Raw genomic sequence first — 57,671 nt, forward strand, 5'->3', positions numbered from 1 at the left:
AGTCGGCGGTGGCGTTCGGTGCGTTGCTGTCGGAGGGGATCGGGGACACGATCCGGGTGTCGTTGTCGGCGCCGCCGGCCGAGGAGGTCAAGGTCGGGATCCAGATCCTGGAGTCGCTGAATCTGCGTCAGCGGCGGCTGGAGATCGTGTCGTGTCCGTCGTGCGGGCGGGCGCAGGTGGATGTGTACAAGCTGGCGGACCAGGTGTCGGCGGGTCTTGAGGGCATGGAGGTTCCGCTGCGGGTGGCCGTGATGGGCTGTGTCGTCAATGGTCCGGGCGAGGCCCGTGAGGCGGACCTGGGTGTGGCGTCCGGCAACGGCAAGGGGCAGATCTTCGTGAAGGGCGAGGCCATCAAGACGGTGCCCGAGTCGAAGATCGTCGAGACGCTGATCGAAGAAGCCATGAAGATCGCCGAGGACATGGCAGAGGCGGGGACGCCGTCGGGAGTTCCCGCCGTCACCGTGAGCTGAGACAGAACCAGAGAGGGGGCCCGAGCGTGACGATTCTGGAGAGCATCCGGGGGCCGCACGATCTCAAGGCGCTGAACGGAGCACAACTCGGCGAACTCGCCGAAGACATCAGGCAGTTCCTCATCCAGGCGGTGGCCAGGACCGGCGGTCATCTGGGGCCCAACCTCGGGGTGGTGGAGCTCTCCATCGCCCTGCACCGTACCTTCGACTCGCCTGCCGACCGCATCCTCTGGGACACCGGGCACCAGAGTTATGTGCACAAACTGCTCACCGGACGGCAGGACTTCTCCAAGCTGCGCGGCAAAGGGGGCCTGTCCGGATACCCGTCCCGGGAGGAGTCCGCGCACGACGTCATCGAGAACTCGCACGCCTCGACCGTCCTCGGCTGGGCCGACGGCATCGCCAAGGCCCATCAGGTGCTGGGACGGAGCGACCATGTCGTGGCCGTCATCGGCGACGGGGCCCTCACCGGCGGGATGGCCTGGGAGGCGCTCAACAACATCGCCGCCGCGCGCGACCGGCCGCTGATCATCGTGGTGAACGACAACGAGCGCTCCTACGCCCCCACGATCGGCGGCCTTGCCAACCACCTCGCCACCCTCCGTACCACCGACGGGTACGAGCGCTTCCTCTCCTGGGGCAAGGAGGTGCTCCAGCAGACGCCCGTCATCGGACAGCCGCTGTACGAGTCGCTGCACGGCGCGAAGAAGGGGTTCAAGGACGCCTTCGCCCCGCAGGGCATGTTCGAGGACCTCGGGCTCAAGTACGTCGGGCCGATCGACGGCCATGACATCGCGGCCGTCGAATCGGCCCTGCACCGGGCGAAACGCTTCCACGGCCCGGTGCTGGTGCACTGCCTCACCGAGAAGGGCCGCGGCTACCCGCCCGCGCTCCTGGACGAGGCCGACCGCTTCCACACCGTCGGCGCGATGGACCCGCTGACCTGCGCGCCGCTCGCCCCGGCCGGCGAGCCCTCCTGGACCTCGGTGTTCGGGGACGAGATCGCCGCGATCGGCGCGGAGCGGCCGGACGTCGTGGTCATCACGGCGGCGATGCTGCACCCCGTCGGACTGACGAAGTTCGCCGAGGCGTTCCCCGACCGGGTCTGGGACGTCGGCATCGCCGAGCAGCACGCCGCCGTGTCCGCGGCCGGACTGGCCACCGGTGGCCTGCACCCGGTCGTCGCTGTCTACGCCACTTTCCTCAACCGGGCCTTCGACCAGCTGCTGATGGACATCGCGCTGCACCGGTGCGGGGTGACCTTCGTCCTCGACCGGGCCGGCGTCACGGGACCCGACGGGGCCTCGCACAACGGCATGTGGGACATGTCCGTGCTCCAGGTCGTCCCCGGGCTGCGGATCGCCGCCCCGCGCGACGTCGGCGAGCTCCGCGCCCAGCTCCGCGAGGCCGTCGACGTCGACGACGCACCCACCGTGATCCGGTTCCCCAAGGAGTCGGTGGGGGAGAAGGTCTCGGCGGTCGGCCGGATCGGCTCCATGGACGTGCTGCACCGGACGGAGGGCCCCGATGTGCTGCTCGTCGCCGTCGGGGTGCTCGCCCCGGTCTGTCTGAAGGCCGCCGATCTGCTGGCCGGGGCCGGACTGCGCTGCACCGTCGTCGACCCCCGCTGGGTCAAGCCGGTCGACGAGGAACTGCCCCCGCTCGCCGCCCGGCACCGGCTGGTCGCCGTCGTCGAGGACAACAGCCGGGCCGGGGGCGTCGGTTCGGCGGTCGGGCAGGCGCTGCGGGACGCCGGAGTCGACGTACCGCTGCGGACGTTCGGCATCCCCGAGCAGTTCCTCGCGCACGGCAAGCGCGCCGAGGTGCTGGCCGACATCGGGCTCACCCCGGTCGAGATCGCCGGACGGATCAGCGCAGCACTGGCCGCCAAGGAGGCGGCGACGAGGACCGAGGAGAGCGGGGAATGAAGGACGACGGGCCCAAGGGCTTCGACCTGGCGCGGCTCCTCGCGGAGCGCGGCGCCGAGCGCTACGAGCTGCACACGAAACACCTCAACCACCAGCTGCCCCGGATGCTCCGCACCATCGGCTTCGACAAGGTCTACGAACGGGCCGAGGGCGCACACTTCTGGGACGCGGACGGCAACGACTACCTGGACATGCTCGCCGGATTCGGCGTGATGGGCCTCGGCCGGCACCACCCCGTCGTACGCAAGGCCCTGCACGACGTACTGGACGCCTCGCTCGCCGACCTCACCCGCTTCGACTGCCAGCCGCTGCCCGGACTGCTGGCCGAGAAGCTGCTCGCGCACAGCCCGCACCTGGACCGGGTCTTCTTCGGCAACAGCGGCACGGAAGCGGTCGAGACGGCCCTGAAGTTCGCCCGCTACGCCACCGGCAGGCCCAGGATCCTCTACTGCGCCCACGCCTTCCACGGCCTGACGACCGGCTCCCTCTCGGTCAACGGGGAGGACGGATTCCGGGACGGCTTCGCCCCCCTGCTGCCGGACACCGCCATCGCGCTCGGCGACCTCGACGCGCTGCGGCGCGAGCTGAAGCGCGGTGACGTGGCGGCACTGGTCGTCGAGCCGATCCAGGGCAAGGGCGTCCACGCCGCGCCCCCCGGCTTCCTGCGGGACGCGCAGGAGCTGCTGCACAAGCACAAGGCCCTGCTCATCGCGGACGAGGTGCAGACCGGGCTCGGCCGGACCGGCGACTTCTACGCGTACCAGCACGAGAAGGGAGTCGAGCCCGATCTGGTCTGTGTCGCCAAGGCCCTCTCCGGCGGCTATGTGCCGGTCGGGGCGACCCTGGGCAAGGACTGGATCTTCCGGCGCGTCTACTCGTCGATGGACCGGGTCCTGGTCCACTCCGCGAGCTTCGGCTCCAACGCCCAGGCGATGGCGGCCGGGCTCGCGGTCCTCGCGGTGATGGAGGACGAGGCGACCGTCGACCGTGCGCGCCGCACCGGTGAGCTGCTGCGCGACCGGCTGACCGCACTGGTCGACCGCTACGAGCTGATGCACGAGGTGCGCGGGCGCGGGCTGATGATCGGCATCGAGTTCGGCCGGCCGTCCTCGCTCAAGCTGCGCAGTCGCTGGACCATGCTGCAGGCGGCCCGCAAGGGACTCTTCGCGCAGATGGTGGTGGTGCCGCTGCTCCAGAAGCACCGCATCCTCACCCAGGTCTCGGGCGACCATCTGGAAGTGATCAAGCTGATTCCGCCCCTGGTGATCGACGAGTCGGACGTCGACCGGTTCGTCACGGCGTTCACCGCTGTGATGGACGACGCACACAGCGGCGGTGGGCTGATGTGGGACTTCGGCAGGACACTGGTGAAGCAGGCGGTCGCCAACCGCTGACCGTTTTTGCCTGAGAGGCAAGATATTTGCCTCTCAGGCAGGATCCTGGCCCAATAGGTACATGAATCCTCCAGACGGAGGGGTGGCCGACGAGCTGCCCGGAGTCGCGCCACGCCTGCGCGATCTGCGCCGGAGCCGTGGTCTCACCCTGGAGACCGCCGCTCAGCGGGCCGGGCTCTCACCCGCCCATCTCTCCCGGCTCGAAACGGGTCGCCGCCAGCCTTCGCTGCCGATGCTCCTCGGTCTTGCCAGGATCTACGGTACGACGGTCTCCGAACTGCTCGGCGAGACGCCCCCGGAACGTGACGCGATCATCCGCGGCGGGAAGTTCGAGGGAGCCGAGGCGGACGGCTGGATGTACCAGCAGGCAGGCGGTTCCGGCCGGGCGATGCAGGCGCTCCGCGTCCGGGTTCCGCAGGCCGCGCAGAGCGATCTCGTGCGCGTCCATCCCGGCGAGGAATGGCTGTACGTGCTCGCCGGGCACCTGAGGGTCTGGCTCGGGGAGACCGTGCACGATCTCGCCCCCGGTGACAGCGCGCACTTCGACTCGCTCACCCCGCACCGGATCACCGCCGTCGACCGCGACGGCGCCGAGCTGCTCTTCGTCCACACCCTGCTGCTGAGCCCCGCTGCCGAGCTGTGCCTCGGCAGCGGCATCCACCGCCGCTGAGACCGGTCTCCGGTCGCCAGAGAGGACCGTCATGTCCGATTCGGAGAACTTCGACCCGCTCGGGTCGACCAAGAAGTACGAGGCCCAGGAGCGGAAGTTTCCGCGCGGCGTGGTGATCCGGCTGTTCGCCTACCTCATCGCCGGACACATCTTCGCGGCCTTCCTCTACCTGCTCTTCGCGGTGGCCGGCAAGGGCTGACCACCGCGACCGGGCGGCCCCGGCTACGCCTTGTCGAGGAGTCGGTCGCGCAGCCGCTCACGGGTCCCGGGGTCGAGCCCCAGCCCCTCGGAGAAGTAACGCTCCGTGCTGCCCCAGGTCTCGTCGATGGTGGCGAACGCCGCGGCGAGGTACTCGGCATGGGCGCCGAAGAGCGGATTCAGCAGTTCCATCACCTCGGCCGACATGCCGTCCGCCGAGGTGTCGCTGCGGCGCACCTTGTAGCGGCGGTGGGCGTCGTTGGACTTGAGGTAGTCGGCCTCGATGGCGTCGCGCTCGACGCCGACGGCGAGCAGGGACACCGCGATCGACAGACCGGCCCGGTCCTTGCCCGCCGCACAGTGCATCAGGGCGGGCACGCTGTCCTCGGCCAGGGCGTGCAGGACCCGGCTGTGCTCGGCGGTGCGGTCCCGGATGATCGAGCGGTACGAGGCGATCATCCGGTTCGTTCCCTTGCCGTCGCCGAGGACCGAGCGCAGCTGCTCGACATCGCCGTCGCGGACCATGTGCCAGAACTCCGAGCCGTCGGCCGGGTCGGAGAGCGGGATGCTCACATTCCGCACGCCGGGCAGCTCCACGTCCAGACCGTCGAGCCGGCGGTCGGCGGCATTGCGGAAGTCGAAGATCGTGTGCAGGCCGAGGCCGCCGAGGAGAGAGGCGTCCTCGGTCGTGGCGTGTGCCAGGTGTCCACTGCGGAAGAGCCGCCCGTGCCGCACCCGCCGGCCGTCCACGGTGGGCAGCCCGCCCACATCGCGGAAGTTGCGGACACCCGCCAGCTCGGGTTCCGTCGACGGTACCTGCGGCAACTGCTGCGTCACAGTGACTCCTGGGGTGTCCGGTGCCGACGCGGGTCGCCGGCGAGGCAACTTCCGCGACGATACGACATTGGTTCCTCAGGCAATCATCTCGCCCTTTCCCTGTCGATACCCGGGCGAACTCCGGTGCTCCGGTGGCGAATCCGATCAGTGAATTCCCCGCAAGTCCGTTGCCCATGCCCCACTGATGGTCGATGATGTGCGGAACTGTTGGAATGTGGGGATACGATGATCGAGACGGGCAACACCGGCCGGACCTGGCTGCTCACCGGGGCGGGCAGCAGCTATGCACTGCGACTGACCGAGCAGGACGAGCTGGTCCATCTGCACTGGGGGCCGAGGATCTCCCTCGCGGCGGCCGAGGCGCTGGCCGCGGCGCCGGAGCTCCCCTTCAGGGCCTTCGAGTCCCACCTCGACGGCCGGGAGGAGTATCCGGTGGAGGGCGGGCCCCGGTTCGTGCGCCCGGCGCTCTCGGTGCGTACCCCCGAGGTCCGGGGCACCGAGTGGGCCTTCGCCGACGCCTCGGTGGACGGGGACGAGCTGCGGCTCGGCTTCACAGACGCCGTGCACCGGCTCGCCCTCACCCTGCACTACCGGATGCGGGGCGACTGCGACGTCGTGGAGCGCTGGGCCACCGTCGCCCATGCCGGACCGGACGGCCCGCCGCTGGAACTGCTGCGCGCCGACGCGGCCGCCTGGTCGCTGCCGGCCCGCGACGGCTGGCGGCTGAGCCGGCTGCACGGACGCTGGGCGGCGGAGTCGCGGCTGGCGCGGGCGGAGCTGCTCCACGGCGAGAGCGTCATCTCCAGCCGGCGAGGCCACACCGGCCACCAGTACCTGCCCTGGGTCGCCCTGGACGCCGACGGCGCGGCGACCGAGGAGAGCGGCGAGGTGTACGGCTGTGCGCTCGGCTGGTCCGGCTCGTGGCGGATCTCCGTGCAGCGGCTGCCCGACGGGCTCGTGCAGATCACCGGCGGCGCCGGCTACGACGACTCGGGACTGCTGCGGCTCGCGCCGGGGGAGTCGTACACCACGCCCGTGTTCGCCGGGCTGTGGAGCGGTCAGGGGTTCGGCGGTGCGAGCCGCGCCTGGCACGCCTGGCAACTGGCCCATGTGATCCCGGACGCGGAGAAGTCGCGGCCGGTGCTCTACAACTCCTGGGAGGCGACGGGCTTCGACATCTCGCTGGACCAGCAGCGCGCCCTCGCCGTGCGCGCCGCCGCGATGGGTGCCGAGCTGTTCGTGGTGGACGACGCGTGGTTCGGGCAGCGGACCAGCGACCGGGCCGGGCTCGGCGACTGGACGCCGAATCCGGACCGCTTCCCCGACGGGCTGAAGCCGCTCGCCGACGAAGTGCACGGGCTCGGCATGAAGTTCGGAATCTGGGTCGAACCGGAAATGGTCAATGCCGACAGTGATCTCTACCGCGCGCACCCCGACTGGGTACAGCACTTCCCCGGGCGGGCGCGGACGGAGTACCGCAACCAGCTGGTGCTCAATCTGGCCCGCCCCGATGTGCAGGAATATCTCTGGGAGCAGCTGGACACACTGCTCTCCGAGACGCCCGTCGACTATGTGAAGTGGGATTTCAACCGCTGCTTCACCGATGCGGGCTGGCCGGGCGAGGAGTACCCGCAGAAGCTCTGGATCGAGCATGTGGACGCCCTGTACGCGCTGATCGACCGGCTCAGGGCCGCGCATCCCTCGGTCGCGTTCGAGTCCTGCTCGGGCGGCGGCGGCCGGATCGACCTGGGGATCCTGTCCCGTACGGACCAGGTATGGACCTCCGACAACACCGACCCGCTCGACCGTCTCGCCATCCAGGAGGGCTTCGGGCACATCCACCCGGCCCGGGTGATGGCCGCCTGGGTCACCGACAGCCCGAACCACCAGCTCAACGGCAGGGTCAGCTCGCTGCGCTTCCGGTTCGTGAGCGCCATGGCCGGTGTACTCGGGGTCGGCGGGGACCTCACCGAATGGAGCGAGGAGGAGCTGACCGAGGCGCGGACCTGGGTGGAGCTCTACAAGGAGATCCGGCCGGTCGTGCAGCACGGCGCGCTGTACCGGCTGCGTGAGCCGCGCGGCGGACTCAGTGCGGTCCAGTACGTCCACGGCGAGGAGACCGTGGTCCTGATGTGGCTGGAGGCGCAGCGGTACGGGGAGCGGCCCCCGGCCCTGCGGCTGCGCGGGCTCGACCCCGCGGCGATGTACAACTGCCTGGACACGGGGGCGGTGCATCACGGTTCGGCGCTGCTGCACCAAGGGCTGCACAGCGGACTCCAGGGGGATCTCGACGCGCGCGTGTTGCGCCTGCGGCGGGTGTGACAGAAGAGGGCATGTCCGTAATGCGGGCTTTTGTCTGAACATCACCCGTTTGTACGGGAGATGATCGCCGCCTCGTGAGCGGGATCATATCCGTGACGGTGTGTGGCGACAGGAGGGTTGGGCATTCCGTGCGCCGCGCGGAAAGCCAAGATCCGTAATCCACGGAGTGTGACCGGAATTCCGCGCCGATTTCCCCGGCGTGGAATCCGTAATGGAACCCGCCGCTTGTTCTCGTCGTCCCGACTCGCTTACGGTCACCGTCAATCCGGACGGACCGCCTAATCCTGCCGCCGCCCGGAATTCGTATCCACTCATCGCGTGGCAGGAGCGGGGGAACCAGGTAAGTCGCCGACCGGAGAAATCCGGCCGGCTCGGGGTGAAGTCGCACTCGGTGCGGCCGGGCATCTCCAGCCCGAACCCGACAGCTCACCTCGCAGGCGCCGGAGAGGAAATACGTCATGCCCATATCGGGTAAGCACCGCCGTACGAAGATCGGTCCCGTCGCCCGTGGCGTCGCCGCGGTCGGCGCCGGTGGCGCCGTCATCGCACTCCCGCTGCTCGGCGCCACCGGTGCCCACGCCGCGGAGCAGGCCGCCCCGGCCGCCGCCCCGCAGTCGGCCACCGCCGCCGCGCACGCCCAGCCGGTCACGCAGAAGCAGGCCGCCACCACGACGTACTCCGTCGTCTCCGGCGACTACCTGTCGAAGATCGCCGCCGAGCACAAGATCAAGGGCGGCTGGCAGCAGCTGTACCAGGACAACCGCAAGGTCGTCGGCGAGGACCCCGGCCTGATCTTCCCGGGCATGAAGCTGACCCTCGGAGCCAAGGCGGCCGGCAACGCCGCGCCCACCGGTGCCGGCACCGGCACCGGCCTCCCGTCGAAGGCGCCCTCCGCCGCCGCGGCGGCCGCTGAGAAGTCCGCCCCGGCCAAGTCCGTGACCGCCGCTCCGGAGACCAAGGCGGCCTCCGCCCCGGCCGCCCAGAGCAGCAGCTCCGGCTACGCCCACCCGGTCCCCGGCAACCACACCACCAACTACCGGGCCTCCGGCTCCAACTGGTCCAGCGGCAGCCACACCGGCATCGACTTCCCCGTCGCCACCGGCACCAGCGTGAAGGCCATCACCTCCGGTACCGTCGTCGCCGCGGGCTGGGGCGGCGCGTATGGCAACCAGGTCGTCATCAAGCACGCCGACGGCCACTACTCGCAGTACGGCCACATGTCCTCCCTCTCCGTCTCGATGGGCCAGAGCGTGAGCGCCGGTCAGCAGGTCGGTCTCTCCGGAGCCACCGGCAACGCCACCGGCCCGCACCTGCACTTCGAGGTCCGCACCGGCCCGGCGTACGGCTCGGACATCGACCCGATCGCCTTCCTGGCCTCGCACGGCATCTACGTCTGAGCCGAACGGCCGGGCAGCTGAGCAATACGGCATGACCTGAGCAACACAGGAGGGGCGGTGCGCGGCGGCGCACCGCCCCTCCTGCTTATTCCCCCTTTACCAAAACCTGACCGGGTGGTCTATCTCACCACCCGTCAACCCCTTATTACGGTCGCGTAGGTCACATTCGGCGGTGCAGGATAAGCGTTTGTGGCAGACGATTCGAGAAAAAATCAACGTGGCGTCAACAACCGACAGGGCGTCATCGGGTCGTACGCGGCGATTGGCGACAGCTTCACCGAGGGAGTCGGTGACCCCGGCCCGGACGGGACCTTCGTCGGCTGGGCGGACCGTTTCGCGGTACTTCTCGCGGACCAGCTCCCGGACCCCGATGCGGCGACGGGCACCGAAGGCTCCGCGCACGGCAATTTCAGGTACGCCAATCTCGCCGTACGAGGACGCCTCCTCGACCAGATCGTCGAGGAGCAGGTGCCGCGCGCCAAGGAGCTCGCACCCGACCTGGTCAGCTTCTGCGCGGGCGGCAACGACATCATCCGGCCGGGCACCGACCCCGACGACGTGGCCGAGCGCTTCGAGCGCGCCGTCGCCGAGCTGACCGGGGCGGTCGGCACGGTCATGGTCACCACCGGCTTCGACACCCGTGGCGTTCCCGTGCTGCGCCATCTGCGCGGCAAGATCGCCACGTACACCGCCCATGTGCGGGCCATCGCCGACCGCTACGACTGCCCGGTCCTCGACCTGTGGTCGCTGCGCTCCGTCCAGGACCGGCGCGCCTGGGACGACGACCGGCTCCATCTGTCGCCCGAGGGACACACCAGGATCGCGCTGCGCGCCGCCCAGGTCCTCGGCATCGACGTGCCGGCCGACCCCGACCAGGAATGGCCCCCGCAGGCGCAGCGAGGCACCCTCGAAGTACGGCGCGACGACATCCACTGGGCGCGCGAGTTCCTGGTTCCGTGGATCGGACGGCGGCTGCGCGGCGAATCCTCCGGCGACCACGTCGAGGCGAAGCGGCCGGACCTCCTGCCGCTCTAGACCAAGGGCAGGACAGGCCCTTGTCCGCACAGTCCCGCCGGACGTGCCCGAAGCTCAGGCACGTCCGGCGAGCAGCGGCGGCAGCGACGCCGGTATCCGCTCCAGCACACCGCCCGCGAAGACGTCGTACAGCGGCAGCGTCTCCAGGTGCACATAGCCGATGTGGCAGTCGCAGACCGCCAGCGGACAGGTGCGCGGACCGAGGGCCCGGCGGTAGCTCCCGTCGTAGAGATTGCCGAGCTCGGCCGGGACGAAATGGCAGCGCCGCACAGTGCCGTCACCGTCCACCGAGACGACCGACTCACCGGTCCTGCAGGGCAGCCCGGCCGACCGGTGCGGATGCCGGCTGTACGGGAAGAGCGGGTCGATGGCCGTCCAGCGGTCCGCCTCCTCGTCCGTGTAGGTGTGGCCCTCCGCTGCGTTCACCCAGAGATAGACCTCCTCCGGCAGCGCGGCGCGCAGCCGCCGCGCCTCGTCGAGATGGCCGTCGAGCCCGACGACACCGACACTGTGCCGGATGCCGAGCGCGGTCAGCTCCCGGCACTTGCTGAGGAACCGCTCGTACGGCGTCTGCCCCGGGTGGTACGTGCACCACAGCGCGATCTTCTCGCGGCCCGCCTCACCGGCCTCGGCCAGCCACCCCGTACGGCTGCTGATGTTGGTCTGGATCGCGACCCGTCGGATGTGCGGCAGCCGCGCCAGTTCGACCAGCGCACGGCGGTACCAGGAGCGGACCAGCCCCTCGCCCCACGGCGTGAAAAGCACCGAGATCCGGTCGCCGGTCTGCGCCGCGGCCCACGCCGTGAACCGCTCCAGCGCGGCACGGTCGGCCCGCAGCTGTTCCGGGCTGTCGCGCCGCTTGGCGAACGGGCAGTACGGACAGTCGTAGTCGCACGAAGCGAGCGGGCCGCGGTAGAGGATCGTCAGGTCCATGGGCGTGCTCACTTCAGCTCGTACGCGGCCATCGCGGCCCGCACATCGGGGGAGAACAGCTCCGGGCCCAGCGCGTCGGAGTGGGCCAGGCCCTCGGGGGAGAGCCGCAGCAGCCCGGACGCCCCGGCCGACGCGTCGAGCCAGCCGCGCGCCTCGAACCGGGCCAGATCGAGGGGGAAGTCGTCGGCCGGCGAGGTGCCGAACCGCTCCCGGTAGTCGGCCAGTCGCAGCCCCTCCGCCTGGAGGACCGACTGCAGGAGGTGGCGCCGGCGCGCCTCGTCGCCGTCCACGTACCGCCCGACCTCCGCGCGGGAGAAGTCCTCGGTGGCCGCGTAACCGTCGATGATCGCCCGCACCTCCCGCATCTCCACCGCGTAGTCGAAGGAGTAGTGCAGCTTCGTGGTGTACGAGCGGGCACCGCACCCCAGGCCGATCATGCCGTCGGTCTGGCAGGCGTAGTCGTCGGGGCCGTCGGTTCGTGGCGCGTCGGCGCGGCGGAACATCCGCATCGAAACCTGTTCGTAGCCGTGGGCCAGGAGATGGTCCCGGCCCGCGCGGTACAGCCGCAGCCGCTGCTCGTCCCAGGCCGCGTCCGCCGACGCCCCGCCGTCCGCGTCGAGCCGCCCGAGACCGGTCAGCGGACGCACGTACAGCGGGTACAGATACAGCTCCTCCGGCCGCCAGCCGAGCGCCGCGTCCAGCGAGGCGCGCCAGCTGTCCTCGGTCTGCCCGTCGATGCCGTAGATCAGATCGATGTTGAGGACCGGGATGCGGGCATCGCGTATCCGGTCCAGCGCCGCCTCCACATCGGCCCGCCGCTGCGGGCGGACCGCGGCACGTGCCTCCGCCTCGACGAAGCTCTGCACCCCGATGCTGATCCTGGTCGTGCCGCGGTCGGCGAGGACGGCCAGCCGGTCGGCCGTCGCGGTCGACGGCGACGTCTCGACCGACAGCGGGACGGACCGCAGCTCGGCGCCCATCCGCTTCTCCGCGATGTCGCAGAGCCGCTCCAGCTCCGCCGCGGTCAGGAACGTGGGCGTACCCCCGCCGAACGCGGCCGCGGCGAAACGAACCGGCTCCTCGTCACCCAGCGCCTCCCGGACCGCGGTCGCCTGCCGGTCCAGCGCGTCGAGATACCGGGTCGTCAGTTCGTCCGGGGCACCGATCCGCGTGAAGAGATTGCAGAAGCCGCAGCGGACCTCGCAGAACGGTATGTGCAGATAGAGCGAGAGCGCGTCCTTGCGCTCGGCCGCCCACAGCTCGCGCAGCGCCGGCCGGCCGGCGAGCGGCCGGTAGGCGGTCTTGTGCGGGTAGGCGTAGACATAGCTCAGGTACGGCCGGGTGGCCGGCGCGGCGGTGGTGGTGCTCATGGTGCGATGGCCCCCGGTTCCAGGAAGAAGTGCGCGTACGGAACGGTCCAGACGGACTCGTGACCCAGCCGGTGACCGGTGTAGCCGTCGTCCCCGTACGCCGTGCCGTGGTCCGAGCAGACGATGGCGAAACAGCGACGGCGGCTGCTCGCGGCGGCGAAGAGCCTGCCGATATGGGCGTCGACGTACTCAAGGGCCGCGGCGTGCGTGTCGCGGGAGTCGCCCGCCTCGCGGGTGGCTCCCGACCGGTGGAACCAGTTGGGCTGGTGCAGGGCGGACACATTGACGAAGAGGAACAGCCGCTGCTCCTCGGGGAGCCCGGCGACGACCTCCTCGGCACGGGCCACCTGTGCCTCGAAGGAGGTGGGCGACGCCACGCCGAACTCCGGCTCCCAGTGGCTCTCCTGGAACATGCCGGGCAGCACGGAACCGAGCGGCGCCTGCTTGTTGAAGAAGCCGACACCGCCGATGCACACCGTGCGGTAGCCCACGCCGGCGAGGCCGGAGAGCAGATCGGGCGTGTCGAAGACGAAGGTGCCCGAAGCGGTGGACTCACTGCCCGCGAAACGCGCCGCGAACAGCCGGGGGTGCGGCCCCTGCCCCGCCGGTGTGGGCAGGAATCCCGCGAAGATCGCCTGGTGGGAGGCGTAGGTGAAGCTTCCCGGCGCATGCCGCTTCTCCCAGACGCCGCCCGGCAGATGGCGTGCCAGATGCGGGATCCGGCCCGCGGCGGCGAGCTCCGCCGCCACGTCGTGGCGCAGCGTGTCGAGGGTGACGAGCAGCAGATCGTGGCTGCCCACGATCTCGCTCATGTCCGGGTTCCGGGCGTCCACGGGGGTGCGCGGGGTGTCAGGAAGTGGCGGTTGCACGGTGGTTCCTTGCTGTGTTCATTACGGCGGCGACCTGCGCCGCATAGGTGTCCAGGCCCTCGGCGCCGCTGTCCGCAAGACCGGTCAGCCGCGGCAGGAGATCGCCGAAGGCGTTGACCTCGCCGACGGCGAAGCGCCGCCAGCCGGTCGCGGGCAGCAGATCGACGCCCACACACAGGGTGTCCGGGAAGCACGCCGCAGCCCGTTCGCACACGGCCAGGGCATCGTTCCAGCTGCCGCCCGCCGCCTCGACGGAGGTGCGGACCTCGTCGAGATCCCCGCGCTCGCCGCCGAGGTGGAGGTTGGTCATGGGGGAGCGGCTGGTGCGCACCACGGCGTGGGTGGCCCGGCCCGCCACCACCACGACCCGCAGATCCGTCGCCCGGCCCCGCCGGGTGGCCTTGGGCAGCCAGCGCTCGATGTGCAGCCCGTCCGGTGCGAGCGCATCGACGAGCGCCGCGACCTCCCGCTCCGTCGTGACGCGGCGCACCCGCAGGGAGTTGAAGAGCCGGCCCGACGCGTCCCGCTCCACCGATGTGGTGGCCCGGACCCGGCCGGGGCCGGCCGTCTCCACGGCCAGGACTCCCGAGGCGGACGAGCCGTGCGCGAGCTTCACGAAGACCCTGGGCAGGCCGTGGTCCGCCATCCGCTCCCGTACGTCCGCCCAGTCCCGCACCACGGGCGCCGCGGCTCCCGAGGTCGGCGAGGCCGGGACCGGCACCCCGGCGCCGTGCAGCACTGCATGGCAGAGCCGCTTGTCGAACAGCACCGCCACATCGCCGGGATCGTCGAGCAGCACGGCACCGGCAGCGGCCGCCGTGCGCGCCACCTCCCGCACGGCCGCGGTGAACCGGGCGTACCAGAGGGCGGTGCCCTCGACCCGGGTCGGATCCCCGGCCGAGCGGAGCAGCCGCTCCACCTCGGCGTCCTCACCGGGAGAGTCCATCCGGACGGTCTCGCCGGGCAGGAAGCCGGCTTCGCCGCGCAGGACATCGAGCCAGGACACGACACGCGCCGCCGGCAGCCCGGCTCCGCGCACGGCGTCCTGGAAGAGCGTGACCCGGCGGTTGCCGGGCACCCCCACGACGGCGAAGTGCGGCGCCGGGCCGGGCGTACTACTCGCCGACGGCGACATAGCGGTCGATGTCCTCTTCCGGATCCCAGTACTCGACCTCGTCGATCTCGACGTTCACCCGGTCCGGACCGAGGAGGTCCCTCAGGCGGTCCACCAACGGGTCGCTCATGTAGTGGTGGTGCAGGTCCAGCGAGGTCAGGTGGGTGAGCGGCTGGCCCGAGAGCAGCGCTTCGGCCCCTTCGTCACCCAGGGTCCCCATCGAGAGGGAAAGCGTCTCCAACTGGGCGACGACCGGGGCGGAGGCCACGGCGGCCGCGATCTCGTCCTGGATCTCGCTGTTCCGCAGCCCCAGATGACGCAGGGCGGGGAACGCCGCACCGGACAGCAGCGGAGCGAGGTCCTCGACCCCGGTGTCACCGCCGTACTCGGTGACGCCGAGCCAGAGGTCGAGGCGCTCCAGCGCGGGCAGCTCGGAGGCGCCGATCGCCCGCACGAGCTCGGACGGAAGCCCGCCGGACTCGAACCGCAGCGACTTGAGCGACTTGTGCCGAACCGGCCGCAGACCGAGCGAAGGCCGGTCGGAGATCTGCTCGCCGCAGCCGCGGACCGTCAGCTCCTCCAGCTGCCCGAACGCCTCGACCACCGGCGTCACGTCGCACATCTCCAGCCACGACACCTCGCACTCCTCGCTGACGACGTCGGCGAGGAAGAGCGCCCGCAGGGACGGGAAACGGTCGGCATGACCGACCAGCAGATCGACGACCGGGGCGAAGGACTCGTACTCCTCCTGCCACCAGGGGCCGATCAGCAGGGCCCGCACCCGCGTCGTGTCGACCGTGTCGACGAAGTGCTGCCACAGCGGGCCGAACGTCAGATCGCCCTGCCAGGCACTCTCCAGCCGCCACGCGACCGAACCGGCCTCCGGCAGCGGTGTGCCGGGGGCCCGATCGGGACCGGGAAGGGTGTGGACGGGCAGTCCGTGGAATGACTCGGGATGATCGATGTCAGTCATGGCGCGTCACTCCGAGGCCGAGGTGTAGCGGCCTTCGATGCCGCGGTCGCCCCAGGGCTTCTCGCGCTCCGACACATCGACCCGCACGCCGTGCGGTTTCAGCGCCTCCGTGATCCGGCGTTCCATCGGCTCGGTCATGAAGTGGTGGTGCAGATCGAGCTTTTCGAGATGGGTCAGCGGCTGGCCGTCCAGCAGCGCCGCCGCGCCCTCGTCGCCCATGGTGCCGTTCGAGAGGTCGAGGACACGCAGCTGCGCGACGACCGGGGCGCTCGCGACGGCCGTCGCGATCTCGTTCTGCAACTCGCTGTTGCGCAGGCCGAGATGGGTGAGCTGGGGGAAGCGGGTGCCGGAGAGCAGCGGGGCCAGGTCGGCCACATCGGCGTCGCCCCCGTACGCGGAGACACCGAGCCAGAGGTCGAGCCGCTCAAGCGCGGGCAGCTCGCTGTCCAGAATGCCCCGGATCACCCCGACCGGCAGACCGCCGGTCTCGATGGTCAGCGAACGCAGCCGCTCGTGCTTCGTGGGGGAGAAGACCAGGTCGGTGCCGCCGCGCACGCCCAGTTCGAGCAGACCGGGGAAGGCCTTCAGCAGCGCCGTGACATCCGACTGCTCGATCCACGAGATCTCGTTCTCCTCCGAGATCATGTCGCCGACGAAGACGGCCTCCAGCGAGGTCAGCCGGTCGGCGGCGGCGATGATCAGATCGATCGGGTAGGACGAGTCCTCCTCGTACGACTCGCCCCACTGACCGACGATCAGGGCCCGCACCCCGGCCGGGTCGACCGCCTTCAGGAATGCCTGGAAGGCCTCCTCCCAGGTCATCTCGGACTCGTCGTCGTACGGATCGACCGATATGCGCCAGGCTGCCGCGTCGGCGGCCTGCACGGGCACCTCACCCGTCGCGTGCTGGAAGTCGACAGTGGGCAGGCCGAGCAACTCGTGCAGATGGTCCACACCGGACATGACCGTGAGCTCCTGGTACTGGGGGAACGGCTGATGCCCACAAGGTTTATCAAGCGGCACTGACAACGGGGCGACCGGGACCGCCGCGACGGGGCGCCGGTCGATTGTCAGACCCTCCCCGTAGCGTTTTCTCCGTGGCCGGCACAGCGGGTGCGGCCATCGAGGGGAGACGTCTGTGTACCGGCAGGGCGATGTACTGATCGTGTCGTTGGACGAGTCGGCGGTGCCCGCGCATCTCGTGGACGCGCCGGGCGAGCCGAGGGACGGCAAGGGCCGCATGGTCCTCGCGCTGGGCGAGGTCACCGGCCATGCCCACGCGGTCCAGGGGCCGGGCCGGCTGATGCGCGAGGCGGGGGCGTTCGGGCCGATGCTGCTCCACCTTCCCGAGGGCGGCCGGGTGGTGCACGAGGAGCACGCGGCGATACCGCTGTCCAAGGGCTGGTACCGCGTGGTGCGCCAGCGGGAGTACACACCGGGCGCGGTCCGCATCGTCGCGGACTGACGGTGGCCGGGAAGGGACCCGGAGGTCCCGCGGCGCACCGGATCACCGTGGCGCACAGCGCGCCACGAACAAGACAGAACACAGAACCAGAACACAGGGGACGGGGAAGACCGATGCAGTACGTGGACTCATGGCGGACCGTGGCAGCGGCGACCGGCGCGGCAGACCGGTCCGCGGCCGAGGACGGGCTGCGGCTCGCCTACCGCAGCGCAGGACTCGCCGAGCCGGAGCGGATCGTCTGGGTCGACTCGCCCAGGGCCGCCGTGGAGGCCGTCGAGAAGCTCGTCGACGCCGGACGCTCGGTGCGCGACGAGGTGCGGACCCGGCCCTGGGCGCAGGAGCGTCGCCGGATGTACGACGAACTGGGCCCGGCGGGCTGGTCCGCGCTCTGGTCCGCCACGGGCGCACAGCTCTGGGAGACCACGGCGGCACTGGCCGACCGGATCAGGGCCGGTGTCGTCGCGGACCTCGCCGGGCGCCCCGAGGACGAGTCCGATGTCCGGCTGGTGCTGCTCGACGCGGTCCTGGGCCAGCACGACGCGGCCTGGCTCGCCGCTTTCGACGGCCGGGGCGACCGGCTCGACGGCCTGGCCGAGGTGGCCAGGCACGCGGGCTGGTGGTGGCCCTACGAGCGCGTCGTGGTGATCAGCGAGCGCCCGGAGGCGCTGTACCGGGACGAGGCGGGCAGGCTCGACCGCGGGGACGGCCCGGCGCTCGCCTACCGCGACGGTTTCGCGCTCCACGCCTGGCGCGGCATGCCCGTGCCCGCCGAGTTCCTGGACGAGCTGAACTCCCTCACCCCGAAGCGGATACGCGAGGAGGAGAACGCGGAACTGCGCCGCGTGATGCTGGAGTTCTACGGATACGACCGCTACCTCACCGAGTCCGGCGCCGAGCCGGTCCACCGCGACGAGACGGGCGTCCTGTGGCGCATCGCGATGGACGGCGACGAGGACGTGGTGATGGTCGAGGTGGTCAACTCCACCCCGGAGCCGGACGGCACGCACCGCGTCTACTGGCTGCGGGTGCCGCCGGGCACGAGGACCGCGAAGGACGGTGTGGCGTGGACGTTCGGACTTCAGGGCGACGCGTACGCTCCGGTGCGCCAGACCTGACCGCCGCCGGCCGCCCGGATCGCGCGGCCGGACCGTCGCCCGGACCGCCGTCGGGGCGGGCGGGGTCAGGCCGTCAGTGCCTCGTGGTCGATGCCCAGTTCGCGGGCGAGTGCCTCGTCGGTCCAGGCCAGCATCGTGGCCCGGGAGAGCGGACCCGCGTACGACGTCGTCTGCACGGCCAGGCCGTCCAGCAGGGCGGTCAGCCGCCAGGCCGCGGACATCGGGTCGTCGCAGTGGAACTCACCGGCGGCGGCGCCCTCTTCGATGACCTCGGCCAGTTCCGCCTTCCACTGCTGGTCGAGATCGCCGGCCACATTGCGCAGCGCCGGATCGCGCAGCGAAGCGGACCAGGCCTCGATCCACAGCCGCCAGCCCTTGGCCTGTCCCGTCGGCGCGTACCAGCGGACGGCGGCGCGCAGCCGCCGTACCGCGCTGGTGCGGCGGCCGAGCACCTTGCGCAGCTGGGCGAGGTCGGCCTCGGCGGCATGTGCGAACGCTGCCGCGACCAGCTTCTCCTTGGTCGAGAAGTGGTAGAGCACGAGCGCGTTGCTCACTCCGAGCACGGCGGCCACATCGGCGATCCGTACCGCCGCGACGCCCCGTACCTCGATCTGTTCGACGGCAGCGCGCAGCAGCTCTTCACGACGCTCCGCCACGCTCAGGCGCACTCTTGCCACGGCGTCACCCTAGCGAATATGCCACGCACGGGAAGACCGGGGGGCGGAGCCGTCCACGACCCCGCCCCCCTCTTCAACCGGCGCCGGTCCGCGCCGTTGCCGGGGGTGCGGACGGGTCGGCGAAAAAGGGGGCTGTGGTCGGCGGCGGCGGGCAGTGTTCCACCGGCAAGGGCGGCGGCGAGCGCGGTGGCGCAGACCGCCATCCATCTGCTCCGTCTCATTCTCACCTCGTGAACTCGTCGGTTCTCAGGGGGTGGTGAGGTGAGAGTGTCAGGAACATGGCGAGCATGAGCCGGGTGCGGGCTGGCGGGTGGCCCATGGCAGCCACCCGCCGCACGGGCCGGGGAACCGAGGCGGAAGTACCGGCCGGGTTGCCGGGTCAGAGGTTCGCGGGGCGTTCCGCCTCGCACCGGTCCTTGAAGCCCTGACTGGTCAGGCCGAGAGCGGAATTCGACCGGGAGCGCATGTTCTCCACCGCGACCATCGTCGTGAGCTCGACGAACGCCGCCTCACCGAGCGCGGCCCGCAGCCGCTCCGCCAGCTCGTCCCCGGCCTCCGGCGGGGTGAGGCTCATCGCCTCCGCGTACTCCATGACGTCGCGCTCCAGCGGGGTGTACAGCTCGCTCTCCCGCCATACCGGCACATCGCGCAGCTTGCGCGGGTCCATGCCGTGGCGGTGGTTCTCCCAGTAGCCGAAGTCCATGCACCAGCTGCAGCCGATGGTGGCCGCCGACGCCATCACGGCCAGCGCCTTGAGCTGCGCGTCCAGCTTCTTCCAGCGGCTCACCGACAGCTCGAACCGGGCCCCGGCCCATAGCACCCCGGTGTGATGGGCGGAGGCCCGCAGCGGATCGATGACCTTGCCGTACGTACGGTTCGAGTACCACGACACGGCACGGAAGAGGAGGGAACGGGGCGGGTCGAGCGGGATTCGGGCGGTCATGGCCGGTCTCCTTCGGTACGGCTCCGGTGCCCCAGGGCGGCGCCGTGGGGCTGCTTGCACCGGTGTGACGGACGAGGGGCCCTCGGATGTGACATCGCGGTCCGGCCGGATGCGGAATCCTGCGGCGGGCACCGTCGTTGGATCCGGCATGACGGGATTCGACGCACGGCAGGGAGCGCTGCTCGGGCTGCTCGCCGAGGAGAACGGTGGAGTGCTCGTGACACTCAGGCGGGACGGCAGGCCTCAGCTGTCCAATGTCAACCACTTCTACTACCCCCAGGAGCGCATCGTCCGTGTCTCGATCACCGACGACCGGGCGAAGACGAAGAACCTCCGCCGCGACCCCCGGGCGAGCTACCACGTCACCAGCGCGGACCGCTGGGCGTGGACGGTCGTGGACGCCACCGCCGAGCTGTCCCCGGTCGCCACCGATCCGCACGACGCGACGGTGGAGGAGCTCATCGCCCTCTACCGCGACGTCCAGGGCGAACACCCCGACTGGGACGACTACCGCAGCGCGATGGTCCGGGACCGGCGCATGGTGCTGCGGCTCCACATCGACCACGTGTACGGGCAGCCGCGCGGCTGACGCGGCCCGGTCGGGCCGACGGCCCCGCGGTGCCTTCCGCCCTCGCGCCGTCGTACCCCCCGCCCATAATGAGACGAACCGACTCCCCAGGAGATGTTGTGACCGGCGCTGACCCCTTGCCTCCGCTCCGCACCCGGCTGCGTTCAATGCGCCCCGCCGCATTCGGCGCGGACCCGGGCGGTGCCCGCATGGAGCGCATCCGCCGCTCGCCCAACTTCGTGGACGGCGTCTTCCGGAACCCGGTGGGGGCGCGGACCAGTCCGTCCGGATCCGCCCTGGAGTTGGCCAAGGTCTACTTCCGCAAGGAGGAGCGGGCGCGACGGGCACCGGCCGGCACCGTGCCCGTCCATGCCACCACCTACGCCGATCTCGCCGAAACGCCCGCCACGGGGCTGCGGCTCACCTGGATGGGCCATTCCAGTGTGCTCGCCGAGATCGACGGGCGACGGGTGCTCTTCGACCCGGTCTGGGGCGAGCGCTGTTCCCCCTTCGCCTTCGCCGGGCCCAGACGACTGCACCCCGTCCCGCTGCCGCTCGCCGCGCTCGGGCCGGTGGACGCGGTGGTGATCTCGCACGACCACTACGACCACCTCGATCTGCCGACGATCCGGGCCCTCGCCGGCACGGACACGGTGTTCGCCGTCCCGCTCGGTGTCGGCGCCCACCTGGAACGGTGGGGCGTGTCCGCCGACCGGATGCGCGAACTGGACTGGAACGAGACCACGAAGATCGCCGGGCTCGGCCTGACCGCCGCTCCGGCGCGTCATTTCTGCGGCCGCGGCCTGCGCAACCAGCAGCACACGCTCTGGGCGTCCTGGGCCGTCGCCGGTCCCGAGCACCGCATCTACCACAGCGGCGACACCGGCTACTTCCCCGGCTTCAAGGACATCGGCGCCGAGCACGGCCCGTTCGACGCGACGATGATCCAGATCGGTGCCTATTCCGAGTACTGGCCCGACATCCATATGACACCGGCCGAGGGAATGCGGGCTCATCTGGATCTCCAGGGCGGCAAGCCGCTCGGGGCGATGCTGCCGATCCACTGGGCCACGTTCAACCTCGCTCCGCACCCGTGGGCCGAGCCGGGTGAGGGCACCCTCGCCGCGGCGCAGGACGCGGGCGCCCGGATCGCCCTGCCGCGGCCCGGTGAGCCCTTCGAGCCCACGGCGCGGACCGTTCCTTCCGAACCCTGGTGGCGCGAGGTGGCTCCGCAACCGCTTGAGTGCCGGCCCGCGGGTGCGGCCCGGATCACGGACCTGTCGGCCGATCTGCCGGGTGACAAGCGCCGGGCGTCCGAAGGTGCGGAGGCCGACCACGCCGAGGTGGCGCCGAGCGCGTAGCGGCGTACGGATCACGTGGGGGACATCAGGCGGCTCGGCCCGTCCGGCGCGACCGGACGGGCCGAGCCGTTTCCTGTGTTCAGGGGTTCGTATCCGTAGGCCGTTCGGGTGTCCGCCGACCAGGTGTCAACGCGAAGTAATCGGTCGACTGTGCGAGAGCTCATACCAGAGCGGGACGGATGGCGGGCAAGTTCGACAACTGCCCGCCGAACCCGCGCGATCGACGACTACCGTGTGTGGCCGGTGATCAACGGTGGGCTCATAACTTTCGAGCCTGCCCGACCGATGAACCGAGCCTGACCGACCACCGTAGGTGCCACCGCATGAACGCCGATTCCAGGTGCCCCACGTACCGAGGACACTGATGTCTCAACTTCGCGCACCCGAAGCGCGACCGGAACGCCGAGAGGGCGGACGGCACGGCCGACCGGGTGCCCGTTCCCACTCGGCCACGGGCAGGCCGCGTGCCGCCCAGCCGTCCCCCGAGGCGCGTATACGCCCCCAGATCCTGCGCACCGCGGTGCTGCCGACCCTCGTAGCGGTACTGAGCGGAGCCGCAGCGGTCATCTTCACCGCCCGCTCCACCGGAGCCCGGCCCTCCACCGAACTCTGGATCGCGCTGGGCGTGGCCGGTGCGCTGGCGCTCGCCGCGGTACTGGCCGCGTACCTCGCCGCCAACCGCGTAGCCACCACCGTCTTCGGCCGCTGCCTGGCACTCCGCCGCGCCTGCGCCCAGGGCCAGGCCGAACTGCAACGAGTGGTGGAACAGCTCCGCAACGGCGAACCGGTGACCGCGCGCAGGCCCACCGAGCCCGCCGCCCCGGGCAGCGACGCCTTCGAACTGCTCGCCCGGGAACTCGGCCGCCAGCAGGAAGCCGCCGTGGCCGCGGTCGTCCAGGCGTCCCGGCTCTTCGACCGCTCCGGCGAGGACCAGAAGGTCGAGGTCTTCGTCAATCTCGCCCGCCGGCTCCAGTCGCTGGTGCACCGCGAGATCCAGCTCCTCGACGAGCTGGAGCACGAGGTCGAGGACCCCGATCTGCTCAAGGGTCTCTTCCACGTCGACCACCTCGCCACCCGCATCCGCAGGCACGCCGAGAACCTCGCCGTCCTCGGTGGCGCCGTGTCCCGGCGGCAGTGGAGCAATCCGGTCACCATGACCGAGGTCCTGCGCTCGGCGATCGCCGAGGTCGAGCAGTACCCCCGGGTCAAGCTCGTCCCGCCGATCGGCGGCACGCTGCGCGGCCACGCCGTGGCCGACGTGATCCATCTGCTGGCCGAACTGGTGGAGAACGCAACCGTGTTCTCCGCACCCCACACCCAAGTGCTGCTGCGTGCCCAGCAGGTCACCGCCGGACTGGCCCTCGAAGTGGAGGACCGCGGGCTGGGCATGCCGGGCAACGAGCAGAGGCGGATGAACGCCCTGCTCGCCGACCCCGACCAGGTCAACGTGGCCCACCTGCTCCAGGACGGCAGGATCGGCCTGTTCGTCGTCGCGTCACTGGCCCGCCGGCACGGCATCGCGGTCCGGCTCCAGAGCAATATCTACGGAGGCACGCAGGCCGTACTCGTCCTCCCGCAGTCCCTGCTGGGCGTGGAAGGGGACGCCCCCGCCGCGGAAGGCTCGGCCCCGGTCCCGGCCCCGGGTCCCGTGCACCGTCCACCGGCCGAGGACGAAAGGGGCGGCCACCACAGGCCGAACCCGAGCCCGAGCCCGGGCCCCGGCCCGGGCCTGCAGCCGAGCGCCGGACGTCAGCCCTACGTGCCCAGCCAGCCGCTGCGCCTGCACCAACCGCCCCAGCAGGCACAGGGCCAGGGCGAGGCGCCACCGCTCCCGCTGCGCGCCGAGCGCCTCGACCGCCCCACCCCGGCCGAGGCCGGCCCCGGAATCCGGTCCACGGACGACGTCCCCGACGCTCTCCACTCCGAGCCCGGAGTGGTACGCGGCACCATGGGCCGGCCCCAGTTGCCCCGGCGCGCCAACCAGGAGCACCTGGTCCCGCAGCTCAGGGAGGCACCGGCCCCGCGCACCGAGGACGAACAGGCCCTGCACGACCCGGGACTCGTGGCGGCCTTCCGGCGAGGCATCGAACTCGCCGAGGCCCGCAGCGAATCCGAGGGCGACCCCGCCCCGGAACCGGACACGGGCCTGGAGACGGCGGCAGCCCCGCAGCCCTGGCAGTCCCGAACCCCGCTCGAACCGCTGCCGGTACGCGGACTCACCGCGACCACCGCCCCGTACCCCTCGGCCCCGGCCTCGTACCCCTCGGCCCCGGACCAGGACGCGGCCCCGGCCGACGACCACCTCAAGACGAACACCTCCAAGGAGTAGATGCACCATGGCGACCGATATGCCGTCCGGTCAGGTCTCGGACCTCGACTGGTTGCTGAGCGGACTGGTCCAGCGTGTCCCGTACACACGCAGCGCGGTTCTCCTCTCCGCCGACGGGCTGGTGAAGTCCCTTCATGGCATGGACGCCGACAGCGCCGACCACATGGCGGCGCTGGCCGCCGGCCTGTACTCGCTCGGCCGCAGCGCGGGCGCGCGCTTCGGCGACAGCGGCGAGGTGCGGCAGGTGGTGGTCGAACTCGACTCGACCCTGCTGTTCGTCTCCACCGCCGGGTCCGGCACCTGCCTCGCCGTCCTCGCCGGACGCGAGGCGGACGCGGCGGTGCTCGGCTACGAGATGACCATGCTGGTCAAGAGCGTCCGGCCCTATCTGATGACGCCGGTGAGACAAGCGGCCGGGACACCCGGCGCCACGGGGCTGTGAGGGTGTCGGTCCCGCAGGACGGGCCGCTGCTCGACGACGCGGCCGGCCGGCTCATCCGCCCGTACACCGTGAGCAACGGCCGTACCCGTCCGACGACCGTGCTCGATCTGCTCTCCCTGGTCATGGCCACGGGGACCGAACCGCAGATACATCTCGGTCCCGAGCACTCCGTCGCTCTGGGGCTGTGCGGCGGCCCCACCTCGGTGGCCGAGATCGCTGCCCATCTGCGGTTGCCCGCAGTCGTCACCAAGGTGCTCGTCTCCGACCTGGTCGACTGCGGGGCAGTGACCGCGCACCCGCCCGCCTTCCATGACACGCCCACCGACCGATCTCTGCTGGAGGCAGTGCTCGATGGCTTACGACGACAGCTCTGACGGCTTCGGCAGCTCTGCCGCGTACGAGAACAACGCAAGCTCCGAAGGGATCGCAAGCCATGGAAGTCACGGCCGCTACGGGGACGCGCAGGACTACGGAATCGCGCAGGACTACGGAGCCGCGCAGAACTACGACTACGGGGGAAGCCCGGGCTACAGCTACGGCGAGGCGCAGGGCTACGGCGATGTTCCGGGCTACCGAACCGGGCAGGGCTTCGAATCCGGGTCGGGCCACGAATCCCGGCCGGACTTCGAACCCGCACCGGCCCACGGCGACCCCGGCGGCACCCCGGAGGTCTCCGGAGCCGTAAGTCCCGTCGGTTCCGAAGGCTTTCCCGTCGCGCTCAAGGTGCTGGTGGCAGGCGGCTTCGGCGTCGGCAAGACGACATTCGTCGGCGCCGTCAGCGAAATCGCACCGCTGAGCACGGAAGAGCTGCTGACCCAGGTCAGCGCCGCGACCGACAGCCTTGAGGGCATCGAGTCCAAGACCGCGACCACCGTGGCGATGGACTTCGGCCGCATCACCCTCGACGAGCAGCACGTTCTCTACCTGTTCGGAACCCCGGGCCAGGAACGCTTCTGGTTCATGTGGGACGAACTCTCCCAGGGAGCGCTCGGAGCGGTCGTGATCGCGGACACCCGTCGGCTCGCCGAGTGCTTCGCCGCCGTCGACTTCTTCGAGCGGCGCGGCATCGGATTCATCATCGCGGTGAACGAGTTCGACGGTGCCTACCGCTACGCGCCGGAGGAGATCAGGGCCGCACTCGACCTGGGGCCGGACGTACCGGTGGTGCTCTGCGACGCCCGGATCGCCAGCTCGGGCACAGGGGCGCTGGTCACGCTGGTCCAGCACCTGATCAACGCCACCTCGGCGCCGGCCCCGCTGACCGGCTTCGGAGCCCACTCGTGACCCGGATCGCCACCGGCCGCATGCTGCTCACACCCGTCGACCGCGACGCCGTCGTCCGTACCCAGCGGCTGAGGACGCTTGGGCTCGGGGAACGCGCCGACGCGTCGTTCGACAACTTCGACGCCTTCGCCGACCGGGTGGCCGAGGTGACCGAAGTGCCCTTCTCGATGGTCAACTTCATCGACGGCAACCGGCAGTTCTTCGCCGGGCTGCACACCCCGGCCGGTACGCACAAGGGCTCCGACCTGGGCGCCACGGCCGCGGGCAGCAGCCGCAGCGGCCGGTACGTCGCGCTCGACCGCGGCTACTGCCCGCATGTCGTCGTCCGGCGCAAGGCGCTCGTGCTGGAGGACGTCTGCGACTACCCGAGGTTCGCGGGCAATCCGGTGGTCGACGAAATAGGCATCCGCTCCTATCTCGGCGCGCCCCTCATCGACCGTACGGGTGTCGCCCTGGGGGCAGTCTGCGCGGTCGACACCGTGCCCCGCCCGTGGGGCAGGGCGGGGCTCGACACCATCAAGTCGCTGGCCCGGGAGCTCGTCGGGCACATCGACCAACGGGAGGGGAACAGCAACGGAATCTGACTCCGGTGGCGGTCAGACCTCGACCGTCGTACCGTCCAGGAAGGTCAGTACCACCGAGTCCGCACCTGCCCGCACCCGCACCGCGTCGCGCAATGCCTCCGGATGCAGGGTGTCCCGGGAGAGGGCGACCAGCGAGACATGGACGCTCCGCCCGCCCGGGTGCGGCCCGCTGCGGAGATACGAAATCGCCGAATGCGGCCCATACGCGTTGGACTGGACATCACGCGCCACAGCGGCCCCTTCCGTACCGCCGTCCCAGCCGTGCAGCGCGATCAGGGCGCTGCTCAGACCGTCGGCCGTGCGCGCGAGTGCCCAGTCGGGCCCCGACAGGGCGAACGGGCTCTGCGCATGGGATACCGCGTGACCGCCCTCCCGCATCACCGCGCCTTCCGGCGCCTCGACCCGGTGCACCCGGATCTCCCACGGGCCGTGCAGCACACTCGTCGTCTCGATCCGGTACGGAAGCTCGTCACCGGGCAGCCGGGCCGCGTACCAGGAGGCCGCGACGCGGTCCTCGCAGCGCAGCGGATGGATCCGGCGGCGCAGCGACGGGGTGCCGTCGGGCGCCACCAGTGCCAGATGGCCGTCGATGGAGCGTGCCACGGCGTGCGGGGCGGCCTCGGGTGCCGTCGCCGTCGAGTAGGCGAACCTGGCGTAATGCGGATCGCCGGTGCCCTCGGACGGGTCGGCCGACTCGTCGTACGGCGGATTGTGGTCGCTGCCGTGATTGACCAGCCGGACGATGCCGTCGTCACGGGTGCCGTGCAGCAGCCAGCCGGTGGCGGGCAGCGCCGTGTACTGGTCGGACTCCTCGATGGGCAGCGGCAGTTCGCGCTCCGTCCACACGGCATGGTCGGCCGGCAGCAGCAGCCTGAGAAATCCCTTGCTCGCCCAGTACGGTGAGGCGGGACCGGAGTACGGCTGGGTGCTCGGCAGGAACGTGTCGTACCAGCCCAGCGTCAGCAGCCCCCGCTCGTCCGGCACACCGCGCTCCGCGAAATGCCGCATCGTGCCCGAGGCGAGCCGGCGGGTGAGCCCCGGCGCCAGCGGGGTGCAGTCGGCCGGCGCCCCCATCCACACCGGCGCCAGGGCGGTGAACCGGTAGGTCAGCGAACGGCCCTGGTGGACCGGCGCGCCGTCGGAGCCGAAGAAGTGCGGATAGTCCTCCAGGAACCGGCTGAGCCGCTGCCGGTGGACCACGGTCCTGCCCCCGTCGTCGGCGCCCGCGATCCGCGACCACAACAGCGGGTACAGATGCATGGCCCAGCCGATGTAGTAGTCGAAGTTCCGGCCGTCCCCGTCCCCGTCCTCGCGCATCGTCGTCGAGAAGAACGTCATCACCCGCATCGGCTACAAGTGGGTCTCGAACTGGGCGGACTACGGCATCCGGAACACCGCCCGGGGCAACTGGACCGACACCGCCGCGCCTGCCCTCGGCGGCAAGGGCTCGGTCATGACGGACAACCTCACCGGCCTGGACCGGCTGCCGGCCGAGGCCCTCGCCGTCGCACACCGGGCAGGCGCCCACGGCGGTCCGGTCGAGCAGCTGCGTACCGACCTGGCCCGTACCGGCACCGCCACCCAGTCCTCCACCGAGGGCACGGCGGGTGCGGCGCTCGCCCTGGACGGCGACACCAACACCGACACCCGCACGCTGTCCGAGGCGGGCGCCTGGTGGCAGGTCGACCTGGGCAGTGAGCAGCGCATCCGCCAGATCGAGATCTGGAACAACTCTTCCGCCACGACTGCCGACTTCGACGTGGTCACGGACGACGGAACGGTCCACGTCAGCGGGAAGGCGCTGCGCCCGACGGTCCTGGACCTGGACAGCCGCACCCGCACGGTGAAGATCGTGACATCCGGCACCGGACGCGTGGCACTGTCCCAGGTGCTCGTCCACCCGTAGGACCCGTACGACCCCGATCCACCGGGCAGGCCCCGGGGACGCCGCCGGTCACCCGACCGGCGGCGTCGCCGTGCTCGCCCGCACCACCACCTCGCCCGCCACCCGCACCACCCGGGCCCGCAGCCCCGCCGTCCGCTCCCGCAGATCGTCGCGTACCCGGGCCGTGCCGTTGAGCGCACGCGAGGTGGTGGCGGGGGAGACGCCGGCCTCCCGGGCCACGGCGTCGAGCGTCACTGGTGCGGGCGAGGGGCGGCCGCCGTGCGGCTTCTCGGTCTTGTCGGAGTGCAGGAGATATCGTTCGGATTCGGTCGAGCTCCGGATGGGCTCAATGGGCCGGGACAGCACGTGATGGCCGCACGGTGTTGCCGGTGCGGGCCGGGGGAGAGGTGCCTCCGGCCCGGGGTTCCTCCGCCCCCGTCAGCGGTGGAGGAAAGCGCCGATCCGCTCCCGCAGTCCCCGGGCGTCCAGGCCGTGCGCGGCGAGATGCTCGTCCATCTCCCCGTACTTGCGCAGCTCGGCCCGCCCCACCCCGAGGCCCAGCACGCGGTGCGGCAGCTCGGCGAGCGCGTCATTGGCGGCGGCCGTGGAGGTGCCCGCCAGATACGGCTCGACGATCACCACATCGGCAGCCCGGTGACCACTGACCGCCCGCCGCAGCCCGGCCCCGTCGAACGGGCGCACCGTCGCCGCGTACAGCACCGTCACATCGAGCCCGTCGGTCGCGGCGAGCACGTTGTCGAGCATCGGCCCGACCGCGATCACCACCCCGCCGGTCCCCTCCCGCACCGCGGTGAACCCGGTTCCCGCGCCGACCGGCCGCGCCCGGTCGTTGGACTGCACCGACAGGCGCACATACACCCGGCCGTCCCCGGCCGCGGCCTCCCGCAGCAGTGCCTCGGCCTCGTCCGGGTGGCCCGGCACATGAACCGTCCAGCCGTCCAGGGTGTCCAGGAGTGCGACATCGCCCGGCGACATATGGGTGAACCCGCCGGCCGGCCAGTCGTACGAGGCTCCGGCGCTCACCAGTACCCCGCCCACGCCCTGGTGGCCGAAGTCCAGCTTGACCTGCTCGAACGGCCGCTCCACCAGAAAACTGGCGAAGGTGTGCACGATCGGCCGCAGCCCGGTGAGCGCCATCCCGGCGCCCGCTCCGACCAGCAGCTGCTCCCTGATCCCCACATTGACGACCCGGTCCGGATGGGCCCGCTCGGCCCGGTCGAAGCCGGCCCGGCTGATCTCGGCCAGGACCAGCGCGAGGCGCGGGTCCTCGTCCAGCAGCTGTGACGTGGTGGCGATGAAGCGGTCACGCATCGTGTCCATCTGAAGTGTCCCTCTCATGTTCTCTTCGATCCTCGCGGCGTTGCGTAGCGGTCCTTCGGGTCAGTCCCCCTGGTCATTCCTTCGGATCGACGCGCGCGACCACGGCCCGCGGCCGTCCGGGGTGCGGCGCCGTGAAGGCCGCGTACAGCGCCTCGTGGTCCCGACCGTCGACGGTGCCGACCGACCAGCCCGCCGCCTCGAACCGGGCCGCGATCCCGCCGTGCCGGGCGTACGAGGCCGACGCGTTGTCGATCACCACGGTGTGCAGCTGCTCCAGCCCGGCCGGGCCGGCATAGGCGAGCGCCTCGTGATTGCTGCCCTCGTCCAGCTCGGCGTCCCCGATCAGCACCCACACCCGCGGATCGGTGAGCCCCTGCGCCCGCAGCCCGAGCACGCTCCCCACGGCCAGCGGCAGCCCGTGCCCCAGCGACCCGCTCCCGATCTCGACCCCCGGCACGAGTGTCCGGTCCGGATGGTGCCCGAGCGGCGAGTCGTACGCCCCGAACCCCGGCAGCAGCTCCTCCCCGAAGAAGCCGTGCGCCGCCAGGACCGCGTAGTACGCCATCGGCCCGTGCCCCTTGGACAGCAGGAACCGGTCGCGGCCGGGCGCGTCGACTGTGCCGGGTGTCACCCGCAGCACCCGGTCGTACAGCACCCAGAGGGCGTCCAGGGTGGACGTCGCCGCGGGGCCGTGCTTCTCGTCCCCGGTCATCAGGCTCATCAGGCGGTTCATGTCGCGGTAGTCGCGCTTCGGTGCGGCGGTGGTGTTCGTCATGGAACAAGCGTTGAACATCAAGCCTGGTTGAGGTCAAGCGGTAAAAGGCGTTCGTGACCACCTGCCCGAGTGCGGTATTGTTCTCATGCGCGTTCAGCCAGGGGGAAACCCCAGGTCAGACGGGCATCGGGACGTGGCGCAGCTTGGTAGCGCACTTGACTGGGGGTCAAGGGGTCGCAGGTTCAAATCCTGTCGTCCCGACTCGTAAGAGTCGCAGGTCAGGGCCGGTTTCGGAGACATCCGAAACCGGCCCTTGGTCATTCTTGGGGACCAGTTGGGGACCAGCCTCCTTGACCGGCGTCAGCGGGTCATGACGATCGGGCCCGGCGGGGAGCACGGTGCGCGCAGCACGCTGAGGTGCGCGGAGAGTGCTGAGCCGGCAGCCGTGATGTTGTGTACGTCCGGGTGTAATGGTGGACTCGGGTATTGGAACTGTCCGAATGCCTCCGACGGGATGGTCACGGTCGGCATGTCTGGATCAGAGAGGCAAGGACTCCTGCTGGATCATGCAGAGGGCGGGCGCCGTCGGTGACGACACGGCGTGTACCAGGGTCGACGGGGTCCGTCTGTGCCCACTCCGGAGACCCGATGCCGATCTCAACTTCCAAACCTGAGGCCGTGGCATAGCGTCGTTCGGTGATGGGCCCCCATGCTTGCGTTCGGACGAGCTCGCCGAGGGCGAGCTCGTAGGCCCAGGTGTGTTGAGGTACTGGGTCTGGTCCGTCGTGAGCAGGACAATGTCGATATCGGAGTCGGGGCGCGCGGCGTTGCGGGCGTATGAACCGACAAGGAGCAGGCCGACGATGTCCTGACGGTTTGCGGCCCAGCGTGTGATGCGGTCGATGATCTCCTGCACTTCGGCGACCCGCTCCTGCGAGGTCTCGGTCTGGTTCGCTGATTGTTCGGCGCGGTGTGTCATGTGGGCTCCTGGATTTCTGAACGGCGGCTGACCTCGGTTGCGTAGGCGTCCCAGTCTCCGGCTGCGGCGCGTTGCCATTTGACGGCGACGGTGATGTGGATGCCGAGGGTGCGGGCGAGGATCGCGGCAGGCAGCTCGGTGGCGAGCCGGAATAGCGCGGTGGAGCGGGTTGCCGCGAGCCGGATGCCGAGCTTGCGGAGTCGTTCGCCCATGGCCCAGGCGCCGATCGGGCGGCCGGGCTGGCCGCCGGGGAAGAGCCAGGGGGAGTCGGTCTGGGCGAGGACCGCGTGGCTGCGACGGGCGGAGACCTGTTCCAGGGCCAGCTCAGCGACAGGTCCAGGCAAGGTGACCGCGATGTCGCCGAGGCGGATGCGGACTGTCGCGTCCGCCTTCTCGATGTGCGCGGTGGTCAGCCGGGAGATCGCCGCCGGCCACTGGGCATAGAGGAGCAACAGCAGGCCGGCCAGGCGGTCTTCGGCCCGGATGGTGTCGTCGTGCAGCGGACGGCGGGCCGCGGCCCAGCGGGCGTCGTCGTCCATCGCCTGGGACGGGCCGTTCCACTTCACCGCCGGGAAACTGAGGTCACGGGCGATCTTCTGCACCCACCGCACAACTGGCCCTGGCAGCACGCCTGGACACACCTGTTCTCCACCGTCCACGGACCGGCCGGCTGATACGAACAGTTCCTGCCCGCCCCGCCCGCAAGGGCCCGACCGGAACCGAACCGTGGAAATGCTGGGCAGACCAGCGGACACAACCTGCCCTCACCCGGCCACCCGGCCCGAAGCCGATCAAAAGACCACTCTCAAACCACCTCGGTGGATCAAGGCTTAGACCGACCGGCAATTGGGGGGTGGGTGAAGGAGCGGGGCTGGGTGCGTGCAGCTGCAAGGCGGAGGATTGAGGCAACGCAATGGGGTCTCCCCTGCTCGAGCGAAGCCGAGAGCTTGGGGAAGTTGTTGATTGACGACAACGCGGCAGATGTGCGTGCCCAGCCCCGCGACGCCGCCCCCCTATTGCCGGTCGGTCTTAGGCGTATTCGCCGTGAGTCTGCCATTTGGGGGGAGTTCGAGTGAACGGGAGAGGCTTGGCATTCTGATGTTGATTCGCGGCGCGTGGCGTCATCCACGTCCTCGACGATCTGATGAACCACGTCGCAGTCCATGGAGACAATGCGGCAGGTGTCTCGGACGGCGCGGCGGGCGAGTGATCACGCGGCCTCAATGTGGGTGCTGTGGATAGCGGTGCATTCGACCGCAGCGAGTGTGCCGGCCATGCGTGAGGCCGGTATCGCCGGCATCAGCCCACGCCGGGCGGGCAAGGGCTTCACCTGCCGCGATCCGGATGCCGACCTCGCCCCGTACCTCGTGCAACGCGACTTCACCGCCGACGGGCCGAACCGATTGTGGGTGACCGACCTCACCGTGATCCCGTTGCCCCGGGCAGTTGCGGCGACGGTCGACGTGTATGGCAAGGCGCGCGTGGGGGACGGCGATCCGGCCGAGTTCGTCCGCGACGCAGGTCTTGGTCGGCCTCGTTCGCCTTCGTGCCGACCTCGGCCTGGTCCCTACGCGGCCGTGGGATGACCGCGGAGAGCGGATGCCTGCGCCACACGGTTGAGACGGGCCGAGCCCTCGGCGCCTTCGTGTCCATGGCAATCACGCGCCCGGACATGGGGGCGCGGTCATGGGAAACATGGGAAACAGTGGCCGTGGCTGCGTGGTGCCGACCGGTCGCACGGGCGCCCATCGCCCGGTCCAGGGCGTCACCATCAACAGCCCTCAAACACACGCGCGAAGCCCGTGCCTGATCTGCTGTGCACCCCAACCAGCCAATCCCCAACCGGCTGTACAGTAAAGGAAGTTGCAACAGTCCAGGTGAACGATGCCTCGTCGGAAAAGAATTCAGCCGTTCTCCTCCCGCCTCGCCCTCCACTCGCGACCGACGGGATCGATAGAGCAGTTACCGATCGCTCACTTGAACCTTGACCGGTGAGTAACCAGGCCACTACCTTTCAATCCGCTTCGAACACACGCTACATATCGGCGTTCCGCGGTGGGCTTTTCCCTGCAGGAAGCCGGTGAGCCGCCTCGTCTGTACAGAACCCCCCACCGTGCAGTCTCACCCTTGATTCGGAGAACGATGAACTCCGCTGTGCGTTCCGAAGAAATGATCATCGGCATCACCCCGTTAGGTGAGCCCGATGCCGGGCTCACCTTGGCGGTCTGCCGGGCCGGCGGTCTCGGCGTGCTCGACCTCGGGCCCGGCGACCGGAGGGCCCGCGAGGCCCTCGCTCAATTGCGGCGCACGGCTTCGGGCAGGTTCGGCGTCCGGGTCGACGCGCGTTGCCGACTCACCCCGGCCGACCTGGCTCCGGACGGTCCGCACACCGTGGTTCTCGCGGTCGCAGCGGCGGCCGGGGAAGCAGGTGCGGCCTGGACGATCGCCGGGCTCGCGGCGCACTTTCGCGTGCTCGTCGAGGTCACCGGCCTGGAGGACGCACGGGACGCGTTACGCGCCGGGGCGCACGGTCTGATCGCTCGCGGCACCGAGTGCGGCGGCCGGATCGGCGAGTTGAGCACCTTCGTCCTGCTCCAGCGGCTCCTTGCCGCGCCCGAGGTGACCCGGCCCGTGTGGGCGTGCGGCGGCATCGGCCCGCGAACGGCCGCCGCCGCGGTGGCCGGCGGAGCAGCCGGCGTCGTCCTCGACGGCCAACTCGCGCTGCTCGCCGAGTCGGCGCTGCCCGAACCGGTCGCCGCCGCGCTGCGCACCATCGACGGCTCGGAAACCGTCGTCCGGGCCGGTCACCGTGTCCTGCTGCGGCGAGGCCCGGACGCCCCGTGCCTCGCGGAGGGGGCCGGGCCGCAGGAGGTGGCGGCGCTTCTGGGCGGGCGGGATCCGCGTACCCAACTGCTTCCGGTGGGCCAGGACGGCTTCCTAGCCGCCCGGTTCGCCGAGCGGTGGGGCGATGTGCGCCGAACGGTGCGCGCGTTGCGGGAAGCGGTGCTGGGCGCCGTCCGGGACGACACGGCCGCACGGGCGCTGCGGCCCGGGTCGCCGATGAGCCGGGCGCTCGGAACCCGGCTCCCCGTCGCGCAGGGGCCGATGACAAGGGTGAGCGACGGACCTGCTTTCGCCGCGGCGGTGGCAGCGGACGGAGCACTGCCCTTCCTCGCCCTGGCGCTGGCGGACGGCGCGCGGACGCGGACGATGCTGACCGAGGCGCGGGACGCGGTGGACGGCCGGCCCTGGGGCGTGGGGGTCCTCGGCTTCGCGCCGGAGGACGTGCGTACGGCCCAGCTCGAGGCCGTACGGGACGTGCGGCCGACTCACGCGATCATCGCCGGTGGGCGGCCGTCCCAGGCGCAGGCCCTGGAGCAGGACGGCATCCGGACGTTTCTGCACGTGCCCTCACCGGGGCTGTTGCGGCAGTTCCTCCAAGCCGGGGCACGCCGGTTCGTGTTCGAGGGCTCGGAGTGCGGCGGGCATGTGGGGCCGCGCGGCAGTTTCGCGCTCTGGGAGGCTCAACTGGCCGTCCTGGAGGATTTCCTGGAGAGCCACGAGGCCGAAGACCTCGAGGTGTTCTTCGCGGGCGGAGTGCACGACGAGCGGTCGGCGGCGATGGTCGCCGCTCTGGCCGCGCCGCTGACCGCGCGCGGCGCGGCCGTCGGTGTGTTGATGGGTACCGCGTATCTGTTCACCGAGGAGGCCGTATCCCGCGGGGCGGTCCGGCCGCTCTTCCAGCAGCAGGTCCTGGAGGCCGAGCGCACCACGCTGCTGGAGTCGGCGCCGGGGCACGCGACGCGGTGCGTGCCGAGCCCCTTCACCGCCGGCTACCGCGACCAGGAGGCCCGGCTACGCGCCGAGGGCGTGCCGGACCGGCGGATCTGGGAGGAACTGGAGAGGCTCAACGTCGGCCGGCTGCGCATCGCCAGCAAGGGCGTGGACCGATCCGCCGACGGCTGCCTCACGCCGGTCGACGAGCGGCGCCAGCTCGCCGAGGGGATGTTCATGGCCGGCGAGGTGGCCGTGCTGCGCTCGGTGACCACGACCGTCGCGGCGCTGCACGAGTCGGTGACCACTGGCGCCGCCGAGCATCTCACCCGACGGACGGCGCAGTCGGCCCCGACGAGCGAGGCGCGGGAGCCGGTCGCGCCCGCTCCGCTCGACGTCGCCGTCGTCGGCATGGCGTGCATGTTCCCGCAGGCGCCCGACCTGCCTGCTTTCTGGGCGAACGTGGTCGCCGGAGTGGACGCGGTGAGCGAGGTCCCGCCCGAGCGCTGGGACCCGGCCGTCCATCATGGTGAGTCCACCCCTTCCAAGTGGGGCGGTTTCCTGCCCCGCATCCCCTTCGACCCGCTGCGCTACGGCATACCGCCGACCTCTCTCGGCAGCACCGAACCGGTGCAGCTGCTGTCCCTGGAGGCCGCCCGGCGCGCTCTGGAGGACGCCGGATACGGCGACGGGGGACGGGAGTTCGACCGCTCCCGCACTTCTGTGGTGTTCGGCGCCGAGGCGGGCAGCGATCTGTCGAACGCGGCCACGCTGCGGGCGGTGATGCCCTCGTACTACGGCCGCGTCCCCGCAGGTCTGGACGACCAGCTCCCGAGCCTCACCGAGGACTCCTTCCCCGGCATGCTCGCCAACGTCATCTCGGGCAGGATCGCCAACCGGCTCGATCTCGGCGGCGCCAACTACACCGTCGACGCCGCCTGCGCCTCGTCACTGGCCGCAGTGGACGTCGCCTGCAAGGAACTGGCCGGCGGCACTTCCGACGTGGTGTTGTGCGGTGGCGCCGACCTGCACAACGGTATCAATGACTATGTCCTGTTCTCCTCCGTGCACGCCCTGTCTCCCACCGGCCGCTCACGCGCCTTCGACGACTCGGCGGACGGCATCGCGCTCGGCGAGGGCATCGCCTGCGTCGTACTCAAGCGGCTCGCGGACGCAGAGCGGGACGGCGACCGGATCTACGGCGTCATCAAGGGCCTGGGCTCCTCCAGCGACGGCCGCTCACTCGGTCTGACCGCGCCCGGGCCCGAGGGCCAGCGCTCGGCTCTGGAACGCGCCTATCGCAATGCGGCCGTCTCACCGGCCGACGTCGGTCTCGTCGAGGCGCACGGCACCGGTACGGTCGTCGGCGACCGTACCGAACTGCGCATCCTCAGCGAGGTGTTCACCGAGGCCGGGGCAGAACCGGGCGGCTGTGTGCTCGGTTCGGTGAAGTCGCAGATAGGCCACACCAAGTGCGCTGCCGGTCTCGCCGGAATGATCAAAACGCTGCTGGCTCTGTACACCGGCGTCCGGCCGCCCACCCTGCACGTCGAGAATCCCAACCCGGCCTGGGAGGCGGACACCAGCCCCTTCGCCTTCCACGCCGAGGCCCGGCCGTGGGCGGCGCCCGCGGAGGAACGGATCGCCGGAGTGAGCGCGTTCGGCTTCGGCGGGACCAACTTCCACGTGGTGCTGGCCGCTCACGCCGGTGGCGTACCACCCGTGCGGGGACTGGACGCCTGGCCGGCCGAACTGTTCGTGTTCCGCGGACGGGACGAGGCCGCGACCCGCCGGGCGATGGAGGAGCTCCTCACAACCGCTCAGCCCCGGGACCGGTCGTGGCGGCTTCAGGACCTTGCGCTGAGCGCGGCCCGGCGGTCGGACGCGAGCGGGGACCCGGCCCGGGTCGCCATCGTGGCGACGGACGTGGACGACCTGGTCGAGAAGTTGCGGCGGGTTCTGGCCGACCCCGACGAGCACGCCCCGGCACGCGGCGTCCACCGGGCCGGAACCGGTGACTCGGGCGGCGCCAAGGTGGCATTTCTCTTCCCCGGCCAGGGCAGCCAGCGCACCGGCATGCTCGCCGACCTGTTCGTCGCTTTTCCCGAGCTGCGCCGCTATCTGGAGCTCGCCCGCGTCCACGCCGACACCCTGTACCCGCCCGCCGCCTTCGACGACACCGAACGCGAGCGGCAACGGGCCGCGCTGACCGACACCCGCGTGGCACAGCCCGCCCTCGGCGTCACGGGACTCGCCGCGCACGCCGTGCTCACCGCGGCCGGCGTGCAGCCGGACATGGCCGCCGGGCACAGCTACGGCGAGCTGGTGGCACTGTGCGCGGCCGGCGCACTGACCCCCGGGACGCTGCTGGAACTGAGCGCGGAGCGAGCGGCGGCGATCCTGCAGGCCGCGCAGTCCGCCCAGGGCGACGGGGGCGATCCCGGGACCATGGCCGCGGTCTCGGCCGGCGCCGAGGACGTGGCGCAGGCGCTCAAGGCGGCGTCCGCGCCGGACAGTGTTGTCGTCGCCAATCGCAACTCGCCCGGGCAGACGGTGATCTCGGGACCGACGGACGCCGTCGACGAGGCCGTCCGGCTACTGCGCGAGGCCGGTCACGGTGCCAAGCGCATCCCCGTCGCCTGCGCGTTCCACAGCCCGCTGGTCGCCGCCGCCTCCGACCGGTTCGCCGAGGCGCTCGCGGCCCGGCCGGTGCACGCGCCCGAATTCCCGGTGTGGTCCAACCGCACGGCCACCCCGTACGCCGCTGACGGGGAGGCGGTGCGGGCCGAACTCGCAGCCCAGATCGGTGCCCCGGTCGCCTTCGTCGAGCAGATCGAGGCGATGTACGAAGCCGGGGCACGCGTCTTCGTCGAAGCCGGCCCCGGCTCGGTACTGACCCGGCTGGTCGGGCAGATCCTCGGCGATCGCCCGCACCGCACGGTGGCCTGCGAACCCCGGCCGGGCAGCGGCCTGCGCGGCTGGCTCGACGCTCTGGCCGAGCTCGCCGTCGCGGGGCTGCCGGTGCGCGCCGGGTGGCTGCTGCGGGGCCGGGACGCGGTGGACGCGGCACGTACCCCGGCGCCGAAGATCCCCGGATGGACGGTCGACGGACAACTGGTCCGCACCGCCGACGGCGCCCTCCTCACCGGTGCGCTCGCACCGGCCCGACGAGTCACGGAGACCCTGGAGACGACTGTGACGACGAATTCCCCGCACAGTGCCCCCTCCGACCAGGACACGCTCATCTCCGAATTCCTGCGCACCAGCCGGGAGATGATCGCCGCCCAACGGGACGTGCTGCTCACCTACCTCGGATCCGCCCCGGGCGCGCAGTCCGTCCCGCCCCAGACGGCCCCGCAGGTGATCCAGGCCGTGCCGCAACTCCCCCCGGCGCAGCCGCCGATGAAGGACCCGGGACAGGGCACGCCGGCCACCGCCGTGGAGCCGGCAGCCGTACAGCCCGCCGGAGCGGCCGATGTCCAGCGGGTCGTTCTGGAAATCATCAGCGAGCGCACCGGCTACCCCGTCGACATGATCGAGCCCGACCTCGACCTGGAGGCGGACCTCAGCATCGACTCCATCAAGCGGGCAGAGATCGCGGGCGAACTGGCCCGGCGCCTGGGTGCCGGGGCCGGCTCCGACCTCGCCGCGCTGGACGACGACGCGCTGGAGGAGCTGGCGAAGGCGCGGACGGCCGCCGCGGTGACCGACTGGCTGACCGCGCGGATGGGCGGCCCGGCCGAGCGGCCCACCGTCCCGGCGGCGGTGGAGCCCGGACCGGACGCGGTCACCGCCGAACCCCCCGGACGGCACCTCCTGCGCCCGGTCCTCCTCGACGAACGGGCCGACGCCCGCACCGACCCGTCGTCCGCTCTCGCGGGCACCCGCTGGATCCTGCTCGGCGACGCCCCCGAGGTCGCCGCCCGCCTGGCGTCCCACGGCGCCGAGGTCGGCGCACGGGCCCGGGACCACGTCCTGACGGAGACCGACGGCCCGGTGGACGGCGTGCTGTGGCTGGGGGCCCTCGCGGGCACCGACGACTTGCCCTTGCTGCCCGCCTCGTTCCCCGTGCTGAAGGCCGCCCTGGCACGCGCCCCGCGATGGCTGCTGGCCGTCCGGCCCGCCGACGGTGAGGCGCCCGACCCCCGGACCGCGGGGCTGCGAGGTCTGTTCCGGACCGTGGTGCACGAGTATCCACAGACGGTGGCCCGGGTCGTCGAGGTCGCCGACGCCTCGCCGTCCGCGCTCGCGCACGCCGTGGTCGCCGAGGCCGTCGCGTCGGACCGGACGCCGGTCGTGCTGCGGACGGCGGCAGGCCGGCACGGGTTCGAACTGGTGGCCGCGCCGCTCGGCGTGCTCGGCAGCACGGGCGCCGGACCGGCCGGGGCGGGCACCTCGGAGGCCACGGCGCTCGGCCTGGACCAGGACTCGGTGGTGCTGCTGGCTGGAGGGGCGCGAGGCATCACCGCACAGTTCGCCGCCGTGCTCGCCGGCACCGCACGCTGCCGTCTGGAACTGCTCGGCCGCACTCCCGCCCCGGACGGTCCGGAGGCCGAGGACACCGCGTCCGCGCGTACCCCGGCCGAGCTGCGCGCCGCGCTCGCCGCCCGCGGCGGACTGAAGCCGGCCGAGATCAACCGCGCCGCCGAGCTGTTGCTTGCCCAGCGGGAGATCACGGCCACCCTGACCGAAATCACCGCACTGGGCGGCCGGGCCCGCTACCGATCGGTCGACTTCCGCGAACCGGACGCGGTACTGCAGGCGGTGAAGGAGATCCATGCCGAGCACGGCCGGCTCGACGGCGTGGTGCACGCGGCCGGTGTGATCGAGGACCGGCTCATCGCCGAGAAGAGCACGGAGTCGTTCCGACGTGTCTACGCCACGAAGGCGACCGGCGCCGACGCCCTGCTCACCGCATTGGAGGAACTGCCCGCACCGCCCACGTTCACCGTGCTGTTCGGCTCGATATCGGCCGTCCTGGGCAATCGCGGCCAGGTGGACTACGCGGCCGCCAACGACGCACTGGAGACCCTCGGCGCGGCGTTCGCCGCCCGCACCGGACGGCGCGCGGTGACTGTGCACTGGGGCCCCTGGGCGCCCTCGGCCGATCACAGCGGCATGATCGGGGCCGAGCTGGCCCGCGAGTACGCCCGGCGCGGCATCCGGCTGATCGATCCGGAGGAGGGGACCGCGGCGCTGCTGCGGGAGCTCGCCTGGGGCGAGGAGTCCGCCACCGCCGTTGTCTACACCGCCTCGGGCTGGTGACGGTCGTGGTGGCGCCGCCCCGACACGCTCTCAGCACCCAGGTCATGGCCGCACGACAAGTGCCGGTGGCCATCGTCGGGATGGCGGTGCTGCTGCCGGGCGCTGCGGACCTGGATGCCTACTGGCGCAACCTGCGCGACGGCGTGGACGCGATCGGCGCGGTACCGGACGGGCGTTGGGACGCCGAGTACTACCACCCGGGCACCGCCTCCGACCCGGCCGTCGCGAACCAGGTCTACGCCCGCCGCGGCGGGTTCGTGGACGGGCTCGCGCAGGTGGAGGTCACCCGGTTCGGGATCATGCCGAACTCGGTGGCCGGTACCGAGCCCGACCAGCTCATCGCCCTGCACGTGGCTTCGGCCGCCCTGGACGACGCGGGCGGCACGGATCGCCTTCCCGACCGGGGCCGGGTCGGCGTCGTTCTGGGCAGGGGCGGCTATCTCACGCCCGGTCTGGTCCGGCTCGATCAGCGAGTCCGTACGGCCGGTCAACTGGTCCGCACATTGGGGGAGTTGCTCCCGGACCTGACGGGAGACCAACTCGGAAGGGTGCGCCAGGCGTTCACCGAGCGCCTCGGTCCGGACAGCCCCGAGTCCGCGATCGGCCTGGTGCCCAATCTCGCCGCCTCCCGGGTCGCCAACCGGCTCGATCTGCGCGGGCCCGCGTACACGGTGGACGCCGCCTGCGCCTCCTCGCTGGTCGCCGTGGACCAGGCCGTGGGCGAACTCGCCTCCGGGCGGTGCGACGTGATGCTCGCCGGCGGCGTCCACCACTGCCACGACATCACGCTGTGGAGCGTCTTCTCCCAGCTGCGCGCACTCTCCCCCAGCCAGCGCATCCGGCCCTTCCACCGGGACGCCGACGGCATCCTGATCGGTGAAGGGACGGGTGTCGTCGTCCTCAAGCGGCTGGCCGACGCCGAGCGTGCCGGAGACCGGATCTACGCCGTGGTCCGGGGTACCGGCGTGGCGAGCGACGGACGGGTTGCCGGTCTCATGAACCCCGAGCCCGGTGGTCAGGCGCAGGCGGTACGGCATGCGTGGCGGGCGGCCGGGCTGGATCCCGCCGAGCCGGGTTCGGTCGGCCTGCTGGAGGCGCACGGCACCGCGACCCCGGCCGGTGACAGCGCCGAACTCGCCACACTCGCCGAGGTGTTCGGCCCTGGAGACGGTGACGCGGTTCTGGGATCGGTCAAGTCGATGATCGGGCATGCCATGCCGGCCGCCGGGGTCGCCGGTCTGGTCAAGGCCGCGCTCGCCGTCCACCACCGCACACTCCTTCCGACATTGCACTGCGACGACCCGCACCCCGCCCTGGCCCGCACCCGGTTCCGCACCCTGGAGAAGGCCGCCGACTGGGAGACCACCGCGCACAGACCCGTTCGCCGGGCCGCGGTCAACGCGTTCGGCTTCGGCGGGATCAACGCGCATGTGGTGCTGGAGGAGGCCCCGGGCGTGCGCAGGCCCCGCGCGAGCGCGCCGGCCCGCCCGGTCCTCGATGTCGCCGAGCCCGAGCACATCCTGCTGCTCGCGGCCGACTCCCCGGCACGCCTCGCCGCCCTGCTGGACGCCGACGACGACACCGTACGGGCCGCCGGCCTCGCCCCCGGCCACCCGCACCCGGAGGCGGGCCCCGCCCGTCTCGGCATCGTCGACCCGACCGCCAAACGGCTCGCTCTGGCCCGCCGCGCGGTCGCCCGGCAGCGAGGCTGGCACGGACGCAGTGACGTCTGGTTCCGGCCGAGCCCCCTCCTGGGCGCCGGCCACGGCGGACTGGCATTCCTGTTCCCGGGTCTGGAGGGCGAGTTCACCCCGCAGGTCGACGACGTAGCCGCCCATTTCGGTCTGCGTGCCCCCGCAGTCGACGGAAACCGGACCGGCGACGTGGGCCGGCACGGTTTCGGCGTGGTCGCCGTCGGCCGCCTCCTCGACGCGGCGCTGCGCCGCAGCGGGATCGTGCCGGACGCGGTCGCCGGACACAGCGTCGGTGAGTGGACGGCCATGGCGGCGGCCGGGCTGTATTCCGGGGACGAGGTCGACGCTTTCATGGCCGCCTTCGACCCCGCCTCGGTGACGGTCCCCGGTCTCGCCTTCGGCGCGATCGGCGCCTCCGCCGAGTACGTCCTGGCCGCCCTGCGCGACGAGGGCGGGAGCCGGGCGGGCCTGGTCCTCTCACACGACAACGCACCGGGTCAGTCGATGGTGTGCGGTCCGCAGGCGGCGGTGGAGGACTTCGTACGGGCGCGGCGCGCCCAGGGCGTCCTCAGCCAGGTTCTGCCGTTCCGCTCGGGCTTCCACACGCCGATGCTGCGCCCCCATCTCGGACCGATCGAGGAGGCCGCCCGTCGGTTCCGGCTGCATCCGCCGCACACCCCGCTCTGGTCGGGCACGACCGCCGCGCCGTTCCCCGAGGACGAGACGGGGATCCGGGCTCTTTTCGTCCGGCATCTGCTGGAACCCGTGCGGTTCCGGCAGCTGACCGAGGCCCTGAACGCGGCCGGTCACCGGGTGTTCGTCCAGGTCGGACCCGGTCAGCTCGGCTCCCTCGTGAGCGACACCCTGGGCGGTGGCGACCACCTGGTGGTCGCCGCCAACTCGCCCCACCGCACCGGCCTCGCCCAGTTGCGCCGGGTGGCCACCGCGCTGTGGACGGCGGGTTCGACGGTGGCGCCCTCCTTACAACCCGTCGAGGCGGCGACCACGTATCGACGGCCACCGGTGCGACTGGACTTGAGCGGTGCTCTGGTGTCCCTCTCGCCCCAGCGGCTCCCCGCGCTGCGGGCCGAGCTGCGGGCGCCCGCGCGTGCGCCGGTCCCGGCCGGCTCGTCGCCCCTGGACTCCCTCGTCGAGAGCTCCCCGGTGGCCGCCGAACTGAGCGCCCTGCTGAGCGAGACCGCGGACACGGCAGCCGCCCTCATGTCCGCGAGGACGGGGAGGTCTGCGCCGGCCCCGTCCGCCGGGTCGCGGCACACGACCGTCCACGTCTCGACCGACACCATGCCCTACCTCCTGGACCACTGCTTCTTCCCCCAGCGGCCAGGCTGGCCCGAAGTCGCCGACCGGTGGCCGGTCGTCCCGGCCACGACGATCGTGCAGCACATCGTGGACGCCGCGCGGAAGACGGTCCCCGGCGGGCTGCCGGTCGCCGTGCACGGCGCGCGGTTCGACGAGTGGCTCACCGCAACCCCGGCCGTCGACGTGCCCGTGACCGTGACGCCGAAGGGCGCGGGCCTTCTCGCCGTCTCCTTCGGCCCGCGGGCCCGCGCCACCGTGGAGCTCGCCGCCGCGTACCCCGCCCCGCCCCCCGCTCCATGGGCCACCGATCCCGGAACCGAGCACGCACCCGACCACACCGCTGCCCAGCTCTACGCCGAGCGCTGGATGTTCCACGGCCCGGCGTTCCAGGGCGTCAGCGAACTCACCGCGATCGGCGACCGCCATGTGCGCGGACGTCTCACCACCCCTTCCGCGCCCGGCGCGCTGCTGGACAACGTCGGCCAGATCCTCGGCTACTGGATCATGGCGACCCGTTCCGAGCGCACCGTCGTGTTCCCGGTCGGGATGCGGGAGATGCGGTTCTACGGGCCGCATCCGGCGCCGGGCACGGAGGTGGAATGTCTGGTGCGCGTCACCTCGCTCACCGACGCCTTTCTGGAGGCCGACGTACAGCTGAGGGCCGGAGGCACCGTGTGGGCTGAGCTGTACGGCTGGCAGGACCGCCGCTTCGACAACGACCCGCAGACCCGGCCCGTCGAGCGCTTCCCGGATCGCAACACCCTGTCCGAGCCGCGACCCGGCGGCTGGCGGCTGCTGCACGAGAGGTGGCCGGACCTGGCGTCCCGGGAGCTGATCATGCGTAACTCCCTGGGCGGCGCGGAGCGCGCGGAGTACGCGCGGCACGCGCCACGCGGGCGCCGGCAGTGGCTGCTGGGGCGCATCGCGGTCAAGGACGCGGTGCGGCAGTGGCTGTGGGACCACGGCGAGGGCCCCGTCTTCCCGGCGGAACTGCGGGTGCACAACGACGAGACGGGCCGTCCGTACGTCACCGGCGTGCACGGACGGGCCCTGCCCCCGCTGGACGTCTCGCTGGCCCACTGCGCGGAGGCGGCCGTCGCGATCGTCCGACCGCACCGGACCGGCCCCGGCCCCGGCATCGACATCGAGGAGGTCACCGATCGCACCCCGCAGGCCCTCGCCGCCGTCCTGGACGGGGACGAGCTCCGGCTGCTGCACCGCCTGTCGGCCGACACCGGCGAGAGCGAGGCCCTGTGGTTCACCCGTTTCTGGGCGGCCAAGGAGTCCGTCGCGAAGGCGGAGGGCACCGGATTCGGCGGCCGGCCGCGGGACTTCACCGTGCTCGACGCGACACCGGCCGGCGACCGGCTGACCGTCGCGGGCCGCCTGGAACGCGCCCACACCGTGCACTGCGTGCCGGCCACCAACCCGCCCCGGCTGCCGGAGCGCGCGTACGCAGTGGCATGGACGACCGGAAACCTGACCGCTAAGGAGTACGACGCCCGATGACAGCTCCCACCCCCCGTATCCCCGTCACCGCCGACGAGGAGTCCGTCCTCGCCGACCTCACCGGCATGCTGGCGCGGCTCCTGGAGGACGAGTACGGCCTCGACGACGTCGAGATCGGCATGAGGACGACCTTCAACCGTGACCTGGAGCTGGAGAGCATCGACCTCGTCACCCTGGCCGGGCTGCTCCAGGAGCGGTACGGGGACCGGGTCAACTTCGCGGAGTTCCTGGCCGCTATGGAGTTCGACGAGATCATCGAGCTGACCGTCGGACGGCTGGTCGAGTACGTCGTGACCAGTCTGAAGGCCGGGGAGGCGAGCTGAGCCATGGTGATGGTCGACACCGGCGCCGTCCGGTTGCACGTACAGCGGATCGGTCCCCGGGAGGGTCGGCCGGCCACCGCCACCGTGGTGCTGGTGCACGGTCTGCTCACCGACAGCCTGGCCAGCTACTACTTCACCGTCGCGCCCGCGTTCGCGGCCGCCGGTCTCGATGTCGTCATGTACGACCTGCGCGGCCACGGGCGCAGTGAACGCCCTGCCGAGGGCTACACGGTCGAGCACAACATCGACGACCTGGAGGCGCTGCTCGACCGGCTGGCGGTGACCGGTCCGGTGCATCTGGTCGGCAACTCCTTCGGTGGCACGATCGCGTTCGGCTTCGCGGCCCGGCGCCCCGAGCGGGCGGCGAGCGTCAGTCTCATCGAGTCCGAACCGGCCACCGCAGCCTGGGCGGAGAAGTTGGGGGGCATCCTGGACCGCGTCGTGACCCAGCTCGCCCACAACGAGCCCGACGCGATCGCCTGGATCAGCACCCACCGCGGGCACAACACCGCGCGCCTGGCCAAGGGTGCGGCCCGGCTGGCCCGTGACACCACCCTCGGCCGGGACATCCCGGCGAGTAGTGTCCTGACGGCCGGCCAGATCGCGGCAGTGCGCTGTCCGGTGCTCGGCCTGTACGGCGGCGCCTCCGATCTCGCCGAGCTCGCGCCCTGGCTGGCGTCAGCGCTTCCGGACTGCCGGACCGTGGTGATCCCGGGACACGAGCACTCGGTCCTGGTGGAGGCCTCCGGGACGGTCGGCGGGCACATCCTGGCGCTCGTCGAGGAGGCCGGCCGCACCACCGGGCGGGTGGCGGCGGAGGTGGCCGGGTGAGCCGCTTCCTCTTCGTCGTCCCGCCCCTGGTCGGGCACATCAACCCGACCGTCGGTGTCGCCGCCGAACTCGTCGCGTCAGGGCATGCGGTGGCGTGGGTGTGTCCCGATCCGGCGCTGGTCGGCCGACTCGCGGGCCCCGGGGCCGGGCCCGTGATGGCGTGCGCCGGGGCGCCCCGGGGTGAGCGGCCGGCGGAGCTGCGCGGTCCGGAGGCGCTGAAGTTCCTGTGGGAGCGGTATCTGCTGCCGCTGGCCGAGGCGATGGCCCCGGGTGTCCGGGCCGCTGTCGAGGCGTTCCGGCCGGACGTCGTCGTCGCCGACCAGCAGGCATTCGCGGGCGCGCTGATCGCGGAGCGGCTGGGCCTGCCGTGGGCGACCTCGGCGACCACGTCGGCCGAGTTCACCGACCCCCTCGCCGGGCTTCCCAGGGTCGGCCAGTGGTTGCAGCGGCGGCTGGGCGCGCTCCGGGAGGCCGTCGGGGATCCGGCGGGCACGGCCGACCCCCGCTTCTCACCGCATCTCGTCCTCGCCTTCAGCACACCTGAGTTGGCGGGTTCGGCGCACGACGGGGTCTGCTGGGTCGGTCCGTCGATCACGGCGCGTCCGTCCACCGCCGCCTTCCCGTGGGAATGGCTCGACGCCGGCCGCAGCACCGTCCTGGTCACATTGGGCACGGCGAACGCCGATGTCGGCGGCCGGTTCCTCGACGTGTGCCGGAGCGCGCTGCGGGAGCGGGCCGACCGGGTGCAGGCGGTGATCGTCGATCCCGGTGGCGTGCTCTCGGCGCGGGACGGCGACAAGGATGTGCTGATCGTGCCGTCCGTGCCACAACTCTCCCTTCTGGAAAGAGGTGTTGGCGCAGTCGTCTGCCATGCCGGCCACAACAGTGTGTGCGAGGCGCTGTGGCACGGGGTTCCACTTGTGGTGGCTCCCATCCGCGATGACCAGCCGGTGGTGGCCGGACAGGTCGTGGACGCCGGGGCAGGGGTGCGGGTGCGGTTCGGGCGGGTCACGGTCCAGAAGCTGGTCTCGGCGGTCGACTCCGTCCTGGACGACACCGGATACCGCGTCGGGGCCCACCGGATCCGTACGGCGTTCCGTTCCGCGGGTGGGGCCCATGCCGCCGCGCTCCGGCTCGGCGAACTGGACGAGTCCTTCCGGAAGCCTGCGGGCATGAAGGGAGGATGCTCGTGATCATCTGTGACGGCGAAGCCGGACACCCCGGCGACCGCACTCCACAGCCCAGCCGGTTGGCCTTCAACGGGTCGATGATCTCGCTGTGCGTCAGGTGAGCAATATCGCGGCCCGGGAAGGCTCCGCCATATCCCACCCGAGCGGCCACGACTTCGACAGACACTCTCGCGCACTGCGAATCAGCCGATGCAACGCCACGACGTACGGGAACAGCCAGGGAGTTCAGATGAGCGAAGATACCGAGTCCGCTGTCCGGATCGCCCGGCTGCGGCCCGCCTATCAGGCGGACATCGCCGCCGGCTGGGAGAGCTTCTTCGAGCCGCGCCGCACCAACTGCCCATGGTGCGGTTCGCAGGAGCTGACCACCCGGCTGCGCACCACCGACCTGCTCCAGCACAAGCCGGGCCGTTTCGTTCTCGACCGCTGCGAGGGCTGTGGTCACACCTTTCAGAACCCTCGACTGAACGCGCAGGGACTGGATTTCTACTACCGGGACTTCTACGACGGGCTCGGCGAGAAGAAACTCGGTGACACCTTCGGGGGCCGTACCAAGATGTACCGGGGGCGGGCTGAGTCGATGCTGCCGTACGACTCCGCGCCGAAGAGATGGCTGGACGTCGGGACCGGGCACGGTCACTTCTGCGCGGCTGCGCGGGCGGTGCTGCCCCACACCGTATTCGACGGACTTGACTTCACCGACGGCGTCGAACTGGCTGAGCGGGAGGGCCGGGTGGACCGTGGCCACCGAGGCAGTTTTCCCGACCTCGCACCCGAACTGGGCAACCACTACGACGTGGTGAGCATGTTTCACTACCTGGAGCACAGTACTGAGCCCGATCGTGAACTGCGCGCCGCATGGGAGACGGTACGGCCCGGCGGGCATCTCCTCATCGAGGTGCCGGACCCTGAGAGCCGCTGTGCGAGGCTGCTGGGCCGTTGGTGGCTGCCCTGGCTCCAGCCGCAGCACCTGCACTTCGTCCCGGTGGCCAATCTGCGGGAGCGGCTCACGGAGATGGGCTTCACAGTGGTCGCCGAGCAGCATGCCGAGCCGCACGACCCGGTCGATCTGCTGGCCGCCGTATGGCTGGCGCTGAACCATGTGGCACCGCGCGACGATGTGCCGTGGCTGCCCGAGCCACCGAGTCGGCTGCGCCGCACGCTGCGCGGGGCGATGCTGGTCGCCGGCATTCCGGCGCTGGTGGTGGGCACCCTGCTCGACCGGTTCGCGGTGCGGCCGCTGTCGTACCGGCTTCGGGTGTCGAACGCGTATCGGATCGTGGCCCGGCGCAACTGACGGGCGGGGCGAGGTGTCGTCTCGACCCCGGCTGCTCGGCACAGTTCCCCGAACTGACGGCCCTATAGAAGATGGGGCCCGCGACCTGCGAGGACGTGAGCGTCGCGGTCATGTGCGGTGCAGGGGAAAGGGTGCTTTTCCGGTGCGTCGCACGATCATGCAGGACCGCGGCCGGTGGGTCGGGGCCGATGGCAGCGGCATGGTCGGTCGCGGCGGAGCTGTCCTGTTCCTCGCCCGCCGGCCATCGACAAACAGATCTGCTCGTTCGAGCGATGGCTCATCGGGCACCTCGGCGGCATCCCCGGCCCTGACCACACGCAGTTCGCGGGCGTCGGATCCGGTGTCGGTCTTGACCAGGCACGCTCCCGCGCGGGAGGACGACTGCGTGATCCCGGCGCATCCGTAGCCCGGCGCGCGGGTACGGGAGGCCGCGGCGACGGCCCGGCCGCGCCGGCCCCGCCCGCGGACGGGCGGGACCGACACGGTCGCTACCGGGCCGGGGTCCCCGGGGAGACCGGCTTCGGTGCCGGGGCGTAGCCGGTGGGGCGGGAGGTGAACGTTCCCCGGCCCTGGGTCCGGCTGCGCAACCGGGTCGCGTAGCCGAACAGCTCCGCCAGCGGCACGGTCGCCGTGATCACCGCCGTGCCCGCCCGGGTGGTGGAGCCCGAGACCCGGCCGCGCCGCGCCGCCAGATCGCCGAGGACTCCGCCCACGGCGTCGTCGGGCACGGTGACGGTGACCTCCGCCACCGGCTCCAGCAGCACCATCGCGCTCGCGCGCAAGGCCTCACGGAGCGCGAACCGGCCCGCCGTGCGGAACGCCATCTCCGAGGAGTCCTTGGAGTGGGTGGCTCCGTCGGTCAGCGTGACCCGCAGCCCGGTCACCGGGTGTCCGCCGAGGGGGCCCTCGGCCAGCGCGTCCCGGCACCCGGCCTCCACCGCACGGACGTACTCCTGCGGCACCCGCCCGCCGACGACGGTCGACCGGAACACGAAACCGGCATCGCCGCCGTTGTTGGCGCCCAGGTCGTCGCCGGCCTCCAACGGCTCCGCGTCGAGGACGACATGGGCGAACTGGCCTGCGCCCCCGTCCTGCTTCACATGCCGGTACACCAGCCCGGACACCCCGCGGGCGACCGTCTCCCGGTACGCCACCTGCGGCCTGCCGACACCGATCTCCAGCTCGTGAGCGCGCCGGATCCTCTCCACCGCGACCTCCAGATGCAGTTCCCCCATTCCCGAAAGCACCGTCTGCCCGGTCTCGGGGTCGGTACGGACCCTCAGCGAGGGGTCCTCCTCGACCAGCCGCGCCAGCGCCGTCACCAGCCGTTCGGTGTCGGTGCTCCGGCGGGCCTCCACCGCCACGGAGACGACCGGATCGGCCGAGGTGGGTGGTTCGAGGACCAGGGGCGCCGCCGGAGCGCACAGCGTGGCCCCGGTGCGGGCCGCCTTCAGCCCGATCACCGCGACGATGTCCCCGGCCACCGCCGTGTCCACGTCCGAGTGCCGGCCGGCCTGCACCCGCAGGATCCGCCCGATGCGCTCGTGGCGCCGCGTCCCCGCGTCCAGCACTGTGTCCCCCTTCCTGATCGTTCCCGAGTACACCCGCAGAAAGGCCAGCCGTCCCGTGTCCGTCGAGTTCACCTTGAACACCAGCGCGGCGAGCGGCGCCGCCGGATCGGCGGCCCGCTCCTGCACCGCGCCGTCCAGCGTGCCGCGTACCGGCGGCACGTCCAGCGGCGAGGGCAGGAAGGCCACGGCGGCCTCCAGCAGCGGCTCGATCCCCCGGTTGCGGTAGGCCGAGCCGCACAGCACCACGACGGCCTCACCGGTACGGGTCAGGTCGCGGAGCGCGGCCGTCAGAGTCCGCTCGGAGACCGAGGACTCCGCGCAGAACTCCTCCAGCGCGGCCGGGTGGAGTTCCGCCACCGTCTCTTCGAGCAGCCGCCTGCGGCGCCGCGCCTCTTCGCGCAGCCCGTCGGGCACCTGCCCCTCCTCGTAGGTGTCGCGGCCGTCGGCCCAGACCAACGCCCGCATGCGCAGCAGATCCACCACCCCGGTGAAGCCGTCCTCGCTCCCGATCGGCAGCTGGACCGCCAGCGGGACGGTGTGCAGCCGGTCCCTGATCGAGGCGACCGCGGCGTCGAGATCGGCCCCGGCACGGTCCAGCTTGTTGACGAAGGCGATGCGCGGCACCCCGTGCCGGTCGGCCTGCCGCCACACCGACTCGCTCTGCGGTTCGACCCCCGCGACGGCGTCGAACACCGCGATCGCACCGTCCAGCACCCGCAGCGAGCGCTCCACCTCGTCGGAGAAGTCGACATGGCCCGGGGTGTCGATCAGGTTGATCCGGTGACCGTCCCAGGTACAACTCACCGCGGCGGCGAAGATGGTGATGCCGCGGTCGCGTTCCTGGGAGTCGTAGTCGGTGACGGTCGTCCCGTCATGGACTTCGCCCCGCTTGTGGACGGCGCCGGTGAGGTAGAGGATCCGCTCGGTGACGGTGGTCTTGCCCGCGTCGACATGGGCGAGGATGCCCAGATTGCGAACGGCGGTCAGCGGACTGGTGGGTTGACGGTGGAGTTCGGTACGCACGGCCTATGGCCTTTCGGAATGATCCGGAACGGGACGGCGCGATTCCCGGACGGACCGGCCTGTGATCAGGCCGGCGAAGACCCCTGAAGCGGTGCGTCACACCGGTGGGCTGCCGCCCGGTCGTATCGACGCCGGGCGGTGCGGGGTCAGTTGTTCGTCGCGGGGGACCGGTACGGGCCGCGCAGCCTGCACCGGGCGCACCTGGACACCAGGATCACCTCGTACCGCCACGGGGGAACGACGACAGTGCTGCGGTAGCGCACGGCCGGTCTCCCCTCACTCGTCACGGTGCGCGCCGCGGAACTGCTGCGGCGCGTGATTCGTGGCGAGTGTAGTGAACCCGGGTGCGGACGGGGAACCGGTTTTCGAGGCCGCCGCCGACGGGGGAGCGGGGCGCGCCGCACCTCTGTTTCCTCATTTGCCCAAGGGACTCTTGGTCCCCATGTTCCTTGCGGGGGAAGGGCGTTGAAGGCGGTGGCGAATGATGAAACGATTCCGGGGACCGCAGGGGCTAAGGAAGGAACAGCAACGATGGACGAGGACCACGGCCTCGCCGCCACGGTGTTCGACGCACTGGGCGCCGACTACGAGCGGGCATTCGGCGGTTCCGCCGCCCATCACGCCTCGTTGCAACGGCTGCTGGGCGATCTCGCACCGCACAGCCGGGTCCTGGACGTCGGCAGCGGTACGGGGCGGCCGACCGCGCTGACCCTGACCGGGGCCGGGCACGATGTGCTGGGGGTCGACGTCTCGCCCGTCATGGCCGAACTGGCGGCCCGGCAGGTGCCCGGCGCGGCCTTCGAATGCGCCGACATCCGCGAACTCCCCTTGGCCGATGGCACTTTCGACGCGGCCTGCGCGTACTTCTCACTGCTTCAGATGTCCCGCGAGGACCAGTCCCGGGTTCTGCGGAAGCTTGCGCGGCTGCTGGTTCCCGGTGGTCATCTGGTCGTGTCCACCGTGCCGCTGGACGTCGAGGACTTCGGTGTCGTCTTCATGGGGCACGAGGTGCGGGCGACGAGCTTCGGACCGGAGGATTTCACCGAGCTGGTCACCGAGGCCGGCTTCTCGGTGGTGTGGGAGCAGAGCACCCTCTTCACCCCGGAGTACGAAGCGGCGGTGGCCGAGCCCCAGTTGTTCCTGCACTGCCGACGGGCCTGACACCGGAGCCGGCGGTCTTTCAGCGCTCGACCGGAAGTCGCTCCGGGCGACGCGCGCGCCGGACCCCGGGACAGTGCCGGACGAGGGCGCCGGGGCGTCCGCCCGCACGCAGTGGGCCCTTCCAGTTGCGCAGTGCCTGCCTGCCGCACCCACGCCACTGCGCGGGCGAGACGGGTACGGCCTGCCCGCCCCGCGTGACCAGCGCGTTCACCGGAGTCATCGGGTCCGTCGCCATGGTCTTGGCGAGCAGCACGCCGATCACCAGCGGGGCCAGGGACAGCGCCAGGGTCGTGCCGGCCGTGGTGACCTGCTGGATGCGGGGGCGGAGCGGTGCGTCAGAAAGCATGACTGTCATTCGACCAGCGGCCGCCCGCCGCCGGATCGGACGACGTACTCAGCTCGACCCGCCCTCGTACTCACGCCCGGATGTACGAGGGCGGGCGCTGTGCCCGTCCGGTGACGGGCCCTACGCGTTGGTGCCGGCGTCGGAACCCGTTCCGGAGGCGGCCTTGATGCCCTTGGTGATGTCGTCCATGACCGAGAGCGCGGGCGCCTCGGAGCTGATGTCGAAGCCGGACCGGACCACGATCAGCATGTCCTTGGAGCGGGGGGACGGGAAGGCCAGCGACTGGACGTACCCGTCGTCACCGTTCTTCGTCACCACCTTCCAGCGCACCACGTATCCCTGCTCGCCGGCCACGGTGACCGGCTCGGACTTCAGCTCCTGATGCGAGGTGATGCCGCCGTAGATCTTCTCGCCGTACGATTCCGTGGCATTGGCGGAGATGTCCTTCACCGCCGTGGCCTTCGCGGTCGTGGTGTCGAGCTTCAGGCCCTTCGCGGGCATGGAGAACACCCCGCCTCGCACGCACTGTTCGGAGGTGTCACCGGGACAGGGGTACTCACCCGTGGTCACCCCCGCACCGGCGATTCCGGAGCTCCCCTTCCAGCCGTCGGGCACCGGCAGGCTGATTCCGCTGGTCAGGTCCGTGGCGTAGCCGTCCTCGGTCTGCGGCATCTGCCGCTCGGGGCCTCCGCTCCCGCCGCCGCCCCCGCCCGGCGCGCCCGGCCCCCGGCCGGGAGCCTCCGACGGCGCGGTGGACGGATTCGGCGCCGCGCGTCCGTCGGTGTCTCCGGAGTTGTTCGACAGCAGGAAGAGGCCGCCCCCGATGGCGGCGAGGACCACCACACCAGCGGTGATGCCCAGTCCGATGCGCATCCGGCGGCGCCGGACCACGGCGGGAGGCACGCGGAGCTGGTCGGTCCAGCGGGTGCCGTCCCACCAGCGCTCGTGGACGGGACCGATTCCTGTATACCCGGGGTCTGGGTGCCAGCCGGGCGGGCTCATCTGGGTCACGCGCCCCACCGTAGAACGGTTGCGTGAGAATCGCATGAATCAGACGTGCCGGCGGGGTTCTCCGCCGTCTCCGCGTCATCCTCTGTGGGAGGCCGAACGATGAGCGAACAATCAGCCGTGCGGATCGAGCGCGACGGCGCCGTGTTCACGGTGATCCTGAGCCGGCCCGGGGTCCGCAACGCCGTGGACGGGCCGACCGCGAGCCAACTGGCCGATGCCTTCCGGGAGTTCGACGAGGATCCGGACGCGTCCGTCACCGTGCTGGGGGGCGAGGGCGGTACCTTCTGCGCGGGCGCAGACCTGAAGGGCATCGGTACGGAGCGGGGCAACAAGGTCCTGGCCGACGGCGCCGCCCCGCGAGCCGCTCTACGCTCATCGGATGTCGACCACCAATCAGTACCCCGCCAAGCCCCGGCCCGGTGACCGGGTCGCCGTGCTGTCACCCTCTTCCGGCCTCCCCGGCATCCTGCCCCTGCCCCATGAACTGGGACTGCGCAGGCTCCGCGAAGAATTCGGGCTCGAACCCGTGGAATACCCGACGACGCGGAAGATGGGCTCCACCCCGCAGGAACGGGCCGCCGACATCCACGCCGCGTTCGCCGACCCGGACATCAAGGCCGTGGTCTCCAGCATCGGCGGCGACGACCAGATCACCGTGCTGCCGTACCTGGACCGCGACCTGCTGCGCGCCAACCCCAAGCCCTTCTTCGGGTACAGCGACAACACCAACCTGCTGGTGGTCCTCGAAAACCTGGGCATCGTCGGCTATCACGGCGGCACGGTGATGGTCGAGATGGGGCGTCCCGGTGCGATCCACCCGCTGACCGCCGAATCCCTGCGGGCCGCGCTCTTCACCCGCGGTGCCTTCGAACTCACCCCGCCCAAGGAGACCGGCGGGGCGAACGGCCGGTGGGAGGAGCCCCGTACCTTCGACTCCGAACCCGAGATGCGGCCCTGCAGCGGCTGGATTTGGCACAACGCCGACGGCCGGACCGTGAAGGGTGCGAGCTGGGGCGGAAGTCTGGAGATCCTGTCCTGGATGTTGATGGCCGATCGCGAGATCCGGCCGGTGGACAGCTACGCGGGACGGGTGCTGTTCCTCGAAACCTGCGAGGAGATGCCCTCGGCCGACGAGGTCTACCGGATTCTGCGGAACATGGGGGAGCGCGGTCTGCTCGCGCAGTTCCCCGCCCTCCTCATGGGCCGGGCCAAGAACTGGTCGTTCGAGCAACCGCGCGACGCCGAGGCGGGGGAGCGGTTCCGTGAGGAGCAACGGCAGTCGGTTCTGAGGGCATTGAGCGAGTACGCCCCCGAGACCATGGCCGTCCTCGACGTGGACCTCGGTCACACCGACCCCCAGCTGGTCATTCCGTTCGGCGGGCAGATCGAGGTGGACGGAGTGGGCCGCCGCATCGTCGTCACCTACTGAGCCGGAGCCGGAGCCGGAGCGTGGCCCGATCTTTGGTCCGACCATATGCGGTGTGTGACATAGTTGAAGATCGGGCAGCAGAAGCGACGGCAACCGGACGATTCCGGCCGAGGCAGGGGGTGACGGATGCCCGTCGAATGGCAACCCGTACGGCAGTCCCGTACGCACGAGCTCGTGCTCCAGAGCATCGAGGAACGGGTGCTCGCCGGCGAACTCCGGGCGGGCGACCGGCTGCCGCCCGAGCGCGAACTCGCGCCGGTGCTCGGGGTCAGCCGCTCCGCGCTGCGCGAGGCGCTGCGGGTGCTGGAGACCATCGGTGTGCTGGTCGCACAGCCTGGCCGGGGGCCGGACGCCGGGGCGCGGATCGTACGCAACCCCGACGACGCGCTCGGGCGGCTGCTGCGACTCCACTTCGCGCTGGGCAGCTACAGCCTGGAGGACGTCCTGGAGGCACGCGTCGTGCTGGAGAGGTCCAGTTTCGAGGCGGCCGCGCGGCATGTCTCCCCGGAGGACCTCGACGAGGCGGAGGCGCTGGTCGTGCGCATGGGGGAGCCGGACGTCGGGGTGCCTGAGTTCAACGATCTGGACACCCGGTTCCATGTACACATCGCCCGCAGCTCCGGCAATGAACTGACCTCCACGCTCACCTCCGCCGTCCGTGAGTCGGTGCGCCCGCTGATCCTGCGGGCGCTGGAGGAGGCCGAGGACTGGCCGGCCACGGCCGCCGCGCTCAACGCGGAGCACACCGAACTGCTGGGGCTGGTACGGGCCGGCAAGGGTGCGAAGGCCGCCGATCTCGTCGAGCGGCACATCCGCAGCCTCCACGGCACGCTGGTGGACGAGAAATCCGGCCGGGTGCGCGAGGACTCCTGACCCGCACCGAGGGCTCCGAGCCGGGTGGGTCGAAGCCCTCTGTGCGCGAGGAGATTGTCAGGTGCATGTAAATCACCGTGTGGCGCCGCAGCCTTCATGTTCCGGACCGAGGCTAGTATGGTCGGACCATAAAAATGCAGAAGCGAACGATCGGAGAGACCCCATGCGCATCGGACTCTTCGCCACCTGTCTGGGAGACACGCTCTTCCCCGAGGCGGTGAAATCGACCGCGGTCCTGCTCGCCCGCCTGGGCCACGACGTGGTGTTCCCGCCGGGGCAGACCTGCTGCGGTCAGATGCATGTCAACACCGGCTATCAGCGCGAACCCGTGCCCCTGGTGCGGAACTTCGCCGAGCAGTTCGGCGACGCCTCGATCGAGGCCGTCGTCATGCCGTCCGGATCGTGCGCGGGCTCGGTCCGTCACCAGCACGAGATCGTCGCCGAACGGTACGGGGACGCGTCGCTGCGCGCGGGCGTCGCCACCGTCAAGGCCAAGACGTACGAGCTGTCGGAGTTCCTCGTGGACGTCCTGGACGCCGAGGACGTCGGCGCGTACTTCCCGCACCGGGTGACGTACCACCCCACCTGTCACTCCCTGCGCATGCTCCGCGTCGGTGACAAGCCCCTGAAGCTGCTCCGCGCCGTCGACTCCATCGACCTCGTCGAGCTCCCCGAAGCCGACTCCTGCTGCGGATTCGGCGGCACCTTCGCCGTCAAGAACGCCGAGACGTCGACCGCGATGCTCCAGGACAAGATGCGCAACATCGCCGGCACCGACGCCGAGGTCTGCACCGCGGGCGACTCGTCCTGTCTGATGCACATCGGCGGCGGACTCTCCCGGATCAGGTCGGGCACCCGGACCCTGCACCTCGCCCAGATCCTCTCCGCCACCCGCACCTCGCCGTACGTCCCCACGGAGGCTGTCCGATGAGCAGCACCTTCCTCGGCATGCCCGCGACCCCGCCCCGCTCCCCGTACGGGACCGGCAATCTGCGCGGCGACCGGAAGTTCCCCAAGGCCGCCCACGACGAACTGCGCAACGAACAGCTGCGCCGCAACCTCGGCCGGGCCACCCGCACCATCCGCGCCAAACGCCTCAACGTCACCGGTGAGCTGCCCGACTGGGAAGCACTGCGCGAGGCGGGATCGGCCATCAAGACCGACACCATGAACCGGCTCCCCGAACTCCTTGAGCAGCTGGAGAGGAAGGTCACCGAGCGCGGCGGCACCGTCCACTGGGCGCGCGACGGCGTCGAGGCCAACGAGATCGTCACCCGGCTGGTCAAGGCGACGGGCAGCAGCGACGTCATCAAGGTCAAGTCGATGGCGACCCAGGAGATCGGCCTCAACGAACACCTCGAATCGGTCGGCATCACTCCGTACGAGACCGACCTCGCCGAACTGATCGTCCAGCTCGCGCACGACAAGCCGTCGCACATCCTGGTCCCCGCGATCCACCGCAACCGCGACGAGATCCGGCAGATCTTCCTCAAGGAGATCCCGGGCGTCGACCCGGGACTGGACAACGTACCCGCGCATCTGGCCGCCGCCGCCCGCGCCTATCTGCGCGAGAAGTTCATGACGACCGAGGTGGCGGTCTCCGGCGCCAACTTCGGCATCGCCGAGACCGGGACCCTCGCCGTCGTGGAGTCCGAGGGCAACGGCCGCATGTGCCTGACGATGCCCGACACCCTGATCACCGTCATGGGCATCGAGAAGGTGCTGCCGCGCTACCAGGACCTCGAAGTCTTCCTTCAGCTGCTGCCGCGCTCCTCCACCGGCGAGCGGATGAACCCGTACACCTCGATGTGGACCGGGGTGACGCCGGGCGACGGGCCGCAGGACTTCCACCTGGT

Annotated in this window: 46 protein-coding genes, 1 tRNA gene, 3 pseudogenes and 1 riboswitch (1 of these 51 running past the window's edge); of the genes and pseudogenes, 32 read left to right on the forward strand and 18 right to left on the reverse strand. The window is 71.3% G+C overall.

Going from position 1 to position 57,671, the window contains the following annotated elements; all coding sequences use genetic code 11:
- The 5 genes from BT364_RS32885 to BT364_RS41975 form a co-directional block, all read left to right on the forward strand.
- On the forward strand, positions 1 to 470 hold a 470-nt coding region (locus tag BT364_RS32885; RefSeq protein ID WP_177328334.1), incomplete at its 5' end, for a flavodoxin-dependent (E)-4-hydroxy-3-methylbut-2-enyl-diphosphate synthase.
- A gap of 26 nt (positions 471 to 496) precedes the next feature.
- Positions 497 to 2,398: a 1-deoxy-D-xylulose-5-phosphate synthase gene (dxs, locus tag BT364_RS32890; protein WP_072488873.1), complete on the forward strand. Its 1,902-nt coding sequence runs from the start codon at positions 497 to 499 to the stop codon at positions 2,396 to 2,398.
- On the forward strand, positions 2,395 to 3,792 hold the full coding sequence (locus BT364_RS32895; RefSeq protein ID WP_072488874.1) for an aspartate aminotransferase family protein: 1,398 nt from the start codon (positions 2,395 to 2,397) through the stop codon (positions 3,790 to 3,792). The genes dxs and BT364_RS32895 overlap by 4 nt, the downstream gene beginning before the upstream one ends.
- Before the next feature lie 61 nt (positions 3,793 to 3,853).
- Positions 3,854 to 4,462 carry a helix-turn-helix domain-containing protein gene (locus tag BT364_RS32900; RefSeq protein ID WP_072488875.1) on the forward strand — a complete coding sequence of 203 codons (609 nt, stop codon included), beginning with the start codon at positions 3,854 to 3,856 and terminating at the stop codon, positions 4,460 to 4,462.
- 31 nt (positions 4,463 to 4,493) lie between these two features.
- Positions 4,494 to 4,661 (forward strand): DUF6126 family protein, encoded by a 168-nt coding sequence (locus BT364_RS41975; RefSeq protein ID WP_177328335.1) that lies wholly within the window; start codon positions 4,494 to 4,496, stop codon positions 4,659 to 4,661.
- Between the two features lie 23 nt (positions 4,662 to 4,684).
- Here the strand turns inward: BT364_RS41975 and BT364_RS32905 are convergent, their stop codons facing one another.
- Positions 4,685 to 5,497, reverse strand: a complete 813-nt coding sequence (locus BT364_RS32905; protein WP_072488876.1) for a tyrosine-protein phosphatase — start codon at positions 5,495 to 5,497, stop codon at positions 4,685 to 4,687.
- A gap of 225 nt (positions 5,498 to 5,722) precedes the next feature.
- Between BT364_RS32905 and BT364_RS32910 the strand changes: the two genes are divergently transcribed.
- The 3 genes from BT364_RS32910 (at position 5,723) to BT364_RS32920 (ending at position 10,251) form a co-directional block, all read left to right on the forward strand.
- Positions 5,723 to 7,819 (forward strand): alpha-galactosidase, encoded by a 2,097-nt coding sequence (locus BT364_RS32910; protein ID WP_072488877.1) that lies wholly within the window; start codon positions 5,723 to 5,725, stop codon positions 7,817 to 7,819.
- 298 nt (positions 7,820 to 8,117) lie between these two features.
- Positions 8,118 to 8,274, forward strand: a riboswitch (cyclic di-AMP (ydaO/yuaA leader).
- A 3-nt stretch (positions 8,275 to 8,277) separates the two neighbouring features.
- On the forward strand, positions 8,278 to 9,216 hold the full coding sequence (locus BT364_RS32915) for a M23 family metallopeptidase (protein WP_072488878.1): 939 nt from the start codon (positions 8,278 to 8,280) through the stop codon (positions 9,214 to 9,216).
- A 189-nt stretch (positions 9,217 to 9,405) separates the two neighbouring features.
- Positions 9,406 to 10,251: an SGNH/GDSL hydrolase family protein gene (locus BT364_RS32920; RefSeq protein ID WP_072488879.1), complete on the forward strand. Its 846-nt coding sequence runs from the start codon at positions 9,406 to 9,408 to the stop codon at positions 10,249 to 10,251.
- Between the two features lie 54 nt (positions 10,252 to 10,305).
- Here the strand turns inward: BT364_RS32920 and BT364_RS32925 are convergent, their stop codons facing one another.
- From BT364_RS32925 to BT364_RS32950, 6 genes are read right to left on the reverse strand one after another with little or no spacing between them, the layout of a single operon-like run.
- Positions 10,306 to 11,184, reverse strand: a complete 879-nt coding sequence (locus BT364_RS32925) for an STM4011 family radical SAM protein (RefSeq protein ID WP_072488880.1) — start codon at positions 11,182 to 11,184, stop codon at positions 10,306 to 10,308.
- Between the two features lie 8 nt (positions 11,185 to 11,192).
- Positions 11,193 to 12,554 (reverse strand): STM4012 family radical SAM protein, encoded by a 1,362-nt coding sequence (locus tag BT364_RS32930; protein ID WP_072488881.1) that lies wholly within the window; start codon positions 12,552 to 12,554, stop codon positions 11,193 to 11,195.
- A complete protein-coding gene (locus BT364_RS32935; RefSeq protein WP_072488882.1) occupies positions 12,551 to 13,366 on the reverse strand; it encodes an STM4013/SEN3800 family hydrolase in 816 nt (271 codons plus the stop codon). Before BT364_RS32935 ends, BT364_RS32930 begins: the two co-directional genes overlap by 4 nt.
- 37 nt (positions 13,367 to 13,403) lie before the next feature.
- Positions 13,404 to 14,558, reverse strand: a complete 1,155-nt coding sequence (locus BT364_RS32940) for an STM4014 family protein (RefSeq protein WP_072488883.1) — start codon at positions 14,556 to 14,558, stop codon at positions 13,404 to 13,406.
- Positions 14,539 to 15,510 (reverse strand): STM4015 family protein, encoded by a 972-nt coding sequence (locus BT364_RS32945; protein WP_072488884.1) that lies wholly within the window; start codon positions 15,508 to 15,510, stop codon positions 14,539 to 14,541. Before BT364_RS32945 ends, BT364_RS32940 begins: the two co-directional genes overlap by 20 nt.
- A gap of 6 nt (positions 15,511 to 15,516) precedes the next feature.
- On the reverse strand, positions 15,517 to 16,473 hold the full coding sequence (locus tag BT364_RS32950; RefSeq protein WP_072488885.1) for an STM4015 family protein: 957 nt from the start codon (positions 16,471 to 16,473) through the stop codon (positions 15,517 to 15,519).
- A gap of 175 nt (positions 16,474 to 16,648) precedes the next feature.
- Between BT364_RS32950 and BT364_RS32955 the strand changes: the two genes are divergently transcribed.
- Positions 16,649 to 16,975 (forward strand): hypothetical protein, encoded by a 327-nt coding sequence (locus BT364_RS32955; RefSeq protein ID WP_072488886.1) that lies wholly within the window; start codon positions 16,649 to 16,651, stop codon positions 16,973 to 16,975.
- 113 nt (positions 16,976 to 17,088) lie between these two features.
- Positions 17,089 to 18,090 (forward strand): DUF6745 domain-containing protein, encoded by a 1,002-nt coding sequence (locus BT364_RS32960; RefSeq protein WP_072488887.1) that lies wholly within the window; start codon positions 17,089 to 17,091, stop codon positions 18,088 to 18,090.
- Between the two features lie 65 nt (positions 18,091 to 18,155).
- Here the strand turns inward: BT364_RS32960 and BT364_RS32965 are convergent, their stop codons facing one another.
- Positions 18,156 to 18,746, reverse strand: coding sequence for a TetR/AcrR family transcriptional regulator (locus tag BT364_RS32965; RefSeq protein WP_072488922.1), 591 nt, complete (start codon positions 18,744 to 18,746; stop codon positions 18,156 to 18,158).
- Between the two features lie 400 nt (positions 18,747 to 19,146).
- Positions 19,147 to 19,710 (reverse strand): carboxymuconolactone decarboxylase family protein, encoded by a 564-nt coding sequence (locus tag BT364_RS32970; RefSeq protein WP_072488888.1) that lies wholly within the window; start codon positions 19,708 to 19,710, stop codon positions 19,147 to 19,149.
- 148 nt (positions 19,711 to 19,858) lie between these two features.
- Between BT364_RS32970 and BT364_RS32975 the strand changes: the two genes are divergently transcribed.
- The 7 genes from BT364_RS32975 (at position 19,859) to BT364_RS33005 (ending at position 26,278) form a co-directional block, all read left to right on the forward strand.
- Positions 19,859 to 20,299 (forward strand): PPOX class F420-dependent oxidoreductase, encoded by a 441-nt coding sequence (locus BT364_RS32975; RefSeq protein ID WP_072488889.1) that lies wholly within the window; start codon positions 19,859 to 19,861, stop codon positions 20,297 to 20,299.
- A 98-nt stretch (positions 20,300 to 20,397) separates the two neighbouring features.
- Entirely contained in the window at positions 20,398 to 21,639 is a 1,242-nt protein-coding gene (locus BT364_RS32980) for an MBL fold metallo-hydrolase (RefSeq protein WP_072488890.1), read from the forward strand.
- A 364-nt stretch (positions 21,640 to 22,003) separates the two neighbouring features.
- Positions 22,004 to 23,968 (forward strand): sensor histidine kinase, encoded by a 1,965-nt coding sequence (locus tag BT364_RS32985; protein WP_107408371.1) that lies wholly within the window; start codon positions 22,004 to 22,006, stop codon positions 23,966 to 23,968.
- 7 nt (positions 23,969 to 23,975) lie between these two features.
- Positions 23,976 to 24,410: a roadblock/LC7 domain-containing protein gene (locus BT364_RS32990; protein WP_072488891.1), complete on the forward strand. Its 435-nt coding sequence runs from the start codon at positions 23,976 to 23,978 to the stop codon at positions 24,408 to 24,410.
- A gap of 2 nt (positions 24,411 to 24,412) precedes the next feature.
- On the forward strand, positions 24,413 to 24,784 hold the full coding sequence (locus tag BT364_RS32995; protein WP_107408372.1) for a DUF742 domain-containing protein: 372 nt from the start codon (positions 24,413 to 24,415) through the stop codon (positions 24,782 to 24,784).
- A gap of 349 nt (positions 24,785 to 25,133) precedes the next feature.
- On the forward strand, positions 25,134 to 25,694 hold the full coding sequence (locus tag BT364_RS33000; protein ID WP_072488923.1) for a GTP-binding protein: 561 nt from the start codon (positions 25,134 to 25,136) through the stop codon (positions 25,692 to 25,694).
- A complete protein-coding gene (locus tag BT364_RS33005; RefSeq protein ID WP_072488893.1) occupies positions 25,691 to 26,278 on the forward strand; it encodes a GAF domain-containing protein in 588 nt (195 codons plus the stop codon). The genes BT364_RS33000 and BT364_RS33005 overlap by 4 nt, the downstream gene beginning before the upstream one ends.
- A 12-nt stretch (positions 26,279 to 26,290) precedes the next feature.
- Here BT364_RS33005 and BT364_RS33010 read toward each other — a convergent pair.
- A pseudogene (locus BT364_RS33010) lies at positions 26,291 to 27,580 on the reverse strand (DUF2264 domain-containing protein); the annotation flags it as partial.
- 151 nt (positions 27,581 to 27,731) lie between these two features.
- Between BT364_RS33010 and BT364_RS33015 the strand changes: the two are divergent.
- Positions 27,732 to 28,184, forward strand: coding sequence for a discoidin domain-containing protein (locus BT364_RS33015; protein ID WP_256260324.1), 453 nt, complete (start codon positions 27,732 to 27,734; stop codon positions 28,182 to 28,184).
- 132 nt (positions 28,185 to 28,316) lie between these two features.
- On the opposite strand, the pseudogene BT364_RS33020 reads toward BT364_RS33015, so the two are convergent.
- The 3 genes and pseudogenes from BT364_RS33020 to BT364_RS33030 form a co-directional block, all read right to left on the reverse strand.
- Positions 28,317 to 28,418: pseudogene (locus BT364_RS33020) on the reverse strand (LacI family DNA-binding transcriptional regulator); the annotation flags it as partial.
- A 183-nt stretch (positions 28,419 to 28,601) separates the two neighbouring features.
- Positions 28,602 to 29,504: a transketolase family protein gene (locus BT364_RS33025; protein WP_072488894.1), complete on the reverse strand. Its 903-nt coding sequence runs from the start codon at positions 29,502 to 29,504 to the stop codon at positions 28,602 to 28,604.
- Positions 29,505 to 29,577: 73 nt separating this feature from the next.
- Positions 29,578 to 30,279: a thiamine pyrophosphate-dependent enzyme gene (locus tag BT364_RS33030; RefSeq protein WP_072488895.1), complete on the reverse strand. Its 702-nt coding sequence runs from the start codon at positions 30,277 to 30,279 to the stop codon at positions 29,578 to 29,580.
- Positions 30,280 to 30,406: 127 nt separating this feature from the next.
- Here BT364_RS33030 and BT364_RS33035 point away from each other — a divergent pair.
- Positions 30,407 to 30,480 (forward strand) — tRNA-Pro (locus BT364_RS33035).
- A 277-nt stretch (positions 30,481 to 30,757) separates the two neighbouring features.
- Here BT364_RS33035 and BT364_RS33040 read toward each other — a convergent pair.
- Together BT364_RS33040 and BT364_RS33045 are read right to left on the reverse strand one after the other, a co-directional pair.
- The gene (locus BT364_RS33040) at positions 30,758 to 31,276 is read right to left on the reverse strand and encodes a nucleotidyltransferase domain-containing protein (RefSeq protein WP_371268676.1); all 519 of its coding nucleotides are present in this window, start codon (positions 31,274 to 31,276) and stop codon (positions 30,758 to 30,760) included.
- Complete coding sequence (locus BT364_RS33045) at positions 31,195 to 31,800, reverse strand: hypothetical protein (RefSeq protein ID WP_143166584.1); 606 nt, start codon at positions 31,798 to 31,800, stop codon at positions 31,195 to 31,197. The genes BT364_RS33040 and BT364_RS33045 overlap by 82 nt, the downstream gene beginning before the upstream one ends.
- Before the next feature lie 672 nt (positions 31,801 to 32,472).
- Between BT364_RS33045 and BT364_RS41180 the strand changes: the two genes are divergently transcribed.
- The 7 genes from BT364_RS41180 (at position 32,473) to BT364_RS33080 (ending at position 48,401) form a co-directional block, all read left to right on the forward strand.
- Positions 32,473 to 32,784 (forward strand): hypothetical protein, encoded by a 312-nt coding sequence (locus BT364_RS41180; protein ID WP_143166585.1) that lies wholly within the window; start codon positions 32,473 to 32,475, stop codon positions 32,782 to 32,784.
- 556 nt (positions 32,785 to 33,340) lie between these two features.
- Positions 33,341 to 40,237 carry a type I polyketide synthase gene (locus BT364_RS33055; RefSeq protein WP_072488898.1) on the forward strand — a complete coding sequence of 2,299 codons (6,897 nt, stop codon included), beginning with the start codon at positions 33,341 to 33,343 and terminating at the stop codon, positions 40,235 to 40,237.
- A 44-nt stretch (positions 40,238 to 40,281) separates the two neighbouring features.
- The gene (locus BT364_RS33060) at positions 40,282 to 44,760 is read left to right on the forward strand and encodes a type I polyketide synthase (RefSeq protein WP_072488899.1); all 4,479 of its coding nucleotides are present in this window, start codon (positions 40,282 to 40,284) and stop codon (positions 44,758 to 44,760) included.
- A complete protein-coding gene (locus BT364_RS33065) occupies positions 44,757 to 45,083 on the forward strand; it encodes an acyl carrier protein (protein ID WP_072488900.1) in 327 nt (108 codons plus the stop codon). Before BT364_RS33060 ends, BT364_RS33065 begins: the two co-directional genes overlap by 4 nt.
- Before the next feature lie 3 nt (positions 45,084 to 45,086).
- A complete protein-coding gene (locus tag BT364_RS33070) occupies positions 45,087 to 45,914 on the forward strand; it encodes an alpha/beta fold hydrolase (RefSeq protein WP_072488901.1) in 828 nt (275 codons plus the stop codon).
- Positions 45,911 to 47,107 carry a glycosyltransferase gene (locus BT364_RS33075; protein WP_072488902.1) on the forward strand — a complete coding sequence of 399 codons (1,197 nt, stop codon included), beginning with the start codon at positions 45,911 to 45,913 and terminating at the stop codon, positions 47,105 to 47,107. Before BT364_RS33070 ends, BT364_RS33075 begins: the two co-directional genes overlap by 4 nt.
- 226 nt (positions 47,108 to 47,333) lie before the next feature.
- A complete protein-coding gene (locus tag BT364_RS33080; RefSeq protein ID WP_177328336.1) occupies positions 47,334 to 48,401 on the forward strand; it encodes a class I SAM-dependent methyltransferase in 1,068 nt (355 codons plus the stop codon).
- Positions 48,402 to 48,889: 488 nt separating this feature from the next.
- Here the strand turns inward: BT364_RS33080 and fusA are convergent, their stop codons facing one another.
- Positions 48,890 to 50,995 (reverse strand): elongation factor G, encoded by a 2,106-nt coding sequence (gene fusA, locus BT364_RS33085; RefSeq protein ID WP_072488903.1) that lies wholly within the window; start codon positions 50,993 to 50,995, stop codon positions 48,890 to 48,892.
- 531 nt (positions 50,996 to 51,526) lie between these two features.
- On the opposite strand from fusA, the gene BT364_RS33090 reads away from it, so the two are divergent.
- Positions 51,527 to 52,156, forward strand: coding sequence for a class I SAM-dependent methyltransferase (locus tag BT364_RS33090; protein ID WP_072488904.1), 630 nt, complete (start codon positions 51,527 to 51,529; stop codon positions 52,154 to 52,156).
- A gap of 19 nt (positions 52,157 to 52,175) precedes the next feature.
- On the opposite strand, the gene BT364_RS33095 is transcribed toward BT364_RS33090, so the two are convergent.
- On the reverse strand, positions 52,176 to 52,502 hold the full coding sequence (locus BT364_RS33095) for a hypothetical protein (RefSeq protein ID WP_072488905.1): 327 nt from the start codon (positions 52,500 to 52,502) through the stop codon (positions 52,176 to 52,178).
- Positions 52,503 to 52,622: 120 nt separating this feature from the next.
- Complete coding sequence (locus tag BT364_RS33100; protein WP_072488925.1) at positions 52,623 to 53,504, reverse strand: DUF2510 domain-containing protein; 882 nt, start codon at positions 53,502 to 53,504, stop codon at positions 52,623 to 52,625.
- Between the two features lie 108 nt (positions 53,505 to 53,612).
- Between BT364_RS33100 and BT364_RS33105 the strand changes: the two are divergent.
- From BT364_RS33105 to BT364_RS33125, 5 genes and pseudogenes are all read left to right on the forward strand, one after another.
- A pseudogene (locus tag BT364_RS33105) lies at positions 53,613 to 53,885 on the forward strand (enoyl-CoA hydratase-related protein); the annotation flags it as partial.
- A 7-nt stretch (positions 53,886 to 53,892) separates the two neighbouring features.
- On the forward strand, positions 53,893 to 54,942 hold the full coding sequence (locus tag BT364_RS33110; protein ID WP_072488906.1) for a S66 family peptidase: 1,050 nt from the start codon (positions 53,893 to 53,895) through the stop codon (positions 54,940 to 54,942).
- A 126-nt stretch (positions 54,943 to 55,068) separates the two neighbouring features.
- A complete protein-coding gene (locus BT364_RS33115) occupies positions 55,069 to 55,815 on the forward strand; it encodes a FadR/GntR family transcriptional regulator (RefSeq protein WP_072488907.1) in 747 nt (248 codons plus the stop codon).
- A 163-nt stretch (positions 55,816 to 55,978) separates the two neighbouring features.
- Positions 55,979 to 56,746 (forward strand): (Fe-S)-binding protein, encoded by a 768-nt coding sequence (locus tag BT364_RS33120; protein ID WP_072488908.1) that lies wholly within the window; start codon positions 55,979 to 55,981, stop codon positions 56,744 to 56,746.
- Positions 56,743 to 57,671: the 5' portion of a lactate utilization protein B gene (locus BT364_RS33125; protein WP_072488909.1), read on the forward strand. Its footprint extends 616 nt past the window's final position; 929 of the gene's 1,545 nt are visible here — the first part of the coding sequence; it begins with the start codon at positions 56,743 to 56,745; its stop codon lies beyond the right edge, outside the window. Before BT364_RS33120 ends, BT364_RS33125 begins: the two co-directional genes overlap by 4 nt.

The sequence above is a fragment of the Streptomyces atratus genome, from assembly GCF_900119365.1.
GTDB lineage: Bacteria > Actinomycetota > Actinomycetes > Streptomycetales > Streptomycetaceae > Streptomyces > Streptomyces atratus_B.

Coding starts and splice junctions, on each gene's coding strand:
- BT364_RS32895 (WP_072488874.1), top strand. CDS start 2,395: ATGAAGGACGACGGGCCCAAGGGCTTCGACCTGGCGCGGCTCCTCGCG.
- BT364_RS32900 (WP_072488875.1), top strand. CDS start 3,854: ATGAATCCTCCAGACGGAGGGGTGGCCGACGAGCTGCCCGGAGTCGCG.
- BT364_RS41975 (WP_177328335.1), top strand. CDS start 4,494: ATGTCCGATTCGGAGAACTTCGACCCGCTCGGGTCGACCAAGAAGTAC.
- BT364_RS32910 (WP_072488877.1), top strand. CDS start 5,723: ATGATCGAGACGGGCAACACCGGCCGGACCTGGCTGCTCACCGGGGCG.
- BT364_RS32915 (WP_072488878.1), top strand. CDS start 8,278: ATGCCCATATCGGGTAAGCACCGCCGTACGAAGATCGGTCCCGTCGCC.
- BT364_RS32925 (WP_072488880.1), bottom strand. CDS start 11,184: ATGGACCTGACGATCCTCTACCGCGGCCCGCTCGCTTCGTGCGACTAC.
- BT364_RS32930 (WP_072488881.1), bottom strand. CDS start 12,554: ATGAGCACCACCACCGCCGCGCCGGCCACCCGGCCGTACCTGAGCTAT.
- BT364_RS32935 (WP_072488882.1), bottom strand. CDS start 13,366: ATGAGCGAGATCGTGGGCAGCCACGATCTGCTGCTCGTCACCCTCGAC.
- BT364_RS32940 (WP_072488883.1), bottom strand. CDS start 14,558: ATGTCGCCGTCGGCGAGTAGTACGCCCGGCCCGGCGCCGCACTTCGCC.
- BT364_RS32945 (WP_072488884.1), bottom strand. CDS start 15,510: ATGACTGACATCGATCATCCCGAGTCATTCCACGGACTGCCCGTCCAC.
- BT364_RS32950 (WP_072488885.1), bottom strand. CDS start 16,473: ATGTCCGGTGTGGACCATCTGCACGAGTTGCTCGGCCTGCCCACTGTC.
- BT364_RS32960 (WP_072488887.1), top strand. CDS start 17,089: ATGCAGTACGTGGACTCATGGCGGACCGTGGCAGCGGCGACCGGCGCG.
- BT364_RS32970 (WP_072488888.1), bottom strand. CDS start 19,710: ATGACCGCCCGAATCCCGCTCGACCCGCCCCGTTCCCTCCTCTTCCGT.
- BT364_RS32975 (WP_072488889.1), top strand. CDS start 19,859: ATGACGGGATTCGACGCACGGCAGGGAGCGCTGCTCGGGCTGCTCGCC.
- BT364_RS32985 (WP_107408371.1), top strand. CDS start 22,004: ATGTCTCAACTTCGCGCACCCGAAGCGCGACCGGAACGCCGAGAGGGC.
- BT364_RS32990 (WP_072488891.1), top strand. CDS start 23,976: ATGGCGACCGATATGCCGTCCGGTCAGGTCTCGGACCTCGACTGGTTG.
- BT364_RS33015 (WP_256260324.1), top strand. CDS start 27,732: ATGACGGACAACCTCACCGGCCTGGACCGGCTGCCGGCCGAGGCCCTC.
- BT364_RS33025 (WP_072488894.1), bottom strand. CDS start 29,504: ATGGACACGATGCGTGACCGCTTCATCGCCACCACGTCACAGCTGCTG.
- BT364_RS33030 (WP_072488895.1), bottom strand. CDS start 30,279: ATGACGAACACCACCGCCGCACCGAAGCGCGACTACCGCGACATGAAC.
- BT364_RS33040 (WP_371268676.1), bottom strand. CDS start 31,276: ATGGCAACGCGCCGCAGCCGGAGACTGGGACGCCTACGCAACCGAGGT.
- BT364_RS41180 (WP_143166585.1), top strand. CDS start 32,473: ATGCGTGAGGCCGGTATCGCCGGCATCAGCCCACGCCGGGCGGGCAAG.
- BT364_RS33055 (WP_072488898.1), top strand. CDS start 33,341: ATGAACTCCGCTGTGCGTTCCGAAGAAATGATCATCGGCATCACCCCG.
- BT364_RS33060 (WP_072488899.1), top strand. CDS start 40,282: ATGGCCGCACGACAAGTGCCGGTGGCCATCGTCGGGATGGCGGTGCTG.
- BT364_RS33065 (WP_072488900.1), top strand. CDS start 44,757: ATGACAGCTCCCACCCCCCGTATCCCCGTCACCGCCGACGAGGAGTCC.
- BT364_RS33070 (WP_072488901.1), top strand. CDS start 45,087: ATGGTGATGGTCGACACCGGCGCCGTCCGGTTGCACGTACAGCGGATC.
- BT364_RS33080 (WP_177328336.1), top strand. CDS start 47,334: ATGAGCGAAGATACCGAGTCCGCTGTCCGGATCGCCCGGCTGCGGCCC.
- BT364_RS33090 (WP_072488904.1), top strand. CDS start 51,527: ATGGACGAGGACCACGGCCTCGCCGCCACGGTGTTCGACGCACTGGGC.
- BT364_RS33095 (WP_072488905.1), bottom strand. CDS start 52,502: ATGCTTTCTGACGCACCGCTCCGCCCCCGCATCCAGCAGGTCACCACG.
- BT364_RS33100 (WP_072488925.1), bottom strand. CDS start 53,504: ATGAGCCCGCCCGGCTGGCACCCAGACCCCGGGTATACAGGAATCGGT.
- BT364_RS33110 (WP_072488906.1), top strand. CDS start 53,893: ATGTCGACCACCAATCAGTACCCCGCCAAGCCCCGGCCCGGTGACCGG.
- BT364_RS33115 (WP_072488907.1), top strand. CDS start 55,069: ATGCCCGTCGAATGGCAACCCGTACGGCAGTCCCGTACGCACGAGCTC.
- BT364_RS33120 (WP_072488908.1), top strand. CDS start 55,979: ATGCGCATCGGACTCTTCGCCACCTGTCTGGGAGACACGCTCTTCCCC.